Annotated in this window: 55 protein-coding genes (1 of these 55 running past the window's edge); 35 read left to right on the top strand and 20 right to left on the bottom strand. The window is 43.1% G+C overall.

Translation table 11 applies throughout. The features are described from left to right. Positions 1-129 carry the 3' end of an SOS response-associated peptidase family protein gene (locus tag F2B13_RS14425; RefSeq protein WP_232623030.1) on the top strand. The gene continues 555 nt to the left of window position 1, outside the view, so only the last 129 of its 684 coding nucleotides appear in the window; the start codon falls outside the window, past its left edge; the stop codon is at positions 127-129. Here F2B13_RS14425 and F2B13_RS14420 read toward each other — a convergent pair. After that, on the bottom strand, positions 126-1175 hold the full coding sequence (locus F2B13_RS14420; RefSeq protein ID WP_149304513.1) for a helix-turn-helix domain-containing protein: 1050 nt from the start codon (positions 1173-1175) through the stop codon (positions 126-128). The two genes, F2B13_RS14425 and F2B13_RS14420, sit on opposite strands and share 4 nt — an antisense overlap. A 134-nt stretch (positions 1176-1309) precedes the next feature. Then, positions 1310-2365, bottom strand: a complete 1056-nt coding sequence (locus tag F2B13_RS14415) for a helix-turn-helix domain-containing protein (protein WP_149276487.1) — start codon at positions 2363-2365, stop codon at positions 1310-1312. Positions 2366-2602: 237 nt separating this feature from the next. Here F2B13_RS14415 and F2B13_RS14410 point away from each other — a divergent pair, with 237 nt between their 5' ends. Continuing rightward, complete coding sequence (locus tag F2B13_RS14410) at positions 2603-2764, top strand: DUF1328 domain-containing protein (protein WP_149276486.1); 162 nt, start codon at positions 2603-2605, stop codon at positions 2762-2764. A 38-nt stretch (positions 2765-2802) separates the two neighbouring features. Then, a complete protein-coding gene (locus tag F2B13_RS14405) occupies positions 2803-2985 on the top strand; it encodes a hypothetical protein (protein ID WP_149276485.1) in 183 nt (60 codons plus the stop codon). 62 nt (positions 2986-3047) lie between these two features. Here the strand turns inward: F2B13_RS14405 and F2B13_RS14400 are convergent, their stop codons facing one another. Genes F2B13_RS14400 through F2B13_RS14390 form a run of 3 tightly spaced genes read right to left on the bottom strand, consistent with a single transcriptional unit; the run spans position 3048 to position 5585 of the window. Beyond that, positions 3048-4592, bottom strand: a complete 1545-nt coding sequence (locus tag F2B13_RS14400; RefSeq protein ID WP_149304512.1) for a DUF748 domain-containing protein — start codon at positions 4590-4592, stop codon at positions 3048-3050. 40 nt (positions 4593-4632) lie between these two features. After that, entirely contained in the window at positions 4633-5166 is a 534-nt protein-coding gene (locus F2B13_RS14395; RefSeq protein WP_149276483.1) for a hypothetical protein, read from the bottom strand. Next, positions 5163-5585, bottom strand: coding sequence for an arsenate reductase family protein (locus tag F2B13_RS14390; RefSeq protein WP_232623029.1), 423 nt, complete (start codon positions 5583-5585; stop codon positions 5163-5165). The genes F2B13_RS14395 and F2B13_RS14390 overlap by 4 nt, the downstream gene beginning before the upstream one ends. Positions 5586-5774: 189 nt before the next feature. On the opposite strand from F2B13_RS14390, the gene F2B13_RS14385 reads away from it, so the two are divergent. Beyond that, positions 5775-6425 (top strand): M48 family metalloprotease, encoded by a 651-nt coding sequence (locus F2B13_RS14385; protein ID WP_232625244.1) that lies wholly within the window; start codon positions 5775-5777, stop codon positions 6423-6425. An 8-nt stretch (positions 6426-6433) separates the two neighbouring features. Here the strand turns inward: F2B13_RS14385 and F2B13_RS14380 are convergent, their stop codons facing one another. After that, entirely contained in the window at positions 6434-7960 is a 1527-nt protein-coding gene (locus F2B13_RS14380) for a GH3 family domain-containing protein (protein WP_149304511.1), read from the bottom strand. A 317-nt stretch (positions 7961-8277) separates the two neighbouring features. On the opposite strand from F2B13_RS14380, the gene F2B13_RS20500 reads away from it, so the two are divergent. Beyond that, positions 8278-8448 (top strand): hypothetical protein, encoded by a 171-nt coding sequence (locus F2B13_RS20500; protein WP_198440137.1) that lies wholly within the window; start codon positions 8278-8280, stop codon positions 8446-8448. A gap of 10 nt (positions 8449-8458) precedes the next feature. Here the strand turns inward: F2B13_RS20500 and F2B13_RS14375 are convergent, their stop codons facing one another. The 10 genes from F2B13_RS14375 to F2B13_RS14330 form a co-directional block, all read right to left on the bottom strand. Beyond that, positions 8459-9484, bottom strand: coding sequence for a metallophosphoesterase family protein (locus tag F2B13_RS14375; protein ID WP_149304510.1), 1026 nt, complete (start codon positions 9482-9484; stop codon positions 8459-8461). A 70-nt stretch (positions 9485-9554) separates the two neighbouring features. Continuing rightward, entirely contained in the window at positions 9555-9926 is a 372-nt protein-coding gene (locus F2B13_RS14370; RefSeq protein WP_149304509.1) for a hypothetical protein, read from the bottom strand. 14 nt (positions 9927-9940) lie between these two features. Further along, the gene (locus F2B13_RS14365) at positions 9941-10612 is read right to left on the bottom strand and encodes a hypothetical protein (RefSeq protein WP_149304508.1); all 672 of its coding nucleotides are present in this window, start codon (positions 10610-10612) and stop codon (positions 9941-9943) included. Between the two features lie 253 nt (positions 10613-10865). After that, a complete protein-coding gene (locus tag F2B13_RS14360) occupies positions 10866-11321 on the bottom strand; it encodes a hypothetical protein (protein WP_149304507.1) in 456 nt (151 codons plus the stop codon). Between the two features lie 352 nt (positions 11322-11673). Beyond that, positions 11674-12102, bottom strand: a complete 429-nt coding sequence (locus tag F2B13_RS14355) for a hypothetical protein (protein WP_149304506.1) — start codon at positions 12100-12102, stop codon at positions 11674-11676. Positions 12103-12262: 160 nt separating this feature from the next. Continuing rightward, a complete protein-coding gene (locus tag F2B13_RS14350) occupies positions 12263-13570 on the bottom strand; it encodes a thioredoxin family protein (protein WP_149304505.1) in 1308 nt (435 codons plus the stop codon). Positions 13571-13698: 128 nt separating this feature from the next. Further along, positions 13699-13794 (bottom strand): DUF4287 domain-containing protein, encoded by a 96-nt coding sequence (locus tag F2B13_RS14345; RefSeq protein ID WP_149304504.1) that lies wholly within the window; start codon positions 13792-13794, stop codon positions 13699-13701. Positions 13795-13881: 87 nt separating this feature from the next. After that, complete coding sequence (locus tag F2B13_RS14340) at positions 13882-14508, bottom strand: hypothetical protein (RefSeq protein ID WP_149276475.1); 627 nt, start codon at positions 14506-14508, stop codon at positions 13882-13884. A gap of 74 nt (positions 14509-14582) precedes the next feature. Further along, positions 14583-15074: a YybH family protein gene (locus tag F2B13_RS14335; RefSeq protein ID WP_149276474.1), complete on the bottom strand. Its 492-nt coding sequence runs from the start codon at positions 15072-15074 to the stop codon at positions 14583-14585. 188 nt (positions 15075-15262) lie between these two features. Next, entirely contained in the window at positions 15263-16048 is a 786-nt protein-coding gene (locus F2B13_RS14330; RefSeq protein ID WP_149276473.1) for an SDR family NAD(P)-dependent oxidoreductase, read from the bottom strand. A gap of 977 nt (positions 16049-17025) precedes the next feature. Here F2B13_RS14330 and F2B13_RS14325 point away from each other — a divergent pair. Genes F2B13_RS14325 through F2B13_RS14315 form a run of 3 tightly spaced genes read left to right on the top strand, consistent with a single transcriptional unit; the run spans position 17026 to position 22400 of the window. Further along, entirely contained in the window at positions 17026-19353 is a 2328-nt protein-coding gene (locus F2B13_RS14325; RefSeq protein ID WP_149304503.1) for a GH92 family glycosyl hydrolase, read from the top strand. A 43-nt stretch (positions 19354-19396) separates the two neighbouring features. Next, positions 19397-20527 (top strand): acyltransferase family protein, encoded by a 1131-nt coding sequence (locus F2B13_RS14320; protein ID WP_232625243.1) that lies wholly within the window; start codon positions 19397-19399, stop codon positions 20525-20527. 19 nt (positions 20528-20546) lie between these two features. Next, positions 20547-22400 (top strand): metallophosphoesterase family protein, encoded by a 1854-nt coding sequence (locus tag F2B13_RS14315; protein WP_149304501.1) that lies wholly within the window; start codon positions 20547-20549, stop codon positions 22398-22400. A gap of 14 nt (positions 22401-22414) precedes the next feature. Here F2B13_RS14315 and F2B13_RS14310 read toward each other — a convergent pair whose 3' ends face one another. From F2B13_RS14310 to F2B13_RS14300, 3 genes are all read right to left on the bottom strand, one after another. Further along, a complete protein-coding gene (locus tag F2B13_RS14310) occupies positions 22415-23077 on the bottom strand; it encodes a class I SAM-dependent methyltransferase (protein WP_149304500.1) in 663 nt (220 codons plus the stop codon). A gap of 84 nt (positions 23078-23161) precedes the next feature. Then, positions 23162-24505, bottom strand: coding sequence for a RagB/SusD family nutrient uptake outer membrane protein (locus F2B13_RS14305; RefSeq protein ID WP_198440136.1), 1344 nt, complete (start codon positions 24503-24505; stop codon positions 23162-23164). A 2-nt stretch (positions 24506-24507) separates the two neighbouring features. Beyond that, positions 24508-27486, bottom strand: a complete 2979-nt coding sequence (locus tag F2B13_RS14300) for a SusC/RagA family TonB-linked outer membrane protein (protein WP_149304499.1) — start codon at positions 27484-27486, stop codon at positions 24508-24510. Between the two features lie 209 nt (positions 27487-27695). On the opposite strand from F2B13_RS14300, the gene F2B13_RS14295 reads away from it, so the two are divergent. The 11 genes from F2B13_RS14295 (at position 27696) to F2B13_RS14245 (ending at position 38161) form a co-directional block, all read left to right on the top strand. Then, on the top strand, positions 27696-28445 hold the full coding sequence (locus tag F2B13_RS14295) for a DeoR/GlpR family DNA-binding transcription regulator (protein ID WP_149304498.1): 750 nt from the start codon (positions 27696-27698) through the stop codon (positions 28443-28445). 368 nt (positions 28446-28813) lie between these two features. Further along, positions 28814-31006 carry a heavy metal translocating P-type ATPase gene (locus F2B13_RS14290; protein ID WP_149304497.1) on the top strand — a complete coding sequence of 731 codons (2193 nt, stop codon included), beginning with the start codon at positions 28814-28816 and terminating at the stop codon, positions 31004-31006. Between the two features lie 467 nt (positions 31007-31473). After that, on the top strand, positions 31474-32361 hold the full coding sequence (locus F2B13_RS14285; RefSeq protein ID WP_149304496.1) for an nSTAND1 domain-containing NTPase: 888 nt from the start codon (positions 31474-31476) through the stop codon (positions 32359-32361). A 105-nt stretch (positions 32362-32466) separates the two neighbouring features. Then, a complete protein-coding gene (locus tag F2B13_RS14280) occupies positions 32467-32754 on the top strand; it encodes a hypothetical protein (RefSeq protein WP_149304495.1) in 288 nt (95 codons plus the stop codon). 99 nt (positions 32755-32853) lie between these two features. Further along, positions 32854-33705, top strand: a complete 852-nt coding sequence (locus F2B13_RS14275; protein WP_149304494.1) for a hypothetical protein — start codon at positions 32854-32856, stop codon at positions 33703-33705. Then, complete coding sequence (locus tag F2B13_RS14270) at positions 33706-34158, top strand: hypothetical protein (protein WP_149304493.1); 453 nt, start codon at positions 33706-33708, stop codon at positions 34156-34158. A 169-nt stretch (positions 34159-34327) separates the two neighbouring features. Further along, the gene (locus F2B13_RS14265) at positions 34328-34750 is read left to right on the top strand and encodes a hypothetical protein (protein ID WP_149304492.1); all 423 of its coding nucleotides are present in this window, start codon (positions 34328-34330) and stop codon (positions 34748-34750) included. 273 nt (positions 34751-35023) lie between these two features. Further along, positions 35024-35638 carry a MarC family protein gene (locus F2B13_RS14260; protein WP_149276460.1) on the top strand — a complete coding sequence of 205 codons (615 nt, stop codon included), beginning with the start codon at positions 35024-35026 and terminating at the stop codon, positions 35636-35638. 418 nt (positions 35639-36056) lie between these two features. Beyond that, entirely contained in the window at positions 36057-36374 is a 318-nt protein-coding gene (locus F2B13_RS14255; RefSeq protein WP_149304491.1) for a hypothetical protein, read from the top strand. A 235-nt stretch (positions 36375-36609) separates the two neighbouring features. Then, complete coding sequence (locus F2B13_RS14250) at positions 36610-36939, top strand: YciI family protein (RefSeq protein ID WP_149304490.1); 330 nt, start codon at positions 36610-36612, stop codon at positions 36937-36939. Next, a complete protein-coding gene (locus F2B13_RS14245; RefSeq protein ID WP_149304489.1) occupies positions 36932-38161 on the top strand; it encodes an RNA polymerase sigma factor in 1230 nt (409 codons plus the stop codon). Before F2B13_RS14250 ends, F2B13_RS14245 begins: the two co-directional genes overlap by 8 nt. On the opposite strand, the gene F2B13_RS14240 is transcribed toward F2B13_RS14245, so the two are convergent. Further along, entirely contained in the window at positions 38158-38646 is a 489-nt protein-coding gene (locus F2B13_RS14240; RefSeq protein ID WP_149304488.1) for an SRPBCC family protein, read from the bottom strand. The genes F2B13_RS14245 and F2B13_RS14240 overlap by 4 nt on opposite strands. Before the next feature lie 169 nt (positions 38647-38815). Between F2B13_RS14240 and F2B13_RS14235 the strand changes: the two genes are divergently transcribed. The 16 genes from F2B13_RS14235 to F2B13_RS14160 all read left to right on the top strand — a co-directional run bounded on the left by F2B13_RS14235 (position 38816) and on the right by F2B13_RS14160 (position 57422). Next, complete coding sequence (locus F2B13_RS14235) at positions 38816-39523, top strand: VIT1/CCC1 transporter family protein (protein ID WP_149304487.1); 708 nt, start codon at positions 38816-38818, stop codon at positions 39521-39523. 86 nt (positions 39524-39609) lie between these two features. Then, positions 39610-40794, top strand: coding sequence for an alginate lyase family protein (locus F2B13_RS14230; RefSeq protein ID WP_149304486.1), 1185 nt, complete (start codon positions 39610-39612; stop codon positions 40792-40794). Positions 40795-41046: 252 nt separating this feature from the next. Then, entirely contained in the window at positions 41047-41967 is a 921-nt protein-coding gene (locus F2B13_RS14225; RefSeq protein WP_232625242.1) for an AraC family transcriptional regulator, read from the top strand. Positions 41968-42101: 134 nt separating this feature from the next. Beyond that, entirely contained in the window at positions 42102-42740 is a 639-nt protein-coding gene (locus F2B13_RS14220) for a YdeI/OmpD-associated family protein (protein ID WP_149304485.1), read from the top strand. A gap of 32 nt (positions 42741-42772) precedes the next feature. Continuing rightward, positions 42773-43021: a toxin-antitoxin system YwqK family antitoxin gene (locus F2B13_RS14215; protein WP_149304484.1), complete on the top strand. Its 249-nt coding sequence runs from the start codon at positions 42773-42775 to the stop codon at positions 43019-43021. Between the two features lie 156 nt (positions 43022-43177). Further along, positions 43178-45406, top strand: coding sequence for a right-handed parallel beta-helix repeat-containing protein (locus F2B13_RS14210; protein ID WP_198440134.1), 2229 nt, complete (start codon positions 43178-43180; stop codon positions 45404-45406). A 238-nt stretch (positions 45407-45644) separates the two neighbouring features. Beyond that, complete coding sequence (locus F2B13_RS14205; protein ID WP_149304482.1) at positions 45645-46700, top strand: bestrophin family protein; 1056 nt, start codon at positions 45645-45647, stop codon at positions 46698-46700. Positions 46701-47108: 408 nt separating this feature from the next. After that, positions 47109-47585: a Dps family protein gene (locus F2B13_RS14200; protein WP_149304481.1), complete on the top strand. Its 477-nt coding sequence runs from the start codon at positions 47109-47111 to the stop codon at positions 47583-47585. A 200-nt stretch (positions 47586-47785) separates the two neighbouring features. Beyond that, entirely contained in the window at positions 47786-48181 is a 396-nt protein-coding gene (locus tag F2B13_RS14195; protein WP_149276453.1) for a hypothetical protein, read from the top strand. A 108-nt stretch (positions 48182-48289) separates the two neighbouring features. Next, positions 48290-50548: a TonB-dependent receptor domain-containing protein gene (locus F2B13_RS14190; protein WP_149304480.1), complete on the top strand. Its 2259-nt coding sequence runs from the start codon at positions 48290-48292 to the stop codon at positions 50546-50548. Between the two features lie 340 nt (positions 50549-50888). Further along, positions 50889-51692: a CDP-alcohol phosphatidyltransferase family protein gene (locus F2B13_RS14185; protein WP_149304479.1), complete on the top strand. Its 804-nt coding sequence runs from the start codon at positions 50889-50891 to the stop codon at positions 51690-51692. Positions 51693-51872: 180 nt separating this feature from the next. Then, a complete protein-coding gene (locus F2B13_RS14180) occupies positions 51873-52940 on the top strand; it encodes an endonuclease/exonuclease/phosphatase family protein (RefSeq protein WP_149276450.1) in 1068 nt (355 codons plus the stop codon). A 67-nt stretch (positions 52941-53007) separates the two neighbouring features. After that, positions 53008-54273 carry a C45 family autoproteolytic acyltransferase/hydolase gene (locus F2B13_RS14175; RefSeq protein ID WP_149304478.1) on the top strand — a complete coding sequence of 422 codons (1266 nt, stop codon included), beginning with the start codon at positions 53008-53010 and terminating at the stop codon, positions 54271-54273. An 85-nt stretch (positions 54274-54358) separates the two neighbouring features. Next, positions 54359-55459, top strand: coding sequence for a serine hydrolase domain-containing protein (locus F2B13_RS14170; protein ID WP_149304477.1), 1101 nt, complete (start codon positions 54359-54361; stop codon positions 55457-55459). 160 nt (positions 55460-55619) lie between these two features. Then, on the top strand, positions 55620-56717 hold the full coding sequence (locus F2B13_RS14165; RefSeq protein WP_198440133.1) for an alpha/beta hydrolase: 1098 nt from the start codon (positions 55620-55622) through the stop codon (positions 56715-56717). An 18-nt stretch (positions 56718-56735) separates the two neighbouring features. After that, on the top strand, positions 56736-57422 hold the full coding sequence (locus tag F2B13_RS14160; RefSeq protein WP_149304475.1) for a hypothetical protein: 687 nt from the start codon (positions 56736-56738) through the stop codon (positions 57420-57422). Positions 57423-57671: the final 249 nt, after the last annotated feature.

The following is a 57671-nucleotide window of genomic DNA, read 5'->3' as shown; positions in this document are numbered from 1 at the left end:
TCGCTATATTCATGTCAACAACTTCTGCAACAACCTGAAGGCGATCATTTTCAATCTTATTCCATAGCCAAAGAACTATTTAACCATGATATCACCTACGATAGCATGTTGGAGCCTTACGATTACTAGGGCTCTTGATTTTCAGTATTTGTATGCTTGCCCAATTTCAACTGCTTTCTATAATCGGTGGGCAAGAGTCCGTAAGCTTCAAAGAATATTTTTGAGAAGTAACTTCGGCTCTTGATACCAACGGCATAAACGATTTCGGAAATTGAGAGGTCCGTATTTTTGAGATAATCGCGGGCCAATTTCAGTTTTAATTCCCTGACATACCCGTTCACCGTTTTTGAATACGACATTTTAAACCCCAGTTGCAGTTTTTTCGCACTGAGACCCGATGCATTTGCGAGTACTTCAACCGTTATGGGTCTTGAAATATTGGTCAAGATAAAATCGGTCAGCTCATGAATCTTTTTAATATCTTGTCTCGACAAGGAGTGTGGCAGCGCACCTTCGGTCAAGAAGGTATCATGTTCTTGAAGCTGGAGTGCCAATATCAGATAGACTCTTCCTTCAATGGATAATGTGCTGAACATGCCTTTGTGCGGTACTTCGTTCAGTTTCTTTATTTCATCGGCAATTTTCAGATTATAGCCTCCTTGAAGTAAATAGGCTTTTGCACCCTTCGTGTCGGTGAATACCCGTCGCAATTTAGAATCGAGCGTATTGACGTTATTATTTTTTTTCTTCAGATACGCTTTCCGGGATATCCGTATACAATTCAATTTTAATCTGTTGGAAGCCGCATAGGCATATCCTTTTTTCGCCAAACGCTCTTCGGAAACTATAATGTTCTGAAACCGCTCAAACACAATGGGTTCCTCGGCATTCCCTACACTATAGTTGAGCGTACCTTCTGAAATAAACAAAAACTTGATCGGACTTACGTCGGATGCCTTGAATAAAAGGGTTACCTCTTTTGACAATGTCACATCGCAATCAAGAAGGGATATCCCGCCATCGAAACTGATATTTCGTACAACACCCTTGCCCACGTCATTATCAAAGCGAAGTACAGAGCCTCCACCAGTATCGCTAAGGGTTCCTCCTAGACAGGTATGGATTTGTGAAAGGAGCTTTTCATCTTTATTACTCGTAATAACAATTTCGAACATGGTACATTTCCTCTAAGAAAAATCTGGGGTAATACACAAAGAAATCCGAATCCTATAAGATACGATAACAATTATGAAACGTTAGTTGACAATTTTGATCGGTTTACTTGAATGGGAGAATTAAAAAGGCCAAATTAGTCGGAGTTTTCGGACTTATCATTTTTTTGTTCCGCCTTTTTACGATATTGCGTCGGGCTCATGGCAAATCGCTCTTTAAAAAGTTTTGAAAAGTAACTTCTCGAACTGATGCCAATTTTATACGTTATCTCGGAAATGTTCAAATCTGTTTGTTCGATCAAGGTTTTACCCATTTCCATGCGGGCATTACGAATATAATTGTTGACGGAGGCACCGTAAAGTTTTTGAAAACCGTTTTGAAGTGAATTCTGATTTAGCCCGACCTTGTTGGCTAAAGTCTTAATATTATCGACTTCGTTCAAATCGTCGTTAATAATCTTAGCGGCTTTTTTTACTTTTTCTACCGTGGCTTTACGAAGAATTTGCCGTTTACCCGGGCTGTCAAGATCATCGAGATATTGTTTTAGGTAGTGTGCCAATATCTCATAACATTTTCCCTCGACGAAGACACTTTTCGTAAGACCCGTATCCCCATAATCACCTATATCTTCGATACATCGGGCGATATCAAGACTGTAGTTTCCCTTGTAAAAGAAGAGGTTAACCCCATTCACATCCCTGAAAAGAGATTCCAATTCCTCGTTCATTTCAGGAAGAAAATTCTCGATTTTTTCTTCGAAAAGCTTTCGGTTCAATTCTAGGTTGAACAAGCAAATGGGTTCATTGGCAGGTAAAGTGATGACGTTACCGTTTCTGCTAGTACACGAGATGATGGCACTTTCCAAATGCTCGATTTCATGAATTTCTTCCTCCTCTGAAAATTGATGGACGAATGGGGACTTTCGGTTAAAGATAATCTTGAGTGGCTGTACCCAAGATTGATTAAACTCAAATCGTACTTCCTTTTTTAGTTTCACTTCCAAGTTCAATATGCCGACTCCATGAGAGAACGCTAAGGCGCGTACTGTACCTTCGCCAACTTCTTCAGGTATGTTCAACCATATCTCGTTATTCTCCTGTTCATAGTCGACGTTCAGGCGCTCCGCAATGTCTTGAGCCACCTCAATCACGGTCCAATCCTTTAATTCGTCGGCTTTCTTTTTAGTTTCCATTGCGTAGTTCGGCTGAAAGAATTCACAAGATACTATAATTCCCGCATTTTTTCTCTTTTTTTAATTTGCCCTTCCCTATCCCTAAGCCTGTCTACCAAATCAGGTTGCATGTTGCCATCTAATAGAGTTAACCATTCGGTGGATTGCACAACTCCATCTCCCCAAATAGCGCCATCTTTGTGACTATGAGAGGGATAGGCCCTCTACTACACATACAACCCTTTAAATAATCATATTATGTTAAAATGGACAATTATTTTCATCGTATTGGCAATTATAGCCGCCGTCTTCGGATTTGGAGGTATAGCGGCAGGTGCTGCCGGAATCGCCAAAGTACTCTTTTTTATATTCTTGATACTCTTTGTCATCTCACTGTTACGAGGAAAAAAGATACTTTGATTTTAAAACTTTAAATATTTACTAATCAACATACAATTATGAGAAAATCACTTTACATATTTGCTTTTGCAGTATTTGCCATGGGAGTAGCCATGAGCTGCAGGGAAGAAAAATCGACTGGGGAAAAAATAGAAGACGGTGTCGAAGAAGTCGGTGACGGTATTGAAGAAGGTGCAGAGGAAGTAGGCGACGAAGTCGAAGATGCGGTCGACGATAACTAATTGCTATTGAATAAGATAAAAAAGGGGCAAGATTAGTTTTGCCCTTTTTTTATGCCCTATTCTTACTCTTTTTTGCCATTACCCGAAAGTACACTGACCACCCCGTCTTGGAGGCTGATCCACAGATAATTAAAAAACGATTTGGTAGTATCACGCTTCACATCTTCAATATCCCCGTACCGGTAGCCCTGTGCGTCGGCCTTCGACCCATCTGACACGAACAAATTGCCTATGAAGGTCAATACTTTTTTAATCTTCGATCGGTCTTTATCCAACACCTTGAACCTAAAGTCTTCATACCGCATTTTGACATCTCCGTTCGAGATATACTGATCACCACTAATTGTAAAGTATAGTTGCTGAATCTGTCCTTCGACACCGACACGCAAATTGGGCTCCAGAAACTTGTTCAGGCTGGCAGTATTCAAATACCCTAGGCTTCCTGATGCCAAAAACCGCTGATCGGCGTCCCGTACCGAAAAAGACCAATCAAGCTGTAATTCACCCTGCCCCATAAGCTGACTGTGGAGCGAAACTTCCAAATCTCCCTTTTCGTCGACCAAATTAGATATATTTTTGATAGTACCATTGATTTCTTCAAAGCTCAGCAACCCAGGTTCCGAGTGGCTTGCCACCTCTTCTTCGTACACCACTCGGGCATCTGAAATATCGATTTCCTCAATGTCGACCTGATACGGTAGATTCTTCAACATTTTACCATAGAGCTTTTTCTCCCTCAAATCGTCAGGAAGACCCTTATCGCGATACACGGTTAGGTCCACTCCTGTCAATTGGCCCCTTTTCGCCCCTATAAAAAGGCTATCGTTTCGAAATTCAAATTGTAATCCGGAGAGGGTGGCCTCGGGAATTTCAAGATTAAAATGATCCCTTTCCCTCTCTAGGGTACGGCTCAGTTCTTGTCGGGTATACTTGGTCTTGAAAGAGATACCTTCTACCGCCAACGCTTGATCGTCGAAGTGCACTTTCGAAACACCCAAGTTTTCGTAAGCACCGGAAGGTGCTTCGATATTCTCCATGTCCACCTCAAAAGACTCTTGCGTGAAGGGTATCCTTTCGTTGATCAGTTCGGGCTTGGTCAAAAACCCTTTGATTTCGGCATTCAGCCTTTCTCCTTTCAACACGGTGTCGTTCGAGGTGGTCAAAACGCTAAGCTGCCCATCGACAAGGTTGAAATCGTCCACTTCGACGTACCGCGATAGGCCTATCGTATCCTTTTCCTTTTGTGCGACGGAATCGTATTCCCGATAGGTAATATCAGGACGATCGATAGCAAAGGTACCTACCCGTATTTTCTTAGTGTTGAGCAATGTCCAATAGTGAATGTCTTCAATACTGATCGAAGTGGCCCTGAGGCTTAGCCCGTTACGGCCGGTCTTTTTATTTGAAATTTCTAAAAAAGGTTCGGAAAAATGGATACTGCCAGACAAAACGTCTACGGTAAGGTCTTGATACCAAAAAGTAATGTGGGGCGGCAGTTTCCGTTGCAAGACATCTTCCAAACTTGCCTTTGCCTGCCATTGAACGACATAATAGAGCGCTATGATGCACGTTAAGGGAATAAATATATAAAGGAGCACTCTTTTCATAACTATTGTTCGATTGTTGGTCTGTCAATGAAATGGGGAACTAGGCTACATTCTCGTCATCGGAAGCCGCCAATGGATGATCTTCCAAACCCAGGCCGACAATTTTGATGATGTTGACCACGGTATTGTACAGCATCAGTACCACCACTATCAATGCGGCACTTAAGATACTTGAAATTGCCAGAGAAATATAGTAAACAGTGCTAAACCAATCGCTGGGGAGGTTCTCTGATTCAGTAACTGGAAGGTTAAATAGAAGAAAACTGATCACCGCACTCACAAATATAATGGAATCCAATCGTGCAATCTCAAGAATCTGCTTATAGTGGTCTTTTTTTAGGTGTGATTTTGCCGAAGAGCTAATGCCCAAGACGGTCAGTAAAAGGGCAAGAATGGTAGCCGATGCCAAGGCGATCGTATTGCAGAGTGTATTGATACCGGAAATGGAGTTTTTAATCAGGGATTTCGCTTCGTAACCGCTCAACTCACCGAGCAATAAGGTTCCTGTAAGCATGATGACCATTGAGATAGCCCCCCCTACGACAGCGCGCTTCGTATACCTGCTAAGTTTCAAGTGTTATAAGGCTTTTCTATACCAGCGCTATCGGCCGTAAAGTGCTCCTTAAAAGAGGCTGCGGTTTTCAGTGGAATATAGTCGTCACCATCAATGGCAACCGGATATTTTAGAACATGGGGACTTTTTTCCAATACCTTCAGCCAATCGTTCCAGTCGAGATTGATATCGCTATCGCCGTATTCGTTCTTAAAATCTGGGTGTTCCTTGTCTATCAGATCGGAAATATCGACTCCAAGACCTTCGGCGATTTCAGACCATTGTGTACCCGTAACTTTCGTCTTGGAAATATCTACCCCCAATACTTTTTTATCGGCCGATTCTACATAAGCCTGTACTTGCTTGCCCAAAGAGTTTTCGGAACTAAAGAACAAGGTAATTTGATTCTTTTCTTTCGCTATGGAGTCCATTGTCTTCATTTGCATAAAATTAGTATACATTCGGTCTTCATATTGACTCAATTGGTCACAATTGTGTTCGTATTACGATCCTGTTGGCGATTGGCCTATATTTGCCCTATATTGTATCCGTGCATGATGCACCAGACCCCTTCAATATAGGGACGCCATTTTAATACAAGTGCCTCACGCACTCCAGATGATGTTATTATGGTCTATCACAAGATCAAATATGTAGGCTTTGGCCTATATCACCTTATTATTATTCTAACCGTTGCTACTTTAATGCCTGCGAACGCCCAGTACCAAATACCCGAGGTCATTGAAAAAGAGGCCCGAATAGCCCTATCGCATTATCCCGAATTAGCGAAGACCCCGATAGAATTTAAGTTCAAAGAAAAAATAAAGAAATCGACCATGCAGGCCCAGCCCGTCTTCGGAGACCTTTTTAAGAACAAAAAAAAACGGGGCTATAAAATACTGATCAGTGAACGCATCAAGATTGCCGATAGTGTATATCGCACTAAAGACATGCCTTCGGAGATTATGGTCGGTTGGCTGGGCCATGAACTAGGGCATATCATGGACTTCAAGCATCGAAGTGGACTGAATTTGATCGGTTTCGGATTTGGCTATATATTCTCCAAAAAATTTCTTAGGGCGGCCGAGCGTCGGGCAGATACTTTCGCCGTAGCCCATGGTCTAGAAGATTATATTTTGGCTACCAAAGAATTTATCCTCACCAAAGCCGGCATATCGAAAGCGTATGTCGAGCGCATCAAACGCCTATACGTTTCGCCAGAAGAGATTATGGACATGGTAGAAGCGCGGGATGCCTCCCTTGAAGAGGCCCGTGATTGACCAGGGTTCTAGCCTTTCTGTTTTGCTACAAAATCTTCCCAATCGGCGAACTTGTCCTCTTTCATCACACGTTCCATTTTGACCTGGCCACCCTTCTTTTTATTCGCGTCGTTCCATTCGTAGAACACATCGGCATCCACGATATTCACCTTGACACCTTCGAGAGCCTTTGAACGGGCCACCTTATAGTTTTTGTTGGCCTCTTTCAAAAAAGTATCGAGTTCCGAAACGACCTTTTCCTCTTCCAAATGGGCGTCGGTGCCCAAGTACCAAGAATGATAAAACCCATCCTCATATTTTTTGGCGCAGAGGGTATATTCTGAAATTTTTATATCGAAAGTTTCTTCCAAATGCTTTATGGCATCGTCCATCTTATTGACGGAAAGCTGTGATCCCACCGTATTCAAAAAAAACTTGGTACGGCCCGTAATCTCTATCTCGGCCTTTTTCAGGTCGGTGAACTTGATAGTATCACCGATCATATAGCGCCAGGCCCCTGCCACGGTACTGATGACCAGTACGTAGTCTTGCTCTTCTTCCACCTCAGCGAGGGTAAGGGCCTTCGCATCTTGGGAAAGGGACCCATCTTCGTTGATATCATCTGGATCAAAAGGCACAAACTCGAAATAGATTCCGTTATCGGTCACGAGTTGCATCGCCTCGGTATCGGGTCGGCTCTGAAAAGCGATAAAACCTTCTGAGGCCAGATAGGTGTCGATGATCGTAATGGGCTTGCCCATAAGGGCGTTGAAGCTTTTCTCGTAGGGCCCAAAGGCCACGCCCCCCGAAGTATACACCTGCAGGTTGGGCCAAATGTCGTGTATGTGGTCTAAGTCATGGGCCTTGATGACCTCCTTGAGCATGAGTTCTATCCAAGAGGGAATGCCGCTCAGTGCCCCGATATCCCAATTGGGGGCCTCCTTGACAATTTTGGCGACCCGCTCGTCCCAATCGTCCATTTTTGCGATTTCCTCCCCAGGCTTGTAGTAGCCCCTGAACCAAGAGGGAATGTTGCTCGCACTAATGCCACTGATCTCCCCTTCGAGGTGCCCATTGTTTTCGGCAAGATCGGTCGAGCTCCCCAACATGAGAATACCCTTTTCAAAAAAATCAGGGGGTAAGTCGAAATTACTCAGCGCCAATACTTGTTTGATTCCCGCCTGGCGAATGGCCTCGACCATCGCATCGGTTACGGGAATACGTTTGCTGCTCTTGCCCGTCGTACCCGAGCTCAAGGCAAAATAATCGGGATTGCCCGGCCATGTAATATCTTCATCACCCTCTTGCAAGCGGTGCCACCATTCGGAATGTATCTTGTTATAATCGAAATAAGGTACTTTAGCCGCGAAGGCTTTTTCGATGTCCTCTTCCTTCAATAAGCCTTTAAAATCGTATTGCTTGCCGAATTCGGTATCGGCTGCCTTTTCCAAAAGGGACTTCAATACCTCCCGTTGTTCTTCGACGGGATTGGATTCACCGGTCACTTTATCGGTAATTTCAATGACCCCTTTGATCAAATTGCCTATGATGTTCATATAAATGGATGGATTAAGACGCAAAACTAAGAATTCACATCCTATATTCTTTACTCATTAGCACTATCGGTTGACTGCTTTGGAAATCTTTTCTCCCGAACGGGGAATAGGCACGAAATCAGACCGGTACAACCTCCATCGATACGGCAAAATTTGACGATCAATTTTTCCTTAGGATAGCCCTTAAAATTTCATTAAAAATCCTTCTCGAAAAATGAATATTTACTATTTTTGCATCGAAAATATATTTTGCGATATTCGCAATAATAAGAACTTATTTTAAGTTATTGTTAATTATAGGTTAAAAATTTAATGATATGGAAAAATATAAAAAAGGTACCCACGCCAGAAACGTAAAAAGACGCGGTACAAACTTGGTGACTTCCATGACCGCACAGAAGGAAAATCAGCTTAAGGTCAGGAAGCACAACAGAAAGGCCGCTAAAGAAAGTTTGGCGACTAGCACACCGTCTTATCGCATGTACTAAACAGAGGGCGTTAGCGCTTCGGCCTTAAGATGTGCCGGTCTCGGATTCTAGGGGCCACTTCCTCGCCCAACGTCAGTTCGGTATAGGTGGTCACCCCAAGACGATCGGGAGGTAGGCCCACCCATTCGCTCTTTCGCCCTTCAAGGGTAACCGAAAGGGTATTGGGATCGATAGTCAAAAAAGCGAACAAAGCTTCTTTATACGGACAAGTATTTGAAATCCACGGGTGTGCCCCGTGGATTTTTTTTGTGTAGCTCTCATGCTTGTATTGGTCACCCACCCAAAGGTAAGAGGCCGAATTGAGATGTAGGTAGGGAATACCCTGTACTTTGAGCAAGAGGTCGATATGGGTATGCCCGTTGAGGGCAAAGAGTACTTTATCGGCTGCCGTGGCCAATAAGTTTTGTACTTCTTCGGCATTGTCGATGGCCGAAATGCCGGCCAAAGGCTGGTGAGAGACCACCACGATAGGTCCCTCGATCGTTTTTAATTGATTTTCCAACCATGAAAGCTGCTCGGGGCCGATATAGGAAGGGTAACCTCCTGTATAGTCTGGCGATCCCGTATCATTACCGTCGAGTACGATACAATGGATGCCCCCCACCACAGTAGTATAGTAACGCGCTGGCATACCCCAATACGACAGGCATTGGTCGGTGGTGTAGCCCGCATCGGTATCGTGATTGCCGATAACATGCAAGGCGGTATCATGGGCGTTGTTGAACCGATCGATTACTGCTTTGTTGACCGGCCCGGGATAGGCAAAATCGCCCAGTTGTAAAATGGCGTCGGGACGCTGGGTATCTACGGCCTCGAGAAAGACGTTCATACGCTGTAACCCATCGTGTATGATATCATGGTGCAGATCAGCAATCAGGCCGATTTTGATCGGCCTTTTAGTATTTCGGAACGCGGCCGCGACCCCAGCAGGAAGGGCAAAGGCCATACTGGCCGTGAGCGTAGTTTTAAGAAAGTGTCTTCTGCCGCTCAATGGCTCCTTTAGTTCACCATCTATGGGTGCTATGTCTTTTTTCATAGGACAAAGATGTTCAATTTTCGGGAAACTTGGAGTTATTGGAGAAAGGGTCAACTATACCACAATTTCATCAGGGCGTATCCGTGGTCGGGCCGGTAGGGCTGCGCTTCGGTTCGCCCAGTTGCTCTTCCTGCGCCCGCTCTCTTTCCCGTGCCTTATACCGGATGTGGTAATAGCCATAAAAGAAGGCGATGCTTAAGGCCACGATACCGTTCAGGCGGATCAAGGTCTTTCGCGACAAGTTGCTGGTCAAGAGCAGGGCGATTACTATGCCAATAGCGGCACCGATCACTCCATAGCCCAATACGATGGCTCCGGCCGCCAACCCTTGTCCCTTTCCCGCACCCACAAAGCCCGCTAGGCTTAGCCCGATAAAAAAACAGAGTATCGGTACCAAGAGGTAGCACAGCCAGCTATAGGGTTTCAACATCTTATGGGCCATTGTAATCGCATCTTTTAGGGTAGGATAATGATTTTTTCCAAGGTCTCTCCCTGCTTTAGCGTAAGGGTAATGGTCTCGATATGCCCCTTGTGGGGGCCTAAGGTCACGATTTTTACGCCATAGGTGCCCGGGTTGAGTGTAAACGAACGTGGATTACTATTTGCCGACGTATAGGTTCTGCCGGCCGCTACATTGGTACCCGTGGTCTTTTCAAAAAAATTGACCGTAGCATCGACCAAGTCGCCACCGACAGTTCGCACCCCGACCTTCACTATACCGCTCTTAAAATCGTGGGAAACCACATTCGTGGCATTGGCCATGATTTCCACATTTTGCTTTGCCTCTTTGTAATCATAACATTTGAGCGCATTATCTTTTTGTGTTTTTTCAATTGCCAACCTTAACGAATCGGGAATAGTCATTTTATGGTGGCGTAAATCAGCTATTTTCTTTTTTGAGCTATCTATTTGGTTGAAAGCGTTATATAAAATAGCCTCGGTGAAATTTTGATACTCAATGGGGAACGTATTTTTGTGGGCGTAATAGACTTCCTTGGCTTTGAAGAAATTCTTTGTTTCTATCAACTTATAAACTTCATTGAATTTGATACTTTCAGATTGTCCGAATAAATTCAAGGCTGTACAAGTAAACCAAATAACAGCAGTGATTTTTTTGATGCTATTCATTTCAATATTTTTCAGTCGTATTGCTACGGTTCGGGCAAACCAATATTGCGATTGGGATGTTTTACCGCTTGGTCACTGATCCAATTGAAGTATAGCCGTGATTTATCGGCAAGTGGCTAAGTACCTCTTGGATTTAAACCCTGCTGTAAATAGCCAGGCACTATCAAGTCGGTCCGAACAAAGTTGATTAAAGGTATAAGCTGAGGGTAAGCAAGGGTCGTAAGGTAATGTTGTACGCCATATTTAAGTATGGTTAATATTTGAAAGCCCTGAAATGAATTTGCCTGTTCGGCTTCATGGCCTCGTTGTTATCGGTTAACATGGTTATTGTAAGTTCATCCTCTCCGATGGACTTTATTATCGCCTTAAAGTCGTCTTGTTTTGAAGTCAGCTGGAACAGTCTTTTATCCTGATTATAATTCCACTCACCTCTTTCTATTCTGTTCTCCTTGCCTATCAGTTCGTAGCTGCCGTTTGGCCTGAACCAAATATCAAAATATTTGTTTCCCGGTAATTTCGGCATTTTAGTCTGCCCCACGAATGCATATTTGAATTCCCATCTTTTGCAAAGCAATTCCGTATAGATCGATTCACTATCGGTGGGTTCAAAAACAGAACGAAGCTCGGCCTTTGATTTTTTTGCTTCTTGGGAAAACCCAATGGCCAAGAAACTGAAAACTACTAAAATCGCCAAATATATATTTCTCATAATCCCAATTTACGAAATTTCGGCATACATGACGCACAATGGCCGTCAACAAAGACAGGTTCTACTCCGTGTGCATTTCACAGTCCGTAATAAAATCATCACTAAACTCTGGAGCAATCGATAATTGGGTAGGAGTTGGATATACCAAGGTTAAAGCTTAGTATGGCTGTAATAAGCGGAAATATTGATTTCATTCTTTTCAATCTGGCTTGGTCGGTCGTTTTATTTAACTTTTTATGAAATATACATGTTTTTTGGGGCATTCAGGCTCGTTTAATTATAAGTACTATGCATCGAAATCAAACTAAAATCACTTTTTTTAAGGCAGCTCTTTTTCGCGTCTGCGATTTTTTCAGTTCAGAATTGTCATTCCCAATCGATTGATCGCTTGCTTTTGGTGATCGGCAAGAGAAAATTTTAACTCTGTCCATGCTGTACCTTTAATGCCTTTCAATTCAATACCGGTTTCCGTTTTGGTAATCGTAAACAAGTAGTCGGCAAGATGGGTATCTTTGTTTTTCGATAGGTTATCCAAATCGGTCATTCCATATTCGTCAATGGCTTTAGGTTGGTGGTTCTTTAAGGTAAACGCTAAGTCGACCCAAGCACTTCCAGCATTACTTTTCAGTTGTATGCCGTTATCCGTTTTTTCAACGATTATGGTAAAGTCGCTTACCTCCGTTATTTTTTCTTGCGCAATTCCTTCAAAGGTAGTAGCCAAAAAAAGGAAGGCCAGTAGTACGAATGCGAAGGAGCTTTTACAATGAGGCGTGGTTTTCATAGGGCTATGTTTAATTGTAGTCATGGGTTTTTCAATTATCGGTCTCGGCTATGGTTTCGTTGCGGAAAATGTCCAGCGGACTTTTCTGCAGTAACCTAAAATTAGTTGAATTGCAAGGGATTCCGATTAGGAATTCAGCCCCAATGAACTGTACATATGCTTATAGAGCGTTTTTTATTATCTCCTCTTTATATTTGTTAATATCATTGTCCGACACTTTAATTCTGGATAGAAAATTATTAGCCCAGATTTTGGAAACAGGTTGTGATTTTGATAGTATTCTCAAAGCAATGGTTAATTCTTTCTTACTGTTTTCGCTCTGGTTCTGACCTGATACAAATGTCTGCACCGTTCCAATACAGAGGCCTTTTTCAAATTTGTTATAATCGCTTTCACCTAATACTGATTTAGCACGTTTCAGACTTGCTTCATTATAATTCTTTATCTCTAACTTCTTTGGGATAATTTTTAGCGCTCTATAGTACCAATTATTTGGGAAGTTATGCCATTCTTCATCAAAATGTGCATAATGCGTATTATAGTAATCTACTTTCTCAAATAGAGCATCCCAGATTTCGGTATTGTTATAATTTTCTCTAATACTATTACATAATAAAATTATTTCATGATCAAGACTGTTCTTACTTGCTAAAACAGGGTCGATTTTCGACAATTCACTAAATAACAATTTATTTATTTCATTATCGGAAAGGTTCTTATAAGGTGCCCCATATAAATCCTTCGGTGCCTCAAATGCAAACGCCATTAGTCGACTGATAAATTTATCGATTCTTTCCTTGCCATACATTTCTGAATATCTGATCCTATTTTCTACAACCAATTTGCTTAAAGGAGAGAAAATCGAATGGGCGTGGTCCTCGATCAAGTAAAAGAATTGCGGTGCATACCATTTGTTTTGAGGAATATTCCGAAAATAGTCCAAAAGAGCTAAGTCCTTTTCAAGTTGGCTGGGGTAAGCACTAAGGAAGGAACTGAATTCCATAATATCTTCATCGTCGATTAAAGAATTTAGATGGGTTATATCTGCTGTTTTCTCATTTACAACGGTATATCCTAATTCTAAAAATTCCTTTGGCCCTCTGTATCCGATATGTTTGAGTTCGGTTTCTAATTGCGGGGATAAAAACAATAATGTGGGGTAGGCATTGATTTCAAACTTGTTTGCCAGCGTTATGCCTTCTCCTTTTTCAGCATCAAATTTGAGACATATAAAATTTTTGTTGTAGAAGTCTCCGATTATTGAATCCGAGAAAACTAAGTTGTCCATTTGTCTACATGGTCCGCACCAAGATGTTGAAAAGTCTATGAATATTGGCCTATTGAGTTCTTTAGAGGTTTTAATGGCTTCTTCAAAAGACACTGAGGAGAATTCAATTCCGGTATTGATTTGCGAATATAGATTTGTCGCAATAATAAGGTAAAAAATTATTGAAAAGTTTCCTTTCATAATCGAAATTGGATGGGCAATATGGCCTGTAACGCCTCGGTTAAAACTCGTAGGCCAGTGCTCGATGTCTTTGATTGATTCCTAAGTTAGCAAAAAGGGTCAAGCTAAGGGTATGAGTAATAGCATTTTTAGGTTTTGGTCTTGAGCAAAGCTTTCCATTCCGCCAAGGATTTGCCCGTTTTCTCGGGCATATTGTCGATCATGGTCTGTAGTTGGCTGTTCATGGTCTCTATTTTCAAGGGTTATTGATGGAAGGAGAAGTTACTAAATTTTTGAATTTGATACCTTCCTTTCCTCTAGCGTCACTTGCTTCAGACCCGATCGGCAGCGGTACAGACATTGATAATCTTTTTAAGCCGGTCGTCGGTTAGGTACTGCAAATCGCTATCATTACGGATATCCCCATGTTGTGGAAAAAACTTTCTAAAAAGATAGGCATGCCAGGGCGGGGTCGAGGGGTAATATTTACGCCTTAAAAACAATTGCGTGGCAGCACCACTTTTTTTCAATTCGATATAATCGTTCCAATCATACCTGTCGTTCCCCCAAGCAAAGCGATGGGGAGGCTCCCAGACCGAGATGAACACCGTCTGCCTACTACCCTGGTACCCCTTGCGCTCGAACCGGGTGCCCGGTCCGATATCTTCGGGGGCATCCTGAAAGGCCCCATAATGGCCGATGGTATAATAGGCCATGTTTTTAGGGTTTGTAATCTTTTTCCAACAAGTTGCTATATCGACCTCGACGCTGCCATCGGCTATGGAGGTAAAGGTGTCCATCCGTCGTTTTTTCGACCGTTCGGATTCATAGGTCACGATCCACGAAACGAAAGCTCCCAGCCCCGCACCCAACAACAAATAAACAATATGCTGTCCATCGGTGGCCAAGGCAAGGGGTCGCATAGACGAAACGATGTTATAAACGGCTATATATAGCATGGAGGTCTATTAAATTCAGGAAGCGGATTTATTTTTTTTCCTTCGAAGGCCTCATCCCCGCTACTTTGGGTACCTTATTCATGGTTTTGTAAGGTCTCAAACACGATTTTCCACGAATCGTCAGGCTGTCTTTTCCAGGTAATAATATAGGTGCCTGTATTATTGATCGTGTCCCGGGTTTCTTTGTTGATGAATATCTCGTGAAAGGTATTGTACGACATGGCCATATCTTCGGAGGGGATAACGGTCGGCCTTCCACGATCAAGAAGTTGTACCTCGTATTTTTCATAAATCTGCTCCCACTGTGTTCGCAGGGCATCTTTGGTCTTAGGCATTATGGGTGAATCGGGATAAATGGCGGTATAGTCGTTCGCATAAAACTCGATCCAATCGTAATCAAAGCGTTCATACACTGCATATAGACTGTCTACTTCCTTGGTGATCAAAGTAGTGAGTTCCGAATCAGGGGTTGGTGTCCGTGGTGGTACTTGGTCTCGGTCTTTGCACCCTAACAGGGCAATACAGCACAAGACTAATGGGAAAACACATTGTTTAAAAGGGTTCATATGGGTTGGTTTTGGTTTTAGGCCATTCAGCGTTCAGATCGATGCATAGTGGAGTGGCCTTTAATTGCTCCCTTAGCCATCACAGTACCAAGCAATATCCCTAAAAGGGGTCAAGGCAGATTTTAAAGGTGAAGAAGTGGGGCATATAAAGATATGGATTTATACAATTCTAGACCACACCCTGAAGTTTACTTGGCCGTCCATCCCCCATCGACAGTTAGGGTCGAACCCACCATATAGCTTGAGGCATCGCTGGCGAGAAAAATGGCGGCGCCCTGAATCTCTTCTAATTGGCCCCAGCGCCCCAAGGCCGTTGCCCCTACGATAAACTTTTTGGTCTGTTCGTCTTCCGCGATAGGTATGTTCATTTCGGTCAAAAACGGACCTGGACAAATGGCATTGACGGTAATATTGAATGGAGCCAGTTCAAGCCCCAATGCACGCGTCATCTGCACGACCGCACCCTTGCTCGAAGTATAGGGGGTACGGTTCGACAGCCCGACCAAACCCAAGGTACTCGCCATATTGATAATGCGCCCCCTCTTCCTTTTTTTCATGTGCGGCACCACCGCCTTTGAGCACAACCAGAGTCCGTCGACGTTCACTTTCATCACCTCTTGAAATTGGGCATAGGTCAGTTCGTCGATGGCACCCCGGATGTTGATACCCGCACTATTGATCAGAATATCGATGTGTTCAAAATCATCGATAATTTTTGTAAATACGGTCTCGACCTGACTGGCGTCCGTCACATTGACCCCAAAGGCCTTTGCCTTAACAGAGTACTCCTTTTCTAGGCGTCTGGCGGCGGATTGGCCTTCATCGAGGTTACGATTGACGATAACGATATTGGCCCCGGCAGAGGCCAAACCGGCCGCCATGGCGTAGCCCAAGCCTTTGGAGCCTCCGGTGATGATTGCGTTTTTGCCAGTGAGATCAAACTGTTTGATGCCGGGAAGGGGAGTATCTGCCATGGGTCTTTGTTTTGGTGCTTTGTGTGTTTTCGTTTGTAACAGGAAGATATCGATTTTTCGGCAAACATGGAAAAGGTGGATCCCGTATCACGTACGGGATGACAATGCCCTACCAATGTCATTCCCGTGCAAACGGGAATCCACAATAACCACCAGAACCCAAAAACAATGTATGGATCCCGCATCAGGTGCGGGATGACAATCCTAGAAAAAAAGAAACCTCTACTGTCATTCCTACGAAAGCAGGAATCCACAACACAACATCGACCCAAAAAAACGAATGAATCCCGCATCAAGTGCGGGATGACACCCTAGAAAAAAACACCCCCTTGTCATTCCTGCGAAAGCAGGAATCCACAACACAACCGCGACCTAAAAACAACGTATGGATCCCGCATCAAGTACGGGATGACACTACTCTGGAAATCACATCACCCCTGTCATTCCTGCGAAAGCAGGAATCCACAACTCAACTACGACCTAAAAACAACGTATGGATCCCGCATCAAGTGCGGGATGACAATCCTGGAGAAAAAGAAACCTCTACTGTCATTCCTGCGAAAGCAGGAATCCAAAACAAATACCCCCACGACCCAAGAACAACAACTGGATCCCGTATCAAGTGCGGGATGACACCCTAGAAAAAAACGCCCCCTTGTCATTCCTGCGAAAGCAGGAATCCACAACAAATACCCCACGACCCAAGAACAAAGACTGGATCCCGCATCAAGTGCGGGATGACACTACTCTGGAAATCACATCACCCCTTGTCATTCCTGCGAAAGCAAGAATCCACAACAACAACTACGACCCAAAAACAACGTATGGATCCCGCATCAGGTGCGGGATGACACTACTCTGGAAATCACATCACCCCTGTCATTCCCGCGAAAGCAGGAATCCATTTTTTGCAAGCCACCCAAAATTCAAGGCCGTCGTAGAAACACTTAGGCCTACATTGTTTTATATTTGAACCTATGAAGCCAATCACCAAAAACCTACCGGCCCTGTGCATGGGCTTGGTCCTTCTATTTCTAACTGCCTGCCAAAAAGGGAAACAGGAAACCGTCGAACCCGAAGCGGCCGTATCGTACGTCGACATGGTCTACCCCTTGCTGGACAGCAAAAATTCCCGATGGTTTTTCTTTAGCTCGGCCAATCGCCCGTTCGGCATGGTCAATCTAAGCCCAGATACAGAGACCAACGGCGCCTGGGGCAGTGGCTACCGTTACAATACCGATACCATACGCGGGTTCAGCCATATACACGCCTGGCAGCTTTCAGGGCTATCGATGATGCCCGTCACCATCGATGAGACCAACGAAAAGTCCGTTTATACCGATTTCGATTCCCCTTTTGATCACGATAAAGAGAACGTTACCCCAGGTTATCACTATGTAGAGCTAGACCGCTACGGAATTGCCGTCAGCCTAACAAGTACGCCTCGGGTTGGATTCCATAAATACCGCTATCCCGAAGTGGACATCGAAAAAGCGGTACTTTTCAATTTGAATACCGTCTTAGGTCCTTGTGAAAATAGCGATGGCGTACTTTCCCAAGATGGGGCACAGGCCCTATCAGGATCCTTTGTTATGCAACCGACACGGCGACGGCCCAAACCGTTGACCGCCTATTTTAAAATACAGAGCAACGTGCCGATTACAGGAATCACACAAGATCCCGACACCCAAAACTATAGGGCCACTTTCGATACCAACGAGCAGGAGGTGTTGCTCAAAGTAGGGCTCTCGTATACCTCTATCGACAATGCCACCGAAAACCTGAAACAGGAACTACCGCATTGGGATTTCGACCAAGTGGTGGCAGATTCCAAAACGGAATGGAACGGCCTTTTGAGCCGTATACAAGTAGAGGGCGGTACCGAAACCGCACAGCGCAGGTTTTATACCGATCTTTGGCATGCGCTACAGGGGCGAAGAATGATCAACGATGTAAACGGAGCCTATCCCGATAATACCGGAGAAACGTTCCAGATAGGGCAGCTACCGCTTGACCCCGAAGGCCGTCCGCGGTTCAACCATTACAATTCCGATTCGTTTTGGGGCGCACAGTGGACGATCAATACCCTGTGGGGACTCGCCTATCCTGAAATCATGGCGGAATTTTCGAAGTCCATGCTACAATATTATCATGACGGCGGCTTAGTGCCCCGCGGCCCTTCCGGGGGCAATTATACCTATGTAATGACCGGGGCCTCCTCGACCCCCTTTGTGGTCAGCGCTATTCAAAAAGGCTTGCTGAAAGATAGTCTGGAAACCGTTTACGAGGCCCTTAAAAAGAATCATATGCCCGGCGGAATTATGGGCAAGGCCGGCTATGAACATAACACGACCATCGGTGGAGGGCTCACGTATTATATCGAAAAGGGGTATGTACCCTTTCCCCTACCCGACGGAAAATACGGCATCCATCAAGATGGCAGTGGCCAGACCCTGGAATATGCCTACCAAGATTGGACCTTGGCCCAGCTCGCCAAAAAATTGGGCCACACCGAAGACTACGACTATTTTAAGGCCCGTTCAAAAAACTATACCCACGTCTTCGACAAAAATGTGGGCTGGATGGCTCCCAAAAACGAATCCGGGGCATGGAGCGACGATTTTGACCCCTATGCGTATGAGTCAGGATTCGTGGAATCGAACGCCGCACAATCGACGTGGTTCGTACCCCATGACCTTATGGGATTGGCCGCACTTATGGGCGGACCTGAAAAAGCGGTAGAGAAATTGGAAGTACAGTTTGAATCGGCCGAAAAACTGGGCTTTACCTCAGGTGATTCACACGATGCGGAACTGCATCCCGAATACCGCAGGATCCCCATCAATTATGGCAACCAACCCTCGATGCAAACCGCCTTTGTCTTTCACAAACTGGGCCGCCCCGACCGTACCCAATACTGGTCACGAAAGGTAGTAGAGACTGTGTTTTCAGGGCTCTCCCCTGAAACAGGCTATAACGGGGATGAGGATCAAGGCCTGATGGGAAGCCTGGCCGTGCTCCTCAAAATAGGTCTTTTTCAAATGAACGGAGGTACCGGGGCCGACCCCGAATACCTTATCGGGAGTCCTATTTTCGATCGGGTGACCATTGCCTTGAACCCAGAATACTATTCCGGGGGAACGTTCATCATTGAGAGCATCCAAAACAAGGAGGGCGGCGTATTCGTGAAAGACATCCAATGGAACGGCAAAGCGATGGACGGTTATTCCATTTCCCATAGTGCCATTTCGAATGGCGGTACCTTACAACTTGAAATGACCGACCGTTCGAACAACAATCCATGACCCTACGAAACGTACACAAACCACCACTTAAAAACTTATGACCATGCTGATCGAAAAGACCCAACGATTTTTAGCCCTCGACGTGTTTCGAGGCCTCACCATTTGCCTGATGATCTTGGTAAATACGCCCGGCACGGGCGCAAAGATCTATCCCTATTTAAGCCATGCCGATTGGTTCGGTTTTACTTTGGCCGACCTGATATTTCCTTCCTTTCTATTTGCCATGGGCAACGCCATGAGTTTTTCCTTGCGTAAATTCAAGGATGCGCCCTCACAGGCCTTTTGGAAAAAAGTGGTGCGACGTACCGTTCTGATCTTCCTCTTCGGTTTTTTAATGTATTGGTATCCGTTTTTTGAGCAAGGTGCCGACGGACTCGAGTTGAGGCCATTTTCGGAAACCCGGGTCATGGGGGTATTGCAGCGTATCGCCCTCTGTTATTTTATCGCTTCGGTACTCTTGTATTTTCTTTCTGAGAAAGCCACCTTGATTGTTTCAGGGCTTATTTTACTCGGGTATTGGGCGATTCTTTATCTTTTTGGGGTGCCGGGCGGCGAGCTCGATATGGCTACCAATGCCGGCACCTTACTCGATTTCGCCGTGCTTGGGGAAGGCCACGTATACAAGGGCGATCGAATGCCTTTCGACCCCGAAGGCCTGTTGAGTACCCTTCCATCGACGGTGAACGTTATCGGTGGATATTTTGCAGGAAGCTTTCTTCAAAAAAAGAGGGTGTCTTTCGAGAGTATCGCCAAGTTATTGATTGCAGGAGGACTGGTGACCGTGCTCGCCCTCTGGTGGGACTTGATCTTTCCGATCGGTAAAAAACTATGGACCAGTTCGTTTACCCTCTACACTATAGGTATCGACCTATCGGTACTGGCCGTACTGGTCTATTTTATCGAAATCAAAAAATGGAGGTTCGGGGTCCGCTTTTTCGATATCTTCGGAAAAAATCCGCTCTTTATCTACCTCTTTTCCGAGCTGCTTCTGATTACCCTCTCGCATATTCCGGTAACAGCCGACCAAAATGCGTTCGAGTGGATCAGCGAGGTCATATTTCAGACTATTTTTCCGGGAAGTTTGGGTTCCTTTATGACCGCCTTTGTTTTTATGCTCGTATGTTGGGCCCTGGGCTGGTGGCTCCACAAAAAACGGATATACATCAAAATTTAAAATGCCTATACCTTATTTCATGTATCGATCCGCGTTTTTTATCGCCGCCCTTTGCTGTCTACTGGCCTGTACCGAAAAGCCCAAACCACAGGAAACTACGGAAGACCCGATACAGATCGCTTTTTTGTCCGACGTACACCTCACCGACGTATACGGTCAATTTGAGGACACCGACTATAAGGGCGTGCGCAACCCTAGTACAGAGCGCTACACCCTGGCCCGTACCATGCGATCGCAGCTGGAATCGACGCGCTTGTTCAACGAAAATTACTTTGCATTTCTGGCGGCACTAGACCGTATTGTGGACCGAGGCATCCGTTATGTCGTCATGCCCGGCGATTTTAGCGATGATGGGCAAAGGGTCAATGTCAAAGGGCTGCAGCGCATCTTGACCGATTACTCGGAAAAGTACGGTATCAGGTTTATTACTACCACCGGCAACCACGACCCGGCCCGCCCGTTCTTTCAACATGCGGGGAAGTCCGATTTTCTTGGCGAAGGCGGAAAATCACAGCCTATTTTTAGCAAGGCAGGCATGTACGAACCAAAAGGCGAAGATGCGCTGCCCGTAGTCGTCACAGAAGACATCGCCAAATTGGGCTATGACGAGATCTTACAGCATTTACAGGACTTTGGTTTTTTCCCAAAACCGACCGACACCTATTGGGAAACGCCTTTCTCGGACTACGGCTATTCCGATTACGAGTATGAAAAGGCCCTTGAACAGTCGCACCTCGAACACAGAAAATATGCGATCCCCCCGACGTTCGATACCATTCCCGATGTGAGCTACCTGGTAGAACCCAGCGACAATCTATGGTTTCTTGCCATCGACGGCAATGTCTATGTTCCCAAAGATGGGGCGGACGGAGCTACCGAAGACCCGGCCAAGTATTCTGGGGCCAGCACGGGCTATTCGGAAGTGCTTACCCATAAATCGCATTTGCTACCATGGATGAAATCGGTCGCCCAACGGGCCAAAGCCCTTGGGAAAACCTTGATCGTGTTCAGCCATTTTCCAGTCATCGATTTCAACGATGACGCCTCCCCAGAAATGAAACGGCTGTTCGGCGAGGGAAAGATGCAACTGCACCGGGTGCCAAGCGAGGCCGTCGCCCAAGCCTTTGCCGATGCGGGCATCAAAGTACATTTTGGAGGGCATATGCACAGCAACGATACCGGTATCCGGAATTTTGGGAAGGAGAAGGGGCTCGTCAACGTTCAAATACCTTCCCTGGCCGCCTACATTCCCGCTTTTAAAGTGCTGACCCTACGTGGGGCCAATACCTTTGAGGTCGAAACCGTGGTACTCGACACCGTCCCCGGCTTTAAGGATTTGTTCCCCCTATATGAACAGGAGCATGCCTATTTGAGTAAAAACGCCAAGAATGACCTTTGGAACAAAGAGGTCTTAGCGGCCGATACCTACAAGCAGTTTACCTTGTGGCATTTGCGCGAACTGGTACGTTTACGGTTTTTGCGCGATGACTGGCCGGAAGCCTTCAAAGCCCGAATGCTGGAAAGTACAGGGATAGCACTGTTACAAACGGGTCTGCGCACCACCCATAACCCTGTCGCCCTGGAGGAGTTCCTGACCGCCAAAGAAATGGATCGAACCGCCTTCGAATCGTGGACCGGCCTCGATATGATCCATGATTTCTATAAGCTCAAAAATGCCGATGAGCTGGCCCTATCCGATATCGGAAAAGATCGGTTACAGGCCTACAAGGTGGTTTGTGAACAGCTTGAGAAAGGAAACGACGAGACTTTAGGGTTATGGGCTACCATCTTTCTAAAAATGTGTAGCGGCGTCCCTTCCGATCATTTTATCATCGATCTGGAGTCCGGAGCCGTACAAGCTTTGGCCCGATAAATCGTACAAGGTGCTTAGGAGGCCCTCAAAATTAGGGAAACGGGGCGTTCTTCGTGATCCTTGACTTCCACTAGGTCTCGAAGGTGCATACCGGCCTCGATAATGACGGCTACCCAATCTTCAAGGGTACGGGCATACCAAGCGTGCCCTTCGCTAAAATTACCAGGAAGACCTTTCCAAGCGTCTTCGATCATCTGGCTGGTATAACCGAGATTCTGCTGTACCAAAAAAAAGGGATGCACGGTTTGTATGATTAGTTGTCCGTTTTCGGTCAAATGGTTCCGCACCTGTTGGAGTAAGAGGGGAAGCCCCTCTTTCTGGTAAATCGAATAATTGAATACGGCCGCATCAAAAGGAGCCTCGTTCAGGCGCTGCCCTTCCATTAACGCTTCATAGGTGACTTGATAATATTGCTCAGAACCCTGGTTGCGCGCATGGGCCAATAAGGTTTCGGTGGCATCGATACCAACTGCGGTCTTGCCCAAAGCGGTCAAACTGCGTGTTAACCAACCTTCGCCACACCCCACATCTAAAAGACGCTTGGCCGGCAGTTGCCCTATCACCCTTAAAATCGCTTGGTTCGTAAATCGTCTCGAACCGATCTGTTCCCCTTCGATGACGCGGATCCACTCCTCGGCATTGGTGTTCCAAGATTTTTTGATTTTGCTATCCATCATGGTGCAGGGTATGGCCGAAAACCTCGAAGCCGAGTAAGGAGGCCCACAACCTGTGGGTCTCCTGGTTACAAATCAAGGCACTGATTATATACTCGGATCTTCGGGGGTATTCGGATTACTATTTCGTTCGGTATCAGGATAAGGATAGAAATTACGGTTCCGTTCCTCTTCATACTGCATGGCGTTGCCACTAGGTTCAGGGCGGTCGAAACGTCGACTATCCGTTAAACTGGTTCCTGTTAAAAAGAGTTCGGCCCTACGGTTCTGATACACCGCATCCAAAAGGGCATCCACGGTACTTGGCCCCGAATAGGGTGCCAATCCCGCATTGACTCCGAAGGGATCGTCACTATCGGTCAATACCTCGTTCAAAGCTGCGGTGGCCGCTCCTACATCAGGGCTGCCCTTACGTAGCTGGGCCTCCGCTATGATAAGGTGCATCTCATCGGGCAGGTACACCGGAATAGGTCCGGTATTGACGTTGAAGAAACCGGCCAAGTCTTCGATGGGCAGTCCGTTTTGGTTGGTCTCGTCCAAAGGCACCAAATAGAACGACAGTCGGCCGTCGGCATCGTCAAAGACGAATTCCGCTGGAAGGCCAAAATTATCACGGGGCTTGAAATTCGGCGAATCGTTCAAGAAGACGCGGCTCCAAATCGGGTTCAGGTTCTGTGAATCATAGACAAACGTAGAGGTTGACGACAGGTCCACGTCATTAGCTGCGGCAATCGCCGCCTCATAGTTACCGGCCAACAGGTTATAACGTGCCAGCAGCGCATCGATCGTATTCGGAATATCGATGTTGCCCAATGTAACGGCGCTCGTAAACTCCTCCGAAATCGGAGCCGAGGCGATGGCCGCCTTTGCTTCGTTCAGCAGGGCGACACAGTTCTGGAAGGCCTGCGCCTGGGGTACGAAGGACGCATTGTTATCGTTGTCGGTCTCCGTGACTACTTGCTGATAGTTTTGCGCTAAATTACCGATGGCCAGGGCTTTGAATAGCTTGGCGTGGGCAATGAGTCCGCTTTGGGTGCCCGCTTCCAGCTCGATAGTCGAGGCGTTCATTTCGATATCTTCCGCCACTTTTACGATACGCAGCATGGTCGCCCAGAGTCCCTGCACGTTCGAATTGAAATTGGGAAGCTGGGTGCCGCCGTCTTCCAGTTCGATCATGTTCTGAAACGTCGTGGTAATCGCACCCTCCCTCGTGGTGATGGCCGGGGTCTCCACGACCCAGCGCACCCCCGTGGTCGCATACAATTGTTGCATCCCTACTGCTGCTGCCAGAATACCTTCTCGCGAAGACAGGGTCTCCTCGGCGGTCGCCGCATTGGGGTTTTCAAAATCGGATTCGCACGCGGTCAGCCCGAGGACTAGCGTTAAGGCGAAACATATGTGATATAGGGTATATTTTTTCATGGTCTGCATTTTTAGAAGTTGAAGTTAAGGCCCAATTGGTAGGTTCTTGGAATCGGAACCCCGGCGAAATCGAAACCGCGTACGCCATTGCTCTGTCCGGCCGCATTGATTTCAGGATCCCAGCCACTATAGTCGTCCCAAGAGAACAAGTTTCTGCCGATCAGACTTATTTTGAGGTTGTCGACCGCCTTAAATGGTTCTTTGATGTTGTAGCTCAGGGCGAGCTCGCGCAACTTGACAAAAGAACCGTCTTCTACAAATTCTTCAAAGATTCCCGCTTGGGCGCCCCCATACGCTTTTGGGCGATTGCCCAATAGCTCTTCCCCAACATTGGAGCCACCCCCAAAAATTACGTTGTCGAGCAACCTCCGGTTCCAGTTGAACACGTCATATCCTTGTACGGCATCGAACTGCACGCGCAATGACAAGTCTTTATAGGAGAACTCGTTGATCAGCGAACCGAACCATTCCGGGTTGGGATCACCGATAACCTTGGAGGTCGACCCATCTTCGGTCGTTCCCGTAAATGGATAGCCATTTTCATCCAAAGATATGCTTCCGTCGGGGTCACGGGCGTAGAACTGCCGGTAAAAGACCCCTAAGGGTTCGCCTTCGATGACATAGTTGGTCGAAAAGCTTCCAGCAAGGGCAAATTGACCGCCCCCGGCCACGCTGGTCACCACATTTTCGTTTTTCGAATAGGTGGACGTAATGTCCCACGAGAAATTATCCGACCGTATCGGGGAGCCTTTCACTAAGAGTTCCAACCCTGTATTCTCGAGATTCCCCACATTTTCGATTCTTGAGGCAAAACCTGTAGAAGGGGAAAGTTCCCTAGGTAAAAGCAGGTCGCTCACATCTTGCTTGTAGTAGGTAAATTCGAGAGCCAATCGATTGTTGAAAAAGCCCGCATCAAAACCGAACTCGATCTCTTCCTGACGTTCAGGCGCAATTTCAAGATCGCCCTGTTGCGTGCTAGGTATCAAGCTCGGTGATCCGTTGATGGCCGAGGGATTGTAGAGGGTAAAACGTTGAAAGGCCGAGAGGGCCGTAAGGTTACCCGCCTGACCCCAGGAGCCGCGTACCTTGAAGGTACTGAAGACATCGCCGAAGGTATCCTGCCAAAAGTCCTCTTCCGAAAGCACGTACGATAGACTGGCCTTGGCATAGACCTGATTTCGCTGGTCTTTTCCGAAGGTAGAAGCCCCATCGACACGAACCGCCCCATTGATATACAATTTGTTCATAAAACCAAAGGACTGCTGTACAAAAGAACCCCAGTATGAGATCTGTGAGCGGCTTTCGCCTTGTGCCAAAATACTACCGCTTTCAGCGGTTTCGACAATGGGGGGCAATCCATCGGCATTGATGCCTACGCGATCGAATTCTTCGTATTGCCACGAACCGCCCAACGTGGTCGTCGAGGTGATGGCATCGTTGATATCCGCCTTGTAGGTCAAGTTCAGATCACTGTTGTACTGAAAGTTGTTGATATCCGATCGGCGGGCAAAGCCGTTGCCGTTCGGCGACGTATTGTTAATCGGAATGAAGGCCATGGCCGACTGGTTGAAATAATCGAGGCCTAGGGTATAATTGGCCGTTAAATTTTCGGTAATCTTGGCATCTAAGCCTACGCTCGTAATAATGCGGTTTACCTTTTGCCCAAAATCGAAGCGGTTTACCGCCTCAAGGGGATTCGTTCGCGGCACCAATAAAGAAGTTACCGGATATACCCCTGATTCATTAGGGTAAGGACTGATCGAGTTTTCACTGAAGACAAAGCCCGTGATGGCCCCGTAGGCCGAATTGATACCGCCATTAGGCACGTCGCTGCTCGTACTGCGTACATAGTTCAGTCCGGCATTGATGGTTAGCCAATCGAAGGCCTTTTGGGTGAGGTTCGCTTTGAAACCGACCCGTCGAAAATCGGTATTTTCTATGATTCCCTCATTGTCGAGATGTGATGCAGAAAGAAAGTAGGAGGTCTTCTCATTACCCCCGTTCACTGAAAGATAGTTTTCGATGCCGAACCCGGAACCAAAAAAGACATCCTGCAGATCGTAGCGGGTCGCGGGTATCGTGGCCAAATTTGTCCGATCAAAGGGATCTTCCCAAGCTAGGGGTACCGTATTATAATCGATTTTCTTACGTAGTTCGTTGATTCTCATATTCGTGGAAAAGCTGAACTTGGGCTCTCCCGATTTTCCTTTTTTGGTAAAAATCTGAACCACCCCGTTACTCGCCCGAGAACCATAGATGGCCGCTGCCGCAGCTCCCTTGATAATCTCGATGCGTTCCACATCGTTGGGGTTCAGGTCGGCCAAACGGTTTTGGGCGTTCCCCCCTAAATCGATCAACTGGTTACTAGAGTTACTGATGATGATACCGTCTACAATGTATAACGGATCGGAGCTTCCCAGTACGGTACTGGGGCCTCTGAGCCGTATGCTGATGCCCCCTGCGGGATCACCCGAATTCTGTTGTACCAAGGCCCCGGTGGTCTTCCCGGAAATTGCCTGATCTACCGCCGTAGCCCCGTTGTCGACCAAATCGTCGGCGTTCACCGATGAAATGGCATTCCCCAAGGTACGCTTGTTGACCCCCACCGTATTACCGGTAACAACCACCTCATCTAAACTCAAGAGGTCTTCCGACAGGCTAATATCGGTTACGATGTCGGTGGCCGTGCCTGCGTTAATCTCGATACGTTTGGTAGCATACCCAAGGTAGCTGGCAATTAGGGTGTACGACCCCGGTGCTAAACTGCTTTGAAAGACATAATTACCGTCAAAATCGGTGACACCGCCCGTGGTCGTGCTTTCAAGATAGACGGACACCCCCGGGATAGGCGCGCCATCGTTACTATCGGTTACGTTTCCCGAAAAGGAATATTGCGTGGTTTGCCCAAAGGCCAGACTGCCGCATAATAAAGCCCAAAAGAGCAATGATCGCGAAGCCCACTTGTTCTTTTCAACACTTCTTTTTTTCATAGATTGATGAGTTAGTTTATAAAAGAGCACCATTCCGTACATAAAAAGGAAGAAGTGCATGAGGTAAAAGTAGGAAAAAAAGAAATGTTTGCTGTTTTATGCTATATAATTTTGCAAAATATCGAAAATCAGCAGTGAACAAGCCAGAAAATTTACAATTTCATCATACATTTGTTAATAATCGACCAATTCACAAAACCATCCAACCCATGCTCAAGGAAGAGAGACATCAGGTTATCCTGAACGAGGTCGCCTTGCACAACCGCATATTGCTTACCGATATCTCAGAAGTGCTGAACGTTTCCGTTGATACCGTACGCAGGGACGTCATCTATCTGGATGCCGAAAAAAAACTACAAAAGGTGCACGGTGGCGCCATCTCGCTGGGATTCGCCAATACTACCGGTGACCAAGACCAGGTGTACGCGCTTTCCAAAAAGACCAAGATCGCGGAAAAAGCCCTACGACTATTAAAAAACGGTAACGTTATTATCATACACGGGGGGACCACCTGTCTGGAACTCGCCCGTCTGATTCCCTCAAAGATGAGCCTTACCTGTTTTACGCTCAGCCTGCCCGTAGCCATGGAACTCAGTAAAAAGCCTAAGTTGGAGGTCGTGCTGATAGGGGGAACCTTGGCCAAGGAGAGCTTGATCGCCTCAGGGGGCAATGCCATTCACAACCTTTCAAAAATCAAGGTAGACTATAGCTTTTTGGGAACGGGATACGTCGATCCTATCCACGGCCTTACCGAATTCGATTGGGAAAGCGTACAGGTAAAAAAGGCCGTGGTGCACGCCGCTAAAAATCCGGTACTCCTGACCATCTCGGAAAAGTTAAATTCCAGAAACCGCTATCAAACGTGCGAGCTTAATGATATTGCAACGATGATCACCGAGTTAGATCCCGACGACGCCCTTTTGAACGATTTTAGAATAGCGGGGCTAAACCTGTACTGACCAAAACCATGCTGCATTTTTGTGGAAGGCACACCAGCTATCCGAGGTCGAGGAGTTTCCCATGAGCAAGTAAACGATGCTATGGCGCACTTTGACAACGGTTAAGCTAGATTAAGGGTCGTATGAAAAAGGGACTCATTGCTGACCCTGCGGGATTTATCGGGTGGAGGTATGCATCAAAAGTTTCCCTATCTTTATTCATAGATAATGAGATACGAAAGTAACGCGGCCGGCAGCCCGACCCTTTGCATAGCAGCTACCCCTGAATTCGCTATTTTGTGGTTTCCGGTAACGGCACGTTCAAAAAAATGTTCTCCATCCTCAACATAGATTCTACGATATAAAACTATTCAGCGTACTTTCCATCCATGAAGACACTGCGAATTCAACTCAATGAGATTAAACATGCCCGTAAGCTTCGAAGGCTTGAGCATATCTTGACCAAAAGAAAAGGTATTAGCGAGGTATCGGTTTCCACCTCCGGTTTTGTGCAATTGAAATGGGATGTGGATCAAACCTCTCAAGATGAAATTATTAAATCCATACAGGAGGTGGGGTATGCTATTCAAAAAGTCAAGGGTACGCCTGAGGATGTCAAGACCGACGACGACCATCAAATGTCTTCCCGACTTTTATTTTTAGGCGAGAACACTGAGCTTTATTTTGCCGTGATCAGTGGTATCTTTTGGTTGTTGGGCCTGATCGTTTCCTTTATTCCCCAAATTGCCGACCGTACGGCTACCATACTCTTTATCGTAGGCGCTTTGTTCGGCGGTTTTTTTACGTTTATTACGGCGGGGAAAGATGTATTGAGGGGCAAGTTCGAAATAGATTTTCTGATGCTTTTTGCGGCGGTAGGAGCCGCCCTATTGGAAAAATGGGGGGAAGCCGCCTTATTGCTGTTTTTGTTCAGCTTGGGGCATGCCCTGGAGCATTATGCCATGAACCGCGCACGGAAATCCATCGCGGCCCTGTCGAAGTTGGCCCCTCCGGTGGCGTTGCTCAAGCACCAGGGTACCTTGACGGAAGTGCCTATCGAACAGCTCAAAATTGGGGATATTATTGTGGTCAAACCCAATTCGAAAATTGCAGCGGACGGCGTGGTCATTGAAGGTACAAGCCCTGTCGACCAAGCGTCCATCACCGGGGAGAGTATGCCGGTAGACAAACGGCCATGTCCGGACTGGCAGGACAAGACCATTGATGCACTGCTTCCGGAGTATCGGGTTTTTGCGGGCACCATCAATGGTAGCGGGGTTTTGGAAATCAAAGTGCTGAAGCATGCGAAAGACAGCACCCTTTCACGCCTTATTACCTTGGTCAAAGAGGCCGAGACCCAAAAGTCGCCCACACAACACCTGACCGACAAATTTGAAAAGTACTATGTGCCGTTGGTGCTGGTCTTGGTGATTTTATTAATGTTCGCTTTTCTTGTTCTTGACGAAACCTTTCAGCAAAGTTTTTATCGCGCCATGTCGGTGCTCATAGCCGCATCGCCCTGTGCCTTGGCCATTTCAACCCCCAGTGCCGTCTTGGCGGGGATTGCCCGTGCGGCCCGGCAAGGGGTGCTGATCAAAGGCGGGCGCCCTCTGGAGGATTTAGGCGGACTAAAAGCCATTGCCTTTGACAAAACAGGAACGCTCACCCAAGGAAGACCCATGTTGACCAGCGTGATTCCGTTCGGAGCTGTTCAAAAAACCCATCTCTTGAAAACGGCGGTCGCCGTTGAAGGCTTGAGCGACCATCCCTTGGCGGCAGCCATTGTCGACGGTGGCACCAAAGAATTGAACGATGTACCTATCCCTAAAGCGATAAACTTAAAAGCATTGACGGCGAGAGGGGTTCAAGCAGAAGTGGAGGGTACTACGGTTCATATCGGAAACCGCAGGCTTTTTGAAGAATGGACCGGGGAAAAAGTACCTCAGGAAATCGATGAAAAAATGGCGGCCCTTGAATCACGGGGGCAAACCGCCATGATCGTGGGTCAAGACAAGCGCTATCTAGGTATTATTGCGGTCATGGACGTCGCTCGTAAAGAGGCGCGGGCTACTCTGGCCACGCTAAAAGATATGGGCATCAAAAGAATGGTCATGTTGACCGGAGACCACCAAAAAGTCGCAGATGCCATTGCCGACGACCTGGGCATTACCGACCCTATGGGCAGTCTACTTCCCGAAGACAAGGTACATGCCATCGAAGCATTAAAAAAACAGCTCGGCAATGTGGCCATGGTCGGTGATGGGGTCAACGATGCCCCCGCCATGGCCAAGAGTACGGTTGGTATTGCCATGGGGGCGGCCGGCTCAGATGTGGCCCTCGAAACGGCCGATATCGCCTTGATGGCCGATAAACTCGATAATCTACCGTTCGTTATCGGTTTAAGTCGAAAAGCGAAACAGATCATACAACAAAATTTAGCCATAAGTTTGGGCATGGTGGCTATTTTAGTGCCGCTTACCATCATAGGAAGTATTGCCATAGGGCCCGCCGTAGTAGGGCATGAGGGTTCAACGTTATTGGTCGTGTTGAACGCCTTGAGGCTCTTAAAATATGAGGTCTAACCATAAGGCCGCCCCGGCTGACCGGATTAACGAGCCCGACTAGGTATGCCCGCCCTTCGCTCGGTACGCCACAAATAGCAACAATAGTGGGCTGATAATAGCTCCAAAGATTCATTGGTTTTCTACAAAGCGCCGAACAGTACGCCCCGTGCGGACAGCCCTTTTTTAGGTAAAGGTGTGGTTAAGAAATGCCAAGAAAGAGAAAAGTACTAGCCCATTTTATGCGGTTACAGAAAACCGTAAGTACGCTGTCGTAAAACCCCCTATATTTAGGCCTGCCCCACTTTCTGCTCAAGAACTACCTGATACCTGTGGCCGTAGAACGGCTCAGGACCTCTTTTTATAGGTAAATCGAGAGGGCCGCTCCCGTCAACTAAAAGTCGAATGAATCATCGTTTAACGACATAATTTGAGGGCTAAAAATATTTTATAGGGAACTAAACAAGGTGTGTGTAATAAAATAATACATGTTTACAAAAACAATTGATATAAATAATACTTTCTTCCCCGGTCATGAAATTGATGACCCAAAATGGTTCTCCGGAAGAAAATCTGATATTGAAAGAGCCTTACAAGCTTTAAGCAGAAAAGGAAATAGCGTAATTGTTTATGGGGAAAGAGGTATAGGAAAATCGTCTTTCGTTGCTATGATTAGAATGATAGCAGAAGGAAATACCTATTTAATCCATAAGCATGGCTTACATAAAAAATATAATAAAGACTTTTTCAACTATCAGATTGCTTCTATAACTTGTGATTCAGGGACTCAAAATGTTGAGCAAATTTTACAACGAATATTAACTAGTCCAGAGGGCTTAAAAAAAATAATAAAAACAAGATTAACTTCAACAGAACAACAATCAACCGATAGTGTGGGTCTTGGCCTCCTAAAACTTTTAAATCTTTCGTCAACTTCCACAGATAAACGCATAGAAAAAGCCATCGAAGAGAAATCAGTAATAGAAACCTTCACAAACGTGGTTTTAACAATTCAAAATGAAATATTACAAAAACAAGAAGAACTATTAATTGTAATTGACGAGTTTGACTTAGTTGAGAATAAAAGTAAACTAGCTAGCTTAATGAAAGCTCTATCAAAAGGAAAAGTGAAATTTTTAATATCAGGTATTGCATCAGATTATTCCGAATTAATAGAAGGGCATAAATCAGTTAACAGACTTTTATATCAAGGCAGGATAAAGATAACACCTATGACCGAAGAAGAGGTCAATAATATTTTTGATTTAGCTGAAGAAAATAATCACAATTTGATATCTTTTAATAGTAAAGTTAGAAAGATTGTTTTTGATATGTCTGCTGGATTCCCATATTTCGTTCAGCTCTGTGGTCAATAAGCCCTTGACGAATTTGCTGAATTAAAAGGATTTAAATCTAAAGGAACTATAAACAATCAACATCTTCTCAAAGGATTAGAAAAATTAGTGCAATATGAACCTGAGTTGGATACCTTATATTGTTCAATTATTGGTGAAGACAAAGAGCGTGAAATTGTGTTGAAGGCCCTTGCCGGTATGACTCCCCAAAGAATAAAACGAAGCGAAATACATAAACATTGCGCAAATATAGGAATCAAAAATCCTAAGAATGTAATTAAATACCTCTTAAGTTTTAGACATAAAGAGAGTGAGAATTATGAACAAATACTGAATAGTATTGGAAAAGATTATTTAGAATTTACTGATACAGTATTTAAAATATTTATTAGAATGAAAAGTGATAATTGTTAATTAAAACTAAGCACAACAAAACCTATAGGCAATAGCGCTCTTCGGGACGCTAATGTTCATAGCCAAACCGTTGGCAATAATTATGAAAAACCGAAATAAATGGATGACAAACTAATCAATTTTCACATTTATAGGTATCATCTTTTACCTATTGAAACAGCCAATAGGCAAATTGACTTATTTGAAAACAAAAAATTCACAATTGATGAAATCAAATTAAGGAAAAACGAATTTTTTGGAAAGGTTTTAGATAATCTCGTTGATTCTAAAAATAATAACCATCCACTAAAATTTGAGCATTACGAAGATGACTACTATCTTTTTAAGTTAGCTCAAAAAAAGACTACTACGATAACTCAAAATTTTGAAAACTTAGTTATTGATGATGAACCATATGTTTATGTCATTTTTAATAATAAATCAGACGTTCAGAAAATTGCTATTAGCGATAATACAGATGCATTTAGCAACCCTGACGTAGTAAAGAATATTTTGAAAAAAGTGTTTAGAAAAGACCTTGAAAAATATGGTCTAAACATTGAATTAGAAGCACTTTATGACAAAGTAGAGTTTTGGAGTTATGTTGGGAAACATCAAAATGAAATTACCTATATCAATTTTGAATTTATTAAGCCAAATCTTGCAAATATTTCAAGCAGTTTACCCAAAGTATTTAAGAACTTTGCAGACAACACTAATAGTCACGAAAGTCACATCACAATAAAAGCCCCAAAAAAAGGGACGTTGGAGAATATTTCTAAAGACAATGAAGATGTAAAGGGTTTGGTTGACTATACTTCAGAAGGCGCAGGAAGTATAAAACTAAAAGTCAAAAACATAAGAAAACAATTAAATACAAAAGAAAATCCGGTTATCTTTCAAGTTAAAGAACTTGATATTGAAGGACCCGCTGAACAAGTAATTAAATTGTATAAAACCATAGTTGAATAATTGAATACTATAAAAAACTTATCATTTTACATTGTTCTAGGAATAATAATCACATTCCTTGGAAAATTCTTGGAATCAGATTTTTTATTTAGATATCTCAAAGAAAACATAATTGGACTGCTATTGACACTTTTAGCTATCAATACAGCGACTTTAGGGTTAATAGCTTCTAAAATCCAAGACATTGTAGTTGATTATCCGAAATTCGACTTTTCCTCGACAATTAGGGAAATGAAAGCATCACTTTTAGAACAAATAATCCTAATTTGCTCGAGTGTAGTTACACTTTTACTTTTAGATAGTAACAAAATTGACTTTTTATACAAGAGAGATATTGGAAATGTTATCCTGACAACTGTATTAATTTATTCAGTTACTATACTTTGGGATACAGGAAAAGCTGTTTTTGTTGTGATAGAGGAATTACAAAATATGAATAAAAATAACAAATAACTAGTGCCAATAATGCCTCCTATAAAAAGCCCTAGTCCAGTGCTCCAAATCTTATTGCTATTTTCATTTAGCTCTCCCCTCCCCCTTTTTTTGTTTTGATGTACCTTGTTCTGCATAGCTAAACCAAGTACGGCACTTAAGAAATTCTACGTAGTCAAGGAATAGATAGATGGAAGTAGACAAACTATTTAAATCGTTAACCTACGTTCCAAAAATTTGGACGGCATTAAGTTATCCATTGCTAGTGTTGGTCAGCCTGATATTATTCTTCGGAAGAAACGTTGAACCTATCAGAATAGGTTCATTTCTAGAGGTAATGCCTGATTTTTATAGTCATATCTCAAATTTTTCACTTTCCTTTATCCTATACATCTCTATTGGATACGTAGGTATCATGTTTGGTTTGACAGTAAAAAACATAACTATCATAGGAATAGGTATCGTATCGGTAAACCTGATTATTGAGTTTCTACTTCCATTTTTGAATACGCCCGACACCTCTGATGCGCTATTTGGAACCATCGGAGTGATTTTAGGATTTGCTTTTCTTTTTTTAAGTAAAAACTATGGATTGAAAAAGAACGAACTATAAAAAACGAACGTACAACAATGGCCGTAATAAAAAGTCCTGGTCCGGTGCTCTAAATTTCGTTACTATTTCCCTTTTGCTTACCTCCCTTTTTTTTGTTTTGATGTACCTTGCATCGCATTGCTGAGCCAAGTGCGGCACCGACGTTCTGAACATCCGGATACATTTCGGTCGGGGTGTAGCTGCCAAGGTAAGTGGTGTCTTATGAGGTGGCTTTATACGCCCGAACGACGTGGACCTCATCGAAATAACCGTACTATTTTGTAGATTAACCCCATGGAAAACCTAGTTACGTATGCGCTGACCGTATTCATGGGCTTCTTTGCCATTATGAATCCCATTGCCAATACCCCCATTTTTTTGGGCCTTGTAGAGGGCGAAACGCAAGAAAGCAAAAAGCAAATTGCCCGCACCGGTACCTTGACCGCTTTTTTGATCGTGCTCGTTTTTGTTATTGCGGGGAAATATATATTTCAGCTCTTTGGGCTGACCATTCCGGCCTTCAAAATAACAGGGGGCATTCTGATCTTTTATGTGGGTTTTGAAATGCTGATGTCCCGAAAGTCCAAAATACATCGGAACAACGAAGAAAGTAATCCCAATAACCTGGCTATTTCCCCATTGGCGATTCCTATATTAGCGGGACCCGGAACTATTGTAACCGCGATGAACAGTGTTACCCATGCCGATTTTGTACATATCGGAATCGTCATTGCCATTTTTGCGTTACTTATTTTTCTAACGTATCTGGCCTTTGCTTTTAGTGAAAAAATAGTAGAAAAAGTGGGCACTAACCTGATTTCGGTCATCGGCAAATTAATGGGACTCATTCTTGCCATCATCGGAACCGGAATGGTTACGGAAGGAATCAAATTAACCTTCGATCTATAGAAACCAAAAGTACCATCGGGGCGCCAGGTAATGGATGGTTCCTGCCCCTACTGAATCAAGTGCGGTACAGACCTTCTGAAAATACGAGGGATGTTCCGTTGGGGCGTAGCTGCAAGCGCGCGACGGTGCCTTCCTCGCACTTTGGTAATCGGAGGCTTTCTCACGCTCCGAAAACCCATTGGACCCCATAATTTATACTCCAAATACCGTAAAATCTTAGGCCGGTGTCGCGCAGCGCACTGCGGCCGGAGAACTATAAAGTGGATCTTATGGAAAGACAGATAGCCACTTTATAGTTGACGATTTTTACTATATTTCCATAGCAATCACCTAACGGCATGAAGCAGGTCGTTGGCCACGGGCAGAATGCCCACGGTCCTAATTTGAAACTTTCAATTGACATCTATAAAAAGACAATATGGAAGAACAATATTTCAACGAAATTAGGGAACGATTCTGCTTAACATCCCCAGAAATTAGAACCGGAAAAATGATGCGTTCCGAAGCTATCACCTATCAAGGAAAAGTATTTGCCTTTTTCTCCCGAAAGAAACGAATGGTATTCAAGCTGGGAAAAGAGTTTGACCCGGACAGTCTTGGTATAGATATACAAGTATTTAATCCGTTCAAAAATCGGGGGGCCTTACACGGTTGGTTCGAAGTTCCTTTTACGGGTAAAGAGCAATGGGAGCCTCTCACAAAAAGAGCGCTCGGCGTACTAAAAAACGAACTATGATGTATCAAAAGTATTTATATCTTGCTTTGTTGGGTTACAAGGGGAGCAAGCAAAACGTTTAAATCAGGTCTTCCCTCCGGCCGTTATAAAAACACCGTATATTGGTAGAAAAACATTTGTTGCCATGAGCAAATTTCCTTGTTTATATACCGGTATTCCGCTAATTAAATGAAACAAGTACCGACCCTATTCATGGGTATTAATTTCTTAAACCAGTTTTGAAAAAAGTATAGTAATGAAACAATACTTGATTCTTTTGAAAGGGAAAAAAGAATTGGACTATTCACCCGAAGAGCTTCAAAAGCGATTAGAAGCTTATAGAATATGGGTGACAACGATTCATGACCATTATGTTACGGATAATCGTTTAGAAAGACGAGGGGCCCACCTCACTAAAAAGGATGAAATAGCTACGGATGGTCCTTTTTTGGAAGCTAAAGAAATTATTGCAGGTTTTATAATTATAAAAGCGAGCAATCTGGATGAAGCCGTTGAAATTTCCAACTCATCTCCACTCCTAGATTATTTTGAAATGTATGTGAGACCAATGATCGCTCATGAATAAAGCTTCTCCAAATCAATTGACCGAACATTTTTTTAGGCATAATCACGCCAAAATCGTGGCTATATTAGTGCGCTATTTTGGATTGAAAGAGGTAGAGATCGCTGAAGATATCGTACAAGATACGTTAATTGAAGCCTTGGAAAAATGGAGTGTACGATCTATTCCTGATAATCCGGAAGGTTGGTTGATGGATGTTGCCAAAAAGAAAACCATTAATTTCTTAAAGCGACACCAAAATTTTCAATCTAAAATAGCTCCGAACCTAATAGGCAAATCTTTATCCAGTACAGGTAGTTCTGTGGAGAAGGACAGTACCCTGAGGATGATCTTCACATGTTGCCACCCTACGTTGCCCAAGGAGTCTCAAATTTCACTGGCATTGAAAACCTTATGTGGGTTTACGGTAAGTGAAATTGCAAACGCTTTATTGACGAACGAATCTACCATCAACAAGAGGCTTTACAGAGCTAAACAGAAGTTTAGAGACGGTACGATTGCCTATCAAATTCCCAAGGATGGTGCGCTGCAAAAAAGGTTGGAAGGTGTTTTTTATACCCTTTACTTATTATTTAACGAAGGGTACTACTCTTCCCATAGTGAGAAAATAATCAGAATGGATCTATGTTTTGAATCCATCCGTTTGTTAGAGGAGGTGATAGCTTCTTTTCCCAACTCGCAACAAGCCAAAGCATTATTGGCTTTAATGTATTTTTGTGTTGCCCGTTTCGAAAGTAGAATGGATGAAAAAGGGGCAATTGTTATCCTTGCCGCGCAAAACAGGAAATTGTGGAGTAAAGAACTAATCGCTAAAGGAATGAACCAATTACTTCAATCTACTAAAAGTAATGAGGTTAGTAGCTACCACTTACAAGCAGGAATAGCAGCAGAACACTGTTTGGCCGATAGTTTTGAATCAACCAATTGGGAAAGCATTTACCAACAGTACGTAATTCTTGAAAAATTAAACCCCAGTATCATCATTACCTTCAACAAAATCATTGCTAAATTTTATGGGATAAACCGAGAAGAAGCGCTATCCGATCTCCTAGCGTTAAAAAATGAACCCGAACTACAACATAATGTACATTACTTCACCTCAATTGGTCTTTTCTATACACAATTGCAACATCATGAAAAAGCAGTCCCTTTTTTTGAAACTGCTCTTCGAATATCAAAAATACCGGCCGAAAAAGCCCTGATCAGACGCAAACTGCAAAATTAACGGTCGAGTTTCTCTACATACTCTTTCAACCCTGCTACATATTGGGGAGGTGCTTTCTTAAACTGCGGTCTGATCAATAAAGCATTCATCAATCTTCCAAGAATTCCGTATTTCAACTGGTATGAAAATGAGAACGTAACTTTAGTTTTTTTTCCAATTTCAATTAAATCGACCTTTCCTTCCATAAAACGGTAGGGAGGAAGCATTTTTCCTCCGATCACTTGCAAAATAAACGAACTGCCCTCATCCCATTGCACAACCTCTTCCACCATTTGACCCATTGGCAGCAACTCACAATGCCGTTTTGCACCCATTCCACTTTTTACAGTGGAAATAGCATGTGATTTTTTAACTAGGGGGTGGAATTTTTCAATGTCACCAATAGGACTTAGTACCTCCCAAACCTTTTCTTTTGATGCGTTAATCTCTGTTACGGAAGCAATAATAGTCGCTCCCTTTTCCATTCTCAGAACTGCTTTGCCCATTTTGTGTGCTGTTTCTATAATGTCAAATAAGAAAATGGAAATAGGACAGGTATTTAATATAAGAATGCCAGGTACTCAAAATGTATTAGATAAATAGCGATTTGTCGGTCCAATTTTAGTTCAAAACTATTTGGTAATTTTATGGTGATTTCAAAATGACTGGTACAAAATGAAAAAAGTGACCCTCGATAATTATATGGATAGCCATTATATTCACCGAAGCAATTGGCTACGGGCCGCTGTTTTGGGAGCCAATGATGGTATTATTTCCGTATCGAGTCTGGCGATCGGGGTGGCCGCGGCCAGTGCCACACGGGAACCGGTTGTGTTGGCTACAGTGGCCGGACTCGTGGCAGGTGCCTTATCGATGGCCGCCGGAGAGTATGTGTCGGTAAGTTCACAAACCGATACGGAGAAAGCGGATATCGAGCGAGAAAAAAAGGAACTGCTGGAAATGCCGGAAGAAGAGTTGCACATCTTGGCGCAAATCTATGAGCAACGAGGGTTGAAAAGTGAAACGGCAATGCTGGTGGCCCAAGAACTGACCGAAGCAGATGCTTTGGGCACCCACATACGGGATGAACTGGGTATCAATGAAATAACCAAGGCCAATCCCATTCAGGCCGCATTGGCGTCCGGTGCTTCCTTTTTGGTGGGTGGCGTTTTGCCCCTAGCGGTGATTCTTTTTGCCCCCATACCCCAAATGGAATATTGGCTGTATGCGTCAACGATCATTTTTCTAATGATTTTAGGTGCCACGGCGGCAAAAACCGGAGGGTCAAGTATTAAGAAAGCCATCCTTAGAATTACGGTTTGGGGTACCATCGCCATGGGGCTTTCGGCCTTGGTGGGCTATCTCTTCGGTGTTCAAGTATAAGGATTTATGCTAAAAGAAGGATAGCGGGCCTTGGGTCATGGCACCGTCATCGCCCAGTGCTGAAAATGAAATTTCAACGACATCCCATGAAAACGATACGAGGTACGATTCTACTAATAGTGGGCTGCATGATTTTGGCCTGCTCTAGCACGGAAAATGATCCTAAAACCCAAGTCTATGCGATTTTACAGGATTCCGTGCTGTCGATGGCCCACACATGGGTGGACGAAGTGCCCAAGACCGTTACCTCCTACTCTTGTGCGCGTAGTTCCGGAGGCCTTCATGATTTTTACTCGGAGGGGGATTATTGGTGGCCGGATTCCACTGATCTCGAGGGTCCTTATGTGCGTCGGGATGGGTTGACCAATCCGAATAATTTTACGGCACATCGGGAAGCCTTACTTCGCTTTAGCGAGATCGTGGGCACTCTTACTTCCGCCTATCTAATATCGAAAGACCCCCTCTATGCAGAGGCGGTATTGAACCACTGTAATGCTTGGTTTCTGGATGAACGTACCCGAATGAACCCTCATTTGCTGTATGCCCAGGCCATAAAGGGAAGGCATTCCGGTAGGGGCATAGGCATCATAGACGGAATACACTTTATGGAGGTGGTGCAATCGTTGATCGTTTTGGAGCACTATGGCTTGATCGATGGCGAAAGCATGGCGGGCTATAGAAAATGGTTTTCCGAATTTCTAACGTGGCTCACCACCCACCCGTATGGTAAAGACGAGATGGTTCACCCCAATAACCATGGCACATGCTGGAACATGCAAGTGGGACTATACGCCGTTTTTACAAAGAACGACCGTATTCTTTCGTTGTGTAGGGAGAACTATAAAAACAACCTTTTGCCGAATCAAATGGCCGATGACGGAAGCTTTCCTCTTGAACTGGAGCGCACCAAACCCTATGGCTATTCGCTCTTCAACCTTGATGCGATGGTTATGAATTGTTGGATACTTTCCGATACCTCGCACGACCTTTGGGCGTACACCACCGACACTAATAAATCCATTGCACTCGGATTGGAGTTTATGGCACCCTTCATTGAACATAAAAACAAATGGCCCCTAGCCCCCGATGTGATGTATTGGGAGCAATGGCCCGTGGCACATCCGTCCATGCTGTTCGGGGCCATAGCATTGCACAAGCCCGATTACTTTGACCTTTGGAAAAAGGAGTCCCATTTTTATGACATCTTCGAGGTTAAAAGAAACGTACCCATTCGAAATCCTTTGATTTGGCTCGCTACTGCCGACCTCTGAATCGTGCTTTTATTGTTGTTGTAATTCCAGAGGGTTCGGCCCGCTCGTTTGTGATGGCCCACCCGGCCAAACCGTAGGGAACCACTGCCATTTTGGGGTGCACCAAGGCTGTGGGACCAAGCCCTTTTTTTATTCCCCCTTGGCATCCACTAAGCCCATCCCGTAAGGGTTTAAGGGTTTTATAGTATCTTAGGGAGCTAATGGATAAGCATCAATGATCATATATCTAGGTTGTTCCGCATTTGATCACAAATGAAAATATTGGATAAAGAAATAGAGACCGATTACAAAAATCGAATTAACCGGGTTTTTGAATTCATTGACAAAAACTTGGAATCGGATTTGTCATTGGACACCGTTTCGAAAATTGCTTTTTTCTCTCCATTTCATTTTCATAGAGTTTTCAAATTTGTTACTGAAGAAACGCTAAATGAATATGTGACAAGGCGAAGAATTGAAAAATCAGCTTTGGATTTACTGCATAAAAACATCACGACAACAGAAATAGCCCATACATATGGATTTAGTGATAATTCTTCATATTCAAGAACTTTTAAAAAGTACTTTGGAATAAGTCCAACAAGATTTATCAAGGAAAACCCGAATAGACATAGCAAGATTCGTCAACTTAAAAGCAAGAACGGACAAGAATATCCTAACCCCGAAAAATACATTTGCATCATTAATAAACTAAAGAAATGGATAGAAATGAATGCAAAAATTGAAATTAAGGAAACACCTGAATTGAATCTTGCGGGAGTAACACACGTTGGAGTAAACGGAATTGAAAACGCTTTTGAAAAGCTTACAAAGTGGGCCATACCAAAAGGCTTACTAAACAATTCAGAAGCTAAAATGGGAAGAGTCTTTTACGACAGTTTTAAAGTCACGGCACCTGATAAAGTTCGTATGAGCATATTTTTGACAACAAATGAACCTTTTGAAACGGAGGGAGAGGTTAACAAACTGACCATTAGAGGAGGAAGATGTATTGTCGGACATTTTGAAATCAAGCCTATCGAATTTGAGAAATCTTGGACAAGTCTCTTTATTTGGATGAATGAAAACGGATATAAAAAGAGTAATGAAAATCCATTTGAAATATATCACAATGATTACAGGGAGCATCCTGAAAATAAATTCATAGTTGATTTTTATATTCCAATTGAATAAAAAATGCTGTACAACAACGGGCATCGTGCATGTCCTACGGGACACGCACCATACCTAAAACGTTGGTGGCAATTAAAAAAAGAGACAATGAATAAAATGATTGTTGAAGAGTTTGAAACTGTTTTTAAAGAAAAATGAATAAATCTGTCGACAACTATTTTAAGGAAGGTTGCGGCCGATGTCCCCTCGGAGGCACACCTGAATGTAAAGTGCATACTTGGACTTCAGAACTGGAGCTGTTGAGAAAAATAGTCCTTACCTGTGGGCTGACAGAAGAATCTAAATGGGGCGTTCCTTGCTACACTTTTCAGAACAAAAATATTCTTATGGTAAGTGCCCTAAAAGAATATTGTAGTATCGGCTTTTTTAAAGGATCCTTGCTGAGTGACGACAAAAACCTATTGGTGAAACCTGGCCCAAATTCACAGGCAGTAAGGCTTTTTAAGTTTAAAAGCAGTAATGAAATTATTACTATCGAAGATGACATAAGGGCTTATATCTTTGAATCTATCGAGGTTGAAAAAGCTGGACTAAAAATTCAATTCAAAAAGAATCCCGAACCCATACCAGAGGAGTTTGACGCAAAATTGGAAAAAGACCCGATTTTGAAAACCGCCTTTGAAGCACTGACGCCTGGAAGACAGAGAGGTTATATTCTTTATTTTTCACAACCCAAGCAATCGAAGACAAGAATATCTAGGATTGAAAAGTGTGAGCCTATGATATTGTCGGGAATAGGATTACATGACCACTATAAATCCATGAAAAGATAAAAACCTACCGATATCATTAATACCACTGAGTAATGAAAACAAATAAAAACGACCCAAAGAAAAGTGAGATAGTCGATGGGTATACGATTAAGTATCATGCCAACGGAGCGACCATTTGGTCAAAAGGTAAAATCATAAATGACCAACCAGAAGGATATTGGGAGTGGTATCGTCTGGATGGAACTATAAAACGATCCGGAGCATTTGAAAAAGGCGAACCCGTAGGCGAATGGACTACTTATGACAAAGAGGGCAACGTATATAAAGTCACAAAAAAATAAAAAAAGAACGGCCCCCTAGAAGAATAGCGCATGCCCTTAGGGATACGCACCATACGCAAACCGCTGTAGACCTACCACAAAAAACAAAGCTTGGCGACGTTATTTAATTAGATACTCCTCCTGAAAAAGAAAAGAATGCCATACAGAAACTACAAGATGAAATTAAATATAATTGCGATTATTTATTGCACATTTTGTTGGGTAATATACGGTTGCGCCCAAGATATCTATGTGACCGCAAACGGAAACAATGCGAATTCAGGAACAAAAGAGAATCCTGTAGCAACCCTTGAAGCTGCACGCAATTTAATCCGACAATATAAAGTGACGAATGATATGCCCAAAGGCGGTATAACGGTATGGATTGGTAAAGGGCAATATGATCAGGACAAACCTTTCATTCTAAATGAAAACGACTCAGGTGACCCTGACAGTCCAATTGTTTGGCGCGCCTTGCCTGAGGAGCAGGTACGTATTACGGGGGGCAAAAGTATTGCTCCTGAAAATTTTAAAAAAGTTACCAATAGATCTGTTTTAAAACGATTGACAAAAAAGGCCGCAAAAAATGTACTTCAGGTAAACTTAAAAGAACTTGGTATTTATGATTACGGAGAAATAACGCAATACGGCCATGCCATGTCCGTAACCCCATCACAATTAGAGGTTTTTTTTAATAGCGAGGCCATGACATTGGCGCGGTATCCGAATGAGGGCTATATAAAAATCGGAAAGGTTATCGATAAGGGATCTGTACCTCGTACGGGTGATTATAGCGATCGAGGAGGAACATTTCAATATACAGACCCCAGGCACGATAAATGGGCCGGACAAAAAAATGTGTGGTTTCAAGGGTCTTTTATGTACGGATATGCCGATGATAATATTTTGGTTGAATCTATAGATGTAAAGAAGAAAGAAGTTAAACTATCGAAACCCTCTTTATATGGAGTAGGCAGTGGGCGTGATTTTCGGCATTATGTCGCCTATAATATTCTTGATGAATTGGATAGTCCGGGAGAGTGGTATTTGGACCATGAATCGGGCCTTTTGTATTTCTGGCCGCCGAGTGGCATGAATGATAGTTACATCATGGTTTCCATACTGGAAGATCCTATTATTAGTTTAGAAGGAGCGAGTTATGTCACCCTACGAGACCTGACCATTGAAGTAGGCAGAGGTATCGGCGTGTATATAGAAAGAGGATCTACCAATTTAATTGCCGGATGTACGGTTAGGAACGTTGGTACCAGTGGTATTTTTATGGGGCAAGGCGCTAAGCAAACCTTTCCCCATGTGACACACGACGATTATGAAGGGGTACCCATTTCACGACAAATAGGAAACCTACAAGGGCATATTTATAAATACACACATTGGGATAGAAAAGCAGGTTCCAATCACGGTATTTTAAGTTGCGATGTCTACAATACGGGTAGCGGGGGTATTTATTTAAGCGGTGGAAACAAGCGAAAATTGATACCGGGCAATAATTATGTAGAGAATTGTAAAGTACATAATTATAATAGGCGTAATAAATTTCTCTGGTCCGGAATCAATATCGATGGTTGCGGCAATCGAATCTCGCATTGTGAAATTTTCAACTCCGAATGGCAAGGGATTTACGTTCATGGGAATGAACATCTTTTTGAATATAATAATATTCATCATGTAACCCTGAACTCCGATGATACTTCGCCTTGGTATATTGGCAGAGACCCAAGTGACAGGGGGAACATCATCAGGTATAATTATTTTCATCATATCGGTAATCCCGATCGTATGAATATGGGTATTTACTGTGATGATTCGAGTACAGATGTACTGGTATTTGGAAATGTGTTTTATAAAATGAACACAAACCATGGGGCGTTGTTCACCAATAGTGGTTGGGATTTAAGATTTAAGAACAACATAGTCATTGAACCCATAAAATATACGGTTGAAATATCGGCACATTATTATACGTGGTACAGCGGAGGTGGGCCCTCTATGTTCGGTGAAAACGGACTTTTAAGAAGGCGTTTGCTAGAAAATGTGAATATATATCAAAGTCCTTATTCTGAAAGATATCCAGCGTTACATAAGTATCTGAATCCTATTATTGACGGAGAAGAGTGGGAAGGAATGCGGGCCAGAAGAAATGTGATGGCCAACAATTTAATTGTCGGGGGGCCTGAAGACCCCTTACATTTAGTGGGTGGCGAACATGCACAATGTACCTATGTCAACAATTATAGAACAGATGAAGATCCAGGTTTTGAGGATTATAAAAAAGAGAATTTCAACCTGAGACCTGATTCGAAAGTGTTCGAGAGAATTCCAGGATTTAAAGCCCTTCCCTTTGATCAAATGGGATTATATCTCGATCAATACAGAAAAAAATAGTGTCATTAAAATAGTTCAACCAAATACAAAAAGCTTACTCGCTAGTCATTACGACCCATACATGAAATTCCACAGTAAAAAAGATATTCTATGTAGTGGTGTAGTCCTTGAAACAATGGTATAGGGAGACAGGTATTCACCTATTAGTTACCGGTTTTTGCTATATTTCCATAGAAATCAACGAACTGCATCACACAGGTCGGTAGCCACTATTTAAAAAAAACCAAATACCCAAATTATGTACACAGGCAAAGTATATCGCATAATCGACATGGCGAGATGGACGCGCTTTGAAACGTTTTGGTTCATTTTCATCATTGCAATATGGGCTTCCATCTATTATTTCCTGGAATTAGATAGGTTCAGAATCCCATGGACTCCGATGGCCTTAATAGGAACAGCGGTTGCATTCGTGATCGGGTTCCAAAATAATGCGGTATACGGACGAATTTGGGAAGCCCGGAAAATCTGGGGAGGTATCGTCAACACTTCGCGTACTTTTGGTGTATTTGTTCAAGATATGCTCTCCGATGAACATACAAAAGAGCCTGTTTCCAAGGAGAGCATTAAGGAAGAAATAAAAGTGTTGACGTATCGGCATATCGCATGGATGACCGCGTTGAGATATGCCATGCGAAATAAAAAACCATGGGAAACCACTAGCCACCATAAAACGAATACCGAATGGGGTATTCGGCCGCCCGAACAGAATGCTACTTTGCAGGAGGCCCTTAAACCCTATCTGTCGCAAGGCGATCTAGAAAATGTGATGAACATAGATAACCACCAAACGGCACTACTGTATCTGCAATCACATCATATTAAAAAATTAAAGGACCAAGGAATTATATGGGAGTTTTCATTTCTTGAACTTGAAGGGCTCATCAAAGAACTCTTCACCCTTCAAGGGCAAACGGAACGCATCAAGAATTTTCCCTACCCCCGACAATATGCGTCCCTAAACCACTATTTTATGTGGCTGCTTTTGCTGCTCCTGCCCATGGCCTTAGTGCCACAATTCATGGATATTGGAAAAGAAATTGCCGTTGATTATCCCGTATGGAGAAATCTTTTTATGTGGTTTACTATTCCCATTTATACAGCGGTCGCCTGGATGTTCCATACTATGGAACGGATTGGTCGAACCGGTGAAAGCCCTTTTGAGGGAACGTCAAACGATGTTCCTATATCAACCATTTCACGGGGCATTGAAATAGATTTAAGACAAAATCTAGGAGAGGATAAAAGCGAAATACCCGCTCAGTTCCCCGCTGATTTCGGAGTGCAATTCTAATACTGCGGGAATAAGAGAACTTCGTACATATCGCTATGGCGCAGTTTCGAACCTAAAACGGGACAAACAGTCTTCATCAATCTATTTGAAAGTATAGTAGCCGGCGGAATGCTACAACACTATACATCGCTTTAAAGGCTTCATTAACCCAACTAAAGTGGACTCTTTTTTCGCCTCCTATTTTGCAATAGCAAACCCGAATTTCTTGGTCTTTATTATGATTCATCACCCCTAACCCCAAAAGCTAATCAGTACTTACCGTTTTTAGCGCTCTAGGTCACTTCGCCTAGGCAGGCCATTTTAAAACTTACCCAATAAATATATGTCTTGAGTGATTAATGTTACAGACCATACGGAATCGGATTTATACCTTTGTTCAAGGAAGATTAACAACTAAAAAGTATAAAAATGAACAAGATAAATGCCATCGGACTTGACAAGGACAAAGCAAAATATCTTTCCGAAAAATTAAATGAGCTTTTAGCCAACTATTCCATTTTTTATCAAAATACTCGGGGCTATCATTGGAACATAAAAGGGGAGAAATTCTTTGAATTACATTTGAAATTTGAAGAATTGTACAATGATTTACTTTTGAAAATAGACGAAGTTGCAGAACGAATTTTAACTTTAGGGCACACGCCAAAGCACAATTATGCAGACTATCGCATTACTTCAAAAATAAAAGAAAGTGTACAAGTGAGTGACGGAACAAAGGCAGTTGAAGACATTTTAGCCTCTTTTCAAACCATCATAGTACTTCAACGGGAATTACTTACCATATCTTCAGATGCTGATGACGAAGGAACAAATGCACTAATGAGTGATTATATTAGGGAACAAGAAAAATTAGTTTGGATGTATTCTTCATTTTTAAACAGATAAACCCTACTAGAGCTCCCAGCTAAGAATGTGTAAAAATAGGTGAAATAGTAGTAAAATCAAGGCTTTAAATCCGTTTGAAACTTGGTGCTTCACCGAAATTTTGGTGCTTCGAAAGCAGCTCACTTTTTATATATACTCACTATCGTAAGCCATGTAAGGCCTGAAACAATGCATCACTTTTCCAAAAAAATTAAGCGTATTTGAAAAGAGCGTTTTCCATATTGATGATCGTGGCATTGATGCTTTCCCACCTGACCAAGATCGGGATTCTGATTGACTTTAAAATCAACCAAGAATTTATTGCAGAAGTGTTATGTATCAATAGGGAGAAACCAATGACTACGTGCAATGGAAAATGCTATCTATCCGAACAACTAAGAAAAGTAGAAGAACAAGAAGAAAAACAAGCGCCTGCGAGCAAAAAGGAAACATTTGAAGTCTTTTATTATTGTTTTGAGGGTTCATTCGATTGGTTGCCTTTTACGTACAATTATGAGAACAAACTCAACCCTGGCTATGAAGATGAATTTTATGCGTCGTCTTTCATAGCTGCTATTTTCCACCCACCGAAACTCCATTTGACATCCTTGATTTGATTGGTCGAGTACCGATTATTTATGGACAAGCTGCTGAACATGGCAGACCTTGCCACCTTGGGTATGCACATGGCATACTGCCTTTTGTAAACTTTAAATCAATTTAAAATGAGTTTCAACAACATTTTGATGGTGGCCTTTTATTGGCTATCCTCAACACTAATTGCCCAATCTGAACCAAAAGAAATCAGGTTACTTGATGTGGATAGTGCCTTACCTATTGTAGATGCCACATTCGAATACGGTAAGCAGAACGGTCTATCCGACCAAAACGGTGTTATTCGTTTTTCGTATGTCGAAGGAGCGACCTTACTTTTATCACATGTGAACTATGGCTCATGGTCATTGTCAGGTGAAGCGCTTATCGCGGCCCTTGACAATGAAGTGCTTTACCGAAAAGAAGTTACGGTAAATCTTTATCCGGTCACCATCATCGCCGTTAAGCCACAAGGTGTTCAACCCGAAGGAAAAATCAAGATAGCGTATCAAGACCGCTTAGAACATGATGCGGCCAACATACTGAATCAAACCCCTTCATTCAATAGTATTCGCAAAAGTGGCAATTATGGTTTTGATCCGGTTTTTAGGGGGTTCAAGTACGATCAGCTCAATGTGGTACTGAATGGGGCGCAAAGTGCTACAGCGGCCTGCCCCAACCGAATGGATCCTCCCACAAGCCAAATGGCTCCTAATATGATGGACCGTATTGAAATATTTAAAGGTCCGCATGCGCTGCGATTCGGAACTGGATTTGGCGCTACCATCAATTTTATTCCCGCAAAATTACGGTTCAGTAGTACTCCTGACCTTTATGGACGCTTATCCAGCGGATACGAGAGCAATGGGAACCTACTGAGAGGAGAAAGCCAGTTCGGAATAAGTGGCGAAAAATATGATATCGGCTTTTTTGCATCCTGGTCTCAAGGCGATGATTACACCACCGGAAACAACGAAACCGTGCAAGCAGATTTTAGCAGAAAAAGCTTTGGAACCAATATCGGCATTAGATTAACTTCCAATCAACAGTTGCGGCTATCAGCCACGTACAACAGGGCACGGGACGCCGACTTTCCTGCTTTGCCTATGGATTTAAGGGCAGATGACACTTGGCTGTTCAATGCGCGACATGACGTACAATTTGAAGGCAAGACCCTACAAAGTTGGAACACTACGCTCTTTGGGTCGTTTGTCGATCACCTGATGGACAACCTGTTAAAACCTTTGGATCCGCGAATGATGAATGCCGAGACCTTCGCCACAACCTATAATTATGGAGGTAGAACGGAAGGTGCTTGGAAATTTTTAAAAGGCAAAATGTATGCCGGTGCAGATCTTAGGGTAGAAGGGGCCGAAGGCACAAGGGTTCGGGAGTTCTTAATGAGCCCGATGGCTGGAAATACAGTGGAAGACAATGCCTGGCAAGATGGTCGAATCAGTAAAATTGGGCTTTTTACCGAATACCACATCAATGGCAGGTCATTGGACTACATCATATCCGGTCGGATGAATATTAATACCGCCGATGTAAATGACCCAACCCAAGAGTTTACCCAGGTCAATCCTGAAACCCAGATCACCCAAGTTAACCCCAATATAAGCATAGGTATATTAAAAGGTTTCGGAAATAAGCTGCAAGCAGGCGTATGGTTGGCACGGGCGCAACGAAGCGGAAGTTTAACGGAGCGATTTATCAATTATTTTCCTGTTGGTCAGGATCCTTTTGAAATGTTGGGCAATCCGCAGTTGGCACCGGAGGTCAATTATCAGGCTGATTTGACCTTTAAGTGGCCCCTCGCCAAAAACTCAAGCCTTCATGTAGATCTATTCGCGGCGTACTTGCAAGATTATATCTCATCTGTAATTGATACTACATTAGCACCAAGGCTTCCTGCGAGTCCGGGCGTCCGTCAGTTTATAACTATTGATGAGGCGTTCAAGACCGGGTTTGAAGTGAGCTGGAATCAGGGTCTATTTGCAGGCTTATCCCATCGCATGGGCCTTGCCTATACCTATGGGCAAGACTTGGAACGAGACGAACCTCTACCTGCCATTGCCCCATTGGATATGCGCTATTCCCTTTACGGCACCTATTTCAAAGATCGGCTTAGACCCGAAGTGATTTTCCGCTATGTCGCCGAACAATCAAGGGCTTCAACCGAATTTGGTGAAACCGCAACTCCTTCCTTTAGCTTGCTGGATGTTGAAATTGGGTATCAAATCACCTCTAGTTTTTCTGTAAACGCGGGAGTCAACAACCTGTTGGACGAGCATTACTTTGAACATCTTAACCGTTCGGTAAGAGGTACCAACGCGCCCATTTATGCCCCTGGAAGAAATTTTTTTACGAATCTCAACTTTACCTTTTAAATAGCCGATGGCGTATTTTTATTTCGCGCTACCGAATTTTAAATACGACAACGGCATACAAGATGGTAGAAGGGCAATAGTGGATAAAGAGAATCAAGGTCGGTGCACTTGATAAAGTTTGTGCTGGCGAACAAGGTATCGCCTTGAAATCTGCTATTGCGCTTCTACTTGACCGTTGCGTTGCATTGGGCCTCACCTTTCGTCTTAGGGAAAGCTTAAAATGGAACACTTTCTCCATGATTTAATTACTTCTTCGACGAATTCGTAAGAAATAGTTTAACCGTATCTTTACGGTATTCGATTTGGGTATATTCCACTTTACGCGTTGCACAGCTAGTTCATGTCAAAATTACCAAAAGCGCACAAATTTGTTGATCTTTCAGACTATGGAAGACCAATAGCCAAAGTCATTGCGAATGCCTTAAAGAATACGTCTTTCACGCCTATTCATGTTACCATTGCCTTTATACTATCGGGTCTCGTTGCCATCTATTGTATGCTTCAAGGGTATTTCTGGCTGGCCGCATTCTTTTTAATCGCTAAGTCTATTTTAGACGCTGCCGATGGTGAATTGGCCCGCGTGACACAAAAACCATCGTATACAGGTCGTTATTTAGATTCTGTAGCCGACATTATATTGAATGCTTTGTTTCTCTTTTCCGTATGGTATATTACCGACACTTCCGTTTGGATATATCTTTTAGCCTTTGCAGGCATGCAGTTACAAGGTACACTCTACAATTACTACTATGTAATTTTAAGAACTAATTTTGCCGGTGATACTACTAGCCGCGTGTTTGAAAACAACACACCGATCGCGTTGGAAGGCGAAAGTCAAAAGCATGTGAATATTCTTTTTGGGATGTACAAACTGTGTTACGGCGTTTTTGACAAGGTCATTTACGCCTTCGATAGCAAAGCAGCTAAAGGCACCGTTTTGCCAAATTGGCTGATGACAGGTGTTTCTACGTTTGGCTTGGGTTTTCAATTGCTCCTTATTGCGGCTATGCTTGTGCTCGGCTTAGAAGCGGTTATTCTCCCTTTCTTTTCGGTGTATACCGTTATGGTTTTTGTTTTTATTGGTATTAGAAGGTTTTTAGCACCAAAAGAGAACGGCAAAAAACACTCTACCACACTCTACTAACGCCCCGTATACGACCGTTTATTCCTATTCTCTTTGGCGTATTCGGGCCTATAATTCGCCGAAACGAAGTCCTTTTCGATCAACCCAAACTAATGATAAAACCAAATTATCAAAGAGTTGGGGGAGTTTTACTATCTTAGGACGACCAGTACCACACGAATACGTATTGTCCACAGAACAATGACATTGAAAAATTTTTTAAAGGGTTTAGGCATCTTGGCGATACTGCTCACCTTGATTCCATTGGTAGCAATGAATTTCTGGTGGATTCGCATGTTTGATTTCCCCCATCTTCAACTCACGTGCTTCACCCTCATTACCCTTTTGGTCTACTTTATTCGATTTGATGTAAAATCAAAAGGTGATTATTTCTTTTCCCTGGCGTTGGTCGCATGTTTCATATTTCAATTATTGAAAATATGGCCCTATACCCCACTTGCGCCTTTAGAACTTTTAGATGCACAAACCGCTAAGGTCGAATCTCGATTAAGAATTTTCACCTCAAATGTCAAACAAAAAAACAAGGATTGGGGAAAAGTAGTCTCGGAAGCACGAAAATACGATGCCGATTTGCTCTTATTTACCGAAACCGATCAATGGTGGGCCAATAAATTACAATCGGCCTTTTCGGGGGCCTATACCTACCACGAATCGATTCCCTTGGATAATACCTACGGAATGATTTTGTTCTCTAGGTATCCGTTACAAAACGCTTCCAAGCAATATATGGTCGATGATAGCATACCATCGATACACGGTCAATTGAAAATACCGGATGGAAACTTGATCCAGTTACACGCCATACACCCCACTCCCCCTATGCCGCAAGAAAATCCAAAGTCCACAGCGCGTGATGCGGAACTAATGAAGGTTGCCTTACAAAGTAAAGAATCTTCCCTACCTGTGGTGGTACTTGGCGATTTTAATGATGTAGCCTGGTCACAGAGCACTCAATTGTTTCAGCAGGTAAGCGGTCTTTTGGATATGAGAAAGGGCAGGGGTTTTTATAACACCTACAATGCCGAAAATTTTTTAATGCGTTGGCCTTTAGATCATCTGTTTATTTCAGACGACTTTCGTTTTGGTACTATGAGAAGGGGTGAAAAGGTGGGTTCGGACCATTATCCATTTTTTGCAGAGATCTATCTTGAACCTACGGGTTCTGAAAAACAACGCAAAGAGCCTCCTACCGAACATCAATTAAAACAGGCCCGGGACGAAATTAAAAAAGCGAGAAATAATAAATAGACCATATGCCTCTGGTTCATTAGCGTTGCACTTCAAAATTACTGGCAAGGGCTTCAAAAGTGGTCCCGTGCAGTACGGATGGGTTTTGCTATCTAAAGGAGATACTGGATATATCATCAATGATCATATTCCTACGTTAGCTATAATTAAAAACAAAAAAATGAAACTATTAACACTTTTATTTGGACTATTTTTTTCCGTGGCATGTTTTGGGCAACAAACCAATAGAGAGCTTAAAACGGTCACCTTTTCAGGTAGTGGGTATGAATTAGGGATTCAGCATGGCACCAAACTAAAAAAAGAGATTGCAGAAATAATAAGTGCTTGGAAAAAAAATACTTCAAATGAGTTGGGAAGGGATGCTGACTTAGTACTTAAAGATTTTTTTAAATATGCTGACTTTCATGAATCGATCAAGAAATGGACTCCAGACCTTTATGAAGAAGTTAGAGGGATAGCAGTAGGGTCAGGTCAAGAACTAAATGATATTATGGTTCTAAATTTACTAGATGAATTTTGGGTATACATAAACAACTTAAATAATCATCATTGTAGTGGACTAGGGGTTCCATCAAGAAATGGTGTACCTGGATACATTTCTCAAAACATGGACCTTGAAAACTATACAGACGGATTTCAGGTTCTTATGCGATTAAACCGAACAGACAACCGTCCGGAACAATTAATCCTTACTCACCCTGGATTAATAGCATTGAATGGATTAAACGAAGAAGGTATTGGAGTATGCGTGAATACTCTAATGCAATTAAAAGCTTCTCACGATGGATTGCCAGTTGCCTTCGTGGTGAGGCGTATTATTAATTCAACCAATAAACAAGATTTACTTTCGTTCATTCAAACTATAAATCACGCCTCAGGTCAGAATTATATTATTGGTTTTAAGGGAGAGATCTATGATTTTGAAGCCTCAGCCAATAAAGTTGTTAGATACAATCCTAATAATGAAAATGGAACCGTTTATCATACCAATCATCCAATAGTGAACGATGACGTGAAACCATGGTTCGAAAATTACAATCCGAATTTAAAAAAAGAGTTTCAGCCGACAAGTTCTAATAGTCATCTGAGATTCAGAGCTGTCGAAAATAGAATGAAATTTAGTTCAGAAATTGGAACAGCCGAGATAAAAAGAGCATTACGCTCCAAAGATGACGAAAATAATCCCGTTTGCAGAGCAAATTTTAGGGACGGACGTGGATTTACATTTGCTTCAACTATCATGACTCTGACGGGCGAACCAAATATTCAAATTATTGCTGGCCCTCCGGATGAAGCTGATTATGAAAGAGTGGACTTTAGTACTAAACAATAAAAACTATTGCCAACAAGAGGTATAGTGCATACCCTTCGGGACACGCACCATACCCAAACCGTTGGCATTCATTTTAAATAATCCTATGAAAAAATATCTCTGGATAACATTCTTTGCGTCCCTAATTCTCTCTGGAAATGGAAAACTGGATTTTTCTATAGTAAAGCAATCAGAGAAAATCCGACTCTCAGAAAGGCAATTACAGTTAATTACCGATTGTATGGACTTGCTCCCGAATCAAGCGCAATTATCAATAGCGTTAATTGAAAACGGGAACGTAAACTTTGTGGGGTTCAAAAAAGAGAATGATTCGGTAGTGCCAATTGACAATTCGGGTAACGTTTACGAAATTGGTTCCATCACCAAGGTCTTCACCGCTACCTTACTTGCCGATTTTGTTTTGGACGAAAAAATCCGCCTTGAGGACAATATCAATGAGCACCTTGATTTTTCTCTGAAAGACAACATTCAGATTACTTTCGAGCAACTGGCGACCCATACCTCGGGGCTGCCCCGTGTACCCATTAGCCTAAGCTCCCCTGATCTGAGTTTGGAGAATCCTTACAAGGACTACGGAGAAGATAAATTGAGACTTTATCTCACAGAAAAGCTGGAATTGATTGGTGAACCGGGAACAAGTTCCTCTTATTCCAATCTGGGTTTTGGTCTCTTGGGCTATCTGCTGGGAAAAATTGAGCATTCCACGTATGAAGATTTACTACAAACCAAAATATTTTCCGAATATCAGATGTCCAATTCAACGACCAATCGTGACTTAGTGAAGGAAAAACTGGTACGGGGATTGAACGACAACGGCAATGGGGTCCCGAATTGGGATATGGGCGTGCATATGGGTGCGGGAGGAATATTATCCAACGTTAAAGACCTATCAAAATTCGCCCTTGCCCAATTCGATGATAAGAATCTGGACTTAAAATTGACCAGGGCAAAGCATTTCACCGTGGACGAAAATTACTCGGTAGGTTTGGCTTGGGGCTTGATCAAGACGGATTCTGGTGAAGTTTGGGACTGGCATAACGGTGGCACAGGAGGATATACATCCTCAATGATCCTGAACACCGAATCCAAAAATGGCACAATAATTTTATCAAATATTTCCGCTCTTGGCAAATTGACCGCAAATGTTGCAGGATTGGCCCCTGAACTTATGAAAACAATTCAATAAAACGAAATGCCAACAAAATGTATAATCAATTGCGGGCGGAATTTCCACATGGAAATTCCTGCAATCGATTATCGGCAATACTGATAAATAATTACCGTTCTTTAAACCTAAAATGATCATACATAGACCGTTGTGTATCATTTTAACTAAACTAAATCTGATGTTTCGGTATGTTATCATATCATCAATGATTCTCTTTTCTTCATGCCATAAAAAGCATGAGAATAAAAATGTGCCGCAGTTACAAACCAACAAATATACTTTTCATTCAGAAATTATGGGTGAAGAAAGAAGTTATGCTGTTTATTCTCCCACAACATTTGAGCAAAAGACCCCTTTGCCTGTTTTATTTATTTTAGATGGCCCTAGCTATTTTTCTTTTTTTAAAGCTTTATCTGATCAATGGGGTAACAAAAAAGAAATTGTATTACCAGAAATGATAATCGTAGCAATTAAACAAAATAATCGTAGTTCAGAGTTTCTTCCTTCCTACATTGATGATGGAAAAGGCGATAAGTTCTTACGACATATTGAAAAAGAGTTAATTCCAGCTATAGAATCTAGCTACAATGTCTTGCCTAATAGAACACTATTCGGCCATTCAAGAGGAGGCCTGTTTGCTCTCAATGTACTTCTTACAGCACCAGAATTATTTAATAATTTTATCGTTTCTGACCCAAGTATATCCCTTGGGAATTCAACTTTAATTAAAAGATGGAATAGTACACAATTAAGCTTTGATGATCACAATAACAATGTTTTTGTCGGTCTAGCTGACACCAAGGAGGGATACTCCCTAGATTATGTTCTTGATACCAATTCAGATGCGTTCCCGCATATGCGAACCATTTGGTCCTTTTGTGAAAAATTAGAAGCGGATTCAATTAATAACCAAAATTTTAAATGGAAGTACTATGAGGGGTTTGGACATGGTACAATACCGGCGATGGTTGCCATGGATGGTCTTTTATCTGTCTTTGAATACTACCGAATGGACAAGTATGGACTTATATATAGCCATTTAAATGGAATCATAAATTATGACCAATTTAAACAAAAAATTATCAGTCACTTTAAGGAAATTTCGGAAAGAATGGGTTCGAAGGTTCTTCCATATGAGTCATTAATATTTGAATATGGACAGATTTTTCTTGAGGAAAAAATGAATGATAAGGCTATTGAAATGTTTCAATGGAATGTTGACAATTTTCCAGAAAATACTAGAAGCTTGGAAAAGTTAGAAGAGCTTTCTATATGACAAAGCATATTTAATATTATGAAATTGAAAAGTAATTGGACGATATTTTTAGTTGTGACATCGTCTTTTGTCGCTGGCGTTATTTTTACCCTTCTATTTACTGAATATCAAAGCGAGAGAGAAAATAAGAAATCCGAAATTAAAACACTCAATGAAGTCATTCGGGGATTGAGTAACCTTAAAGAAGAAATCATTGTAAATCTTGAGGACGAGATCGATGCAAAATCGGCTTGTGAATATATACTAAAGAACTTTGAAAATACTGTAGGTGAAACAGATTCTTTAAAACTTTCACTGACGCTTGCATGGGTCTATACTCATCTTCAGCCTGACTACGGACCAATTGAATATCTTACGCGTGCTCCTGAAGCTATAATATCAAATGAAGGGCTTCGATTTGAAATCCTTGACTTCTATAGATTAGGACTTCCAGCTACGGTAAGTGAATCCAAAATCCGTCAAGAATATATTGAAAAGGTAAAAATGTTAATGCCCAAGTGGTTCAAGTCATTCAATACCAATACGTATAACTATGAGGGTATCGAAATTATAAATTATGAGAAATTAAGGGTTGATAACGAATTATTATTTCATCTCAAAACCCAACTAATCGAAACAAAACGCTACTCATATGAACTTAAGAATATGCTGAATCATGTTAATAAATTAATTGAAAGAAGTGAGAGGGAACTCAAAAATTTATGATAATAAGAAAACGATACACAACACCGGCTATAATCCATTGCATACTGAATACTAAACCAAAAAAAAGTACCTTTAGCTAGGCTCGATTCCTACTCCGAAAATCCTATGGAATTTCCTCGCAACGGAATCATAGCCAAACCGTTGTATAACATTTTGACCCGTCCTGAAATATGTATACAAAACACTTCAAGTATATGTATAAAAATGATGGATATGTAAGACGTTATAGCGAGAGCTTTAAACTAAAAG

The organism is Pareuzebyella sediminis (assembly GCF_008367235.1).
Taxonomy (GTDB): domain Bacteria; phylum Bacteroidota; class Bacteroidia; order Flavobacteriales; family Flavobacteriaceae; genus Pareuzebyella; species Pareuzebyella sediminis.
The sequence above is the reverse complement of the archived record's forward strand: the minus strand, read 5'-3'. Positions and strand labels throughout refer to the sequence as shown.

Bases quoted from the DNA above. Each gene is read 5' to 3' on its own strand.
- F2B13_RS14420 (WP_149304513.1), bottom strand. From the start codon at position 1,175: ATGTTCGAAATTGTTATTACGAGTAATAAAGATGAAAAGCTCCTTTCA.
- F2B13_RS14415 (WP_149276487.1), bottom strand. From the start codon at position 2,365: ATGGAAACTAAAAAGAAAGCCGACGAATTAAAGGATTGGACCGTGATT.
- F2B13_RS14410 (WP_149276486.1), top strand. From the start codon at position 2,603: ATGTTAAAATGGACAATTATTTTCATCGTATTGGCAATTATAGCCGCC.
- F2B13_RS14405 (WP_149276485.1), top strand. From the start codon at position 2,803: ATGAGAAAATCACTTTACATATTTGCTTTTGCAGTATTTGCCATGGGA.
- F2B13_RS14400 (WP_149304512.1), bottom strand. From the start codon at position 4,592: ATGAAAAGAGTGCTCCTTTATATATTTATTCCCTTAACGTGCATCATA.
- F2B13_RS14390 (WP_232623029.1), bottom strand. From the start codon at position 5,585: ATGAAGACAATGGACTCCATAGCGAAAGAAAAGAATCAAATTACCTTG.
- F2B13_RS14385 (WP_232625244.1), top strand. From the start codon at position 5,775: ATGGTCTATCACAAGATCAAATATGTAGGCTTTGGCCTATATCACCTT.
- F2B13_RS14380 (WP_149304511.1), bottom strand. From the start codon at position 7,960: ATGAACATCATAGGCAATTTGATCAAAGGGGTCATTGAAATTACCGAT.
- F2B13_RS20500 (WP_198440137.1), top strand. From the start codon at position 8,278: ATGGAAAAATATAAAAAAGGTACCCACGCCAGAAACGTAAAAAGACGC.
- F2B13_RS14375 (WP_149304510.1), bottom strand. From the start codon at position 9,484: ATGAAAAAAGACATAGCACCCATAGATGGTGAACTAAAGGAGCCATTG.
- F2B13_RS14370 (WP_149304509.1), bottom strand. From the start codon at position 9,926: ATGGCCCATAAGATGTTGAAACCCTATAGCTGGCTGTGCTACCTCTTG.
- F2B13_RS14365 (WP_149304508.1), bottom strand. From the start codon at position 10,612: ATGAATAGCATCAAAAAAATCACTGCTGTTATTTGGTTTACTTGTACA.
- F2B13_RS14360 (WP_149304507.1), bottom strand. From the start codon at position 11,321: ATGAGAAATATATATTTGGCGATTTTAGTAGTTTTCAGTTTCTTGGCC.
- F2B13_RS14355 (WP_149304506.1), bottom strand. From the start codon at position 12,102: ATGAAAACCACGCCTCATTGTAAAAGCTCCTTCGCATTCGTACTACTG.
- F2B13_RS14350 (WP_149304505.1), bottom strand. From the start codon at position 13,570: ATGAAAGGAAACTTTTCAATAATTTTTTACCTTATTATTGCGACAAAT.
- F2B13_RS14345 (WP_149304504.1), bottom strand. From the start codon at position 13,794: ATGAACAGCCAACTACAGACCATGATCGACAATATGCCCGAGAAAACG.
- F2B13_RS14340 (WP_149276475.1), bottom strand. From the start codon at position 14,508: ATGCTATATATAGCCGTTTATAACATCGTTTCGTCTATGCGACCCCTT.
- F2B13_RS14335 (WP_149276474.1), bottom strand. From the start codon at position 15,074: ATGAACCCTTTTAAACAATGTGTTTTCCCATTAGTCTTGTGCTGTATT.
- F2B13_RS14330 (WP_149276473.1), bottom strand. From the start codon at position 16,048: ATGGCAGATACTCCCCTTCCCGGCATCAAACAGTTTGATCTCACTGGC.
- F2B13_RS14325 (WP_149304503.1), top strand. From the start codon at position 17,026: ATGAAGCCAATCACCAAAAACCTACCGGCCCTGTGCATGGGCTTGGTC.
- F2B13_RS14320 (WP_232625243.1), top strand. From the start codon at position 19,397: ATGCTGATCGAAAAGACCCAACGATTTTTAGCCCTCGACGTGTTTCGA.
- F2B13_RS14315 (WP_149304501.1), top strand. From the start codon at position 20,547: ATGTATCGATCCGCGTTTTTTATCGCCGCCCTTTGCTGTCTACTGGCC.
- F2B13_RS14310 (WP_149304500.1), bottom strand. From the start codon at position 23,077: ATGATGGATAGCAAAATCAAAAAATCTTGGAACACCAATGCCGAGGAG.
- F2B13_RS14305 (WP_198440136.1), bottom strand. From the start codon at position 24,505: ATGCAGACCATGAAAAAATATACCCTATATCACATATGTTTCGCCTTA.
- F2B13_RS14300 (WP_149304499.1), bottom strand. From the start codon at position 27,486: ATGAAAAAAAGAAGTGTTGAAAAGAACAAGTGGGCTTCGCGATCATTG.
- F2B13_RS14295 (WP_149304498.1), top strand. From the start codon at position 27,696: ATGCTCAAGGAAGAGAGACATCAGGTTATCCTGAACGAGGTCGCCTTG.
- F2B13_RS14290 (WP_149304497.1), top strand. From the start codon at position 28,814: ATGAAGACACTGCGAATTCAACTCAATGAGATTAAACATGCCCGTAAG.
- F2B13_RS14285 (WP_149304496.1), top strand. From the start codon at position 31,474: ATGTTTACAAAAACAATTGATATAAATAATACTTTCTTCCCCGGTCAT.
- F2B13_RS14275 (WP_149304494.1), top strand. From the start codon at position 32,854: ATGGATGACAAACTAATCAATTTTCACATTTATAGGTATCATCTTTTA.
- F2B13_RS14265 (WP_149304492.1), top strand. From the start codon at position 34,328: ATGGAAGTAGACAAACTATTTAAATCGTTAACCTACGTTCCAAAAATT.
- F2B13_RS14260 (WP_149276460.1), top strand. From the start codon at position 35,024: ATGGAAAACCTAGTTACGTATGCGCTGACCGTATTCATGGGCTTCTTT.
- F2B13_RS14255 (WP_149304491.1), top strand. From the start codon at position 36,057: ATGGAAGAACAATATTTCAACGAAATTAGGGAACGATTCTGCTTAACA.
- F2B13_RS14250 (WP_149304490.1), top strand. From the start codon at position 36,610: ATGAAACAATACTTGATTCTTTTGAAAGGGAAAAAAGAATTGGACTAT.
- F2B13_RS14245 (WP_149304489.1), top strand. From the start codon at position 36,932: ATGAATAAAGCTTCTCCAAATCAATTGACCGAACATTTTTTTAGGCAT.
- F2B13_RS14240 (WP_149304488.1), bottom strand. From the start codon at position 38,646: ATGGGCAAAGCAGTTCTGAGAATGGAAAAGGGAGCGACTATTATTGCT.
- F2B13_RS14235 (WP_149304487.1), top strand. From the start codon at position 38,816: ATGAAAAAAGTGACCCTCGATAATTATATGGATAGCCATTATATTCAC.
- F2B13_RS14230 (WP_149304486.1), top strand. From the start codon at position 39,610: ATGAAAACGATACGAGGTACGATTCTACTAATAGTGGGCTGCATGATT.
- F2B13_RS14225 (WP_232625242.1), top strand. From the start codon at position 41,047: ATGAAAATATTGGATAAAGAAATAGAGACCGATTACAAAAATCGAATT.
- F2B13_RS14220 (WP_149304485.1), top strand. From the start codon at position 42,102: ATGAATAAATCTGTCGACAACTATTTTAAGGAAGGTTGCGGCCGATGT.
- F2B13_RS14215 (WP_149304484.1), top strand. From the start codon at position 42,773: ATGAAAACAAATAAAAACGACCCAAAGAAAAGTGAGATAGTCGATGGG.
- F2B13_RS14210 (WP_198440134.1), top strand. From the start codon at position 43,178: ATGAAATTAAATATAATTGCGATTATTTATTGCACATTTTGTTGGGTA.
- F2B13_RS14205 (WP_149304482.1), top strand. From the start codon at position 45,645: ATGTACACAGGCAAAGTATATCGCATAATCGACATGGCGAGATGGACG.
- F2B13_RS14200 (WP_149304481.1), top strand. From the start codon at position 47,109: ATGAACAAGATAAATGCCATCGGACTTGACAAGGACAAAGCAAAATAT.
- F2B13_RS14190 (WP_149304480.1), top strand. From the start codon at position 48,290: ATGAGTTTCAACAACATTTTGATGGTGGCCTTTTATTGGCTATCCTCA.
- F2B13_RS14185 (WP_149304479.1), top strand. From the start codon at position 50,889: ATGTCAAAATTACCAAAAGCGCACAAATTTGTTGATCTTTCAGACTAT.
- F2B13_RS14180 (WP_149276450.1), top strand. From the start codon at position 51,873: ATGACATTGAAAAATTTTTTAAAGGGTTTAGGCATCTTGGCGATACTG.
- F2B13_RS14170 (WP_149304477.1), top strand. From the start codon at position 54,359: ATGAAAAAATATCTCTGGATAACATTCTTTGCGTCCCTAATTCTCTCT.
- F2B13_RS14165 (WP_198440133.1), top strand. From the start codon at position 55,620: ATGTTTCGGTATGTTATCATATCATCAATGATTCTCTTTTCTTCATGC.
- F2B13_RS14160 (WP_149304475.1), top strand. From the start codon at position 56,736: ATGAAATTGAAAAGTAATTGGACGATATTTTTAGTTGTGACATCGTCT.